At 59.5% G+C, this 57,671-nt stretch carries 46 protein-coding genes (2 of these 46 only partly in view); 27 read left to right on the top strand and 19 right to left on the bottom strand.

Features of this window, described 5'->3' with window-relative positions:
- The 9 genes from ADG881_RS10345 to ADG881_RS10305 all read left to right on the top strand — a co-directional run.
- Positions 1-148, top strand: the end of a protein-coding gene (locus tag ADG881_RS10345) for a F0F1 ATP synthase subunit B (RefSeq protein ID WP_007148941.1). 323 nt of this gene lie to the left of the window's left edge; 148 of the gene's 471 nt are visible here — the last part of the coding sequence; its start codon lies beyond the left edge, outside the window; its stop codon occupies positions 146-148.
- 15 nt (positions 149-163) lie between these two features.
- Positions 164-700, top strand: a complete 537-nt coding sequence (locus tag ADG881_RS10340; RefSeq protein WP_007148826.1) for a F0F1 ATP synthase subunit delta — start codon at positions 164-166, stop codon at positions 698-700.
- Positions 701-716: 16 nt separating this feature from the next.
- Positions 717-2,261: a F0F1 ATP synthase subunit alpha gene (gene atpA / locus ADG881_RS10335; protein ID WP_007151537.1), complete on the top strand. Its 1,545-nt coding sequence runs from the start codon at positions 717-719 to the stop codon at positions 2,259-2,261.
- Between the two features lie 23 nt (positions 2,262-2,284).
- A complete protein-coding gene (gene atpG, locus ADG881_RS10330) occupies positions 2,285-3,145 on the top strand; it encodes a F0F1 ATP synthase subunit gamma (RefSeq protein ID WP_007150649.1) in 861 nt (286 codons plus the stop codon).
- Positions 3,146-3,194: 49 nt separating this feature from the next.
- Positions 3,195-4,577 carry a F0F1 ATP synthase subunit beta gene (gene atpD / locus ADG881_RS10325; RefSeq protein WP_007149423.1) on the top strand — a complete coding sequence of 461 codons (1,383 nt, stop codon included), beginning with the start codon at positions 3,195-3,197 and terminating at the stop codon, positions 4,575-4,577.
- 22 nt (positions 4,578-4,599) lie between these two features.
- A complete protein-coding gene (locus ADG881_RS10320) occupies positions 4,600-5,022 on the top strand; it encodes a F0F1 ATP synthase subunit epsilon (RefSeq protein ID WP_007150605.1) in 423 nt (140 codons plus the stop codon).
- 165 nt (positions 5,023-5,187) lie between these two features.
- On the top strand, positions 5,188-6,546 hold the full coding sequence (glmU, locus tag ADG881_RS10315; RefSeq protein ID WP_039926590.1) for a bifunctional UDP-N-acetylglucosamine diphosphorylase/glucosamine-1-phosphate N-acetyltransferase GlmU: 1,359 nt from the start codon (positions 5,188-5,190) through the stop codon (positions 6,544-6,546).
- 119 nt (positions 6,547-6,665) lie between these two features.
- Entirely contained in the window at positions 6,666-8,495 is a 1,830-nt protein-coding gene (gene glmS, locus ADG881_RS10310; RefSeq protein WP_007149578.1) for a glutamine--fructose-6-phosphate transaminase (isomerizing), read from the top strand.
- A gap of 361 nt (positions 8,496-8,856) precedes the next feature.
- The gene (locus ADG881_RS10305; RefSeq protein WP_039926588.1) at positions 8,857-9,249 is read left to right on the top strand and encodes a hypothetical protein; all 393 of its coding nucleotides are present in this window, start codon (positions 8,857-8,859) and stop codon (positions 9,247-9,249) included.
- A gap of 483 nt (positions 9,250-9,732) precedes the next feature.
- On the opposite strand, the gene ADG881_RS10300 is transcribed toward ADG881_RS10305, so the two are convergent.
- Both ADG881_RS10300 and ADG881_RS10295 read right to left on the bottom strand, forming a co-directional pair.
- Positions 9,733-10,677: an SDR family oxidoreductase gene (locus tag ADG881_RS10300; protein WP_007151232.1), complete on the bottom strand. Its 945-nt coding sequence runs from the start codon at positions 10,675-10,677 to the stop codon at positions 9,733-9,735.
- A 110-nt stretch (positions 10,678-10,787) separates the two neighbouring features.
- Positions 10,788-11,864 (bottom strand): MBL fold metallo-hydrolase, encoded by a 1,077-nt coding sequence (locus ADG881_RS10295; RefSeq protein ID WP_156790388.1) that lies wholly within the window; start codon positions 11,862-11,864, stop codon positions 10,788-10,790.
- A gap of 150 nt (positions 11,865-12,014) precedes the next feature.
- Between ADG881_RS10295 and ADG881_RS10290 the strand changes: the two genes are divergently transcribed.
- Positions 12,015-12,626, top strand: a complete 612-nt coding sequence (locus tag ADG881_RS10290; protein WP_007151634.1) for a TetR/AcrR family transcriptional regulator — start codon at positions 12,015-12,017, stop codon at positions 12,624-12,626.
- 190 nt (positions 12,627-12,816) lie between these two features.
- On the opposite strand, the gene ADG881_RS10285 is transcribed toward ADG881_RS10290, so the two are convergent.
- Both ADG881_RS10285 and ADG881_RS10280 read right to left on the bottom strand, forming a co-directional pair.
- Positions 12,817-13,617 carry an SDR family NAD(P)-dependent oxidoreductase gene (locus ADG881_RS10285; protein ID WP_007148316.1) on the bottom strand — a complete coding sequence of 267 codons (801 nt, stop codon included), beginning with the start codon at positions 13,615-13,617 and terminating at the stop codon, positions 12,817-12,819.
- Positions 13,618-13,687: 70 nt separating this feature from the next.
- Positions 13,688-14,131, bottom strand: a complete 444-nt coding sequence (locus ADG881_RS10280) for a hypothetical protein (protein WP_007151126.1) — start codon at positions 14,129-14,131, stop codon at positions 13,688-13,690.
- A gap of 239 nt (positions 14,132-14,370) precedes the next feature.
- Here ADG881_RS10280 and ADG881_RS10275 point away from each other — a divergent pair, with 239 nt between their 5' ends.
- The 3 genes from ADG881_RS10275 (at position 14,371) to ADG881_RS10265 (ending at position 20,399) form a co-directional block, all read left to right on the top strand.
- Positions 14,371-17,640: a carboxyl transferase domain-containing protein gene (locus ADG881_RS10275; protein WP_007151561.1), complete on the top strand. Its 3,270-nt coding sequence runs from the start codon at positions 14,371-14,373 to the stop codon at positions 17,638-17,640.
- Between the two features lie 407 nt (positions 17,641-18,047).
- Positions 18,048-19,412 carry a Na+/H+ antiporter NhaC family protein gene (locus ADG881_RS10270; RefSeq protein ID WP_007150477.1) on the top strand — a complete coding sequence of 455 codons (1,365 nt, stop codon included), beginning with the start codon at positions 18,048-18,050 and terminating at the stop codon, positions 19,410-19,412.
- A gap of 54 nt (positions 19,413-19,466) precedes the next feature.
- Positions 19,467-20,399 (top strand): DUF808 domain-containing protein, encoded by a 933-nt coding sequence (locus ADG881_RS10265; protein ID WP_039926586.1) that lies wholly within the window; start codon positions 19,467-19,469, stop codon positions 20,397-20,399.
- A 72-nt stretch (positions 20,400-20,471) separates the two neighbouring features.
- Here ADG881_RS10265 and msrB read toward each other — a convergent pair whose 3' ends face one another.
- Positions 20,472-21,533: a peptide-methionine (R)-S-oxide reductase MsrB gene (msrB, locus tag ADG881_RS10260; protein WP_039926585.1), complete on the bottom strand. Its 1,062-nt coding sequence runs from the start codon at positions 21,531-21,533 to the stop codon at positions 20,472-20,474.
- 146 nt (positions 21,534-21,679) lie between these two features.
- Between msrB and ADG881_RS10255 the strand changes: the two genes are divergently transcribed.
- The gene (locus ADG881_RS10255; RefSeq protein WP_007149036.1) at positions 21,680-22,531 is read left to right on the top strand and encodes a DNA ligase; all 852 of its coding nucleotides are present in this window, start codon (positions 21,680-21,682) and stop codon (positions 22,529-22,531) included.
- 72 nt (positions 22,532-22,603) lie between these two features.
- Here the strand turns inward: ADG881_RS10255 and ADG881_RS10250 are convergent, their stop codons facing one another.
- Positions 22,604-24,604, bottom strand: a complete 2,001-nt coding sequence (locus ADG881_RS10250) for a bifunctional 2',3'-cyclic-nucleotide 2'-phosphodiesterase/3'-nucleotidase (RefSeq protein ID WP_007149856.1) — start codon at positions 24,602-24,604, stop codon at positions 22,604-22,606.
- A 67-nt stretch (positions 24,605-24,671) separates the two neighbouring features.
- Positions 24,672-26,558 carry a hypothetical protein gene (locus ADG881_RS10245; protein ID WP_007151360.1) on the bottom strand — a complete coding sequence of 629 codons (1,887 nt, stop codon included), beginning with the start codon at positions 26,556-26,558 and terminating at the stop codon, positions 24,672-24,674.
- Between the two features lie 248 nt (positions 26,559-26,806).
- On the opposite strand from ADG881_RS10245, the gene ADG881_RS10240 reads away from it, so the two are divergent.
- A complete protein-coding gene (locus tag ADG881_RS10240; RefSeq protein ID WP_007149318.1) occupies positions 26,807-28,210 on the top strand; it encodes a phospholipase D family protein in 1,404 nt (467 codons plus the stop codon).
- A 40-nt stretch (positions 28,211-28,250) separates the two neighbouring features.
- Here the strand turns inward: ADG881_RS10240 and ADG881_RS10235 are convergent, their stop codons facing one another.
- On the bottom strand, positions 28,251-29,861 hold the full coding sequence (locus ADG881_RS10235) for a class I adenylate-forming enzyme family protein (RefSeq protein ID WP_039926582.1): 1,611 nt from the start codon (positions 29,859-29,861) through the stop codon (positions 28,251-28,253).
- Between the two features lie 100 nt (positions 29,862-29,961).
- Between ADG881_RS10235 and ADG881_RS10230 the strand changes: the two genes are divergently transcribed.
- Positions 29,962-30,405: a thioesterase family protein gene (locus ADG881_RS10230; RefSeq protein ID WP_039926581.1), complete on the top strand. Its 444-nt coding sequence runs from the start codon at positions 29,962-29,964 to the stop codon at positions 30,403-30,405.
- A 58-nt stretch (positions 30,406-30,463) separates the two neighbouring features.
- Here ADG881_RS10230 and ADG881_RS10225 read toward each other — a convergent pair whose 3' ends face one another.
- The 7 genes from ADG881_RS10225 to ADG881_RS10195 form a co-directional block, all read right to left on the bottom strand.
- The gene (locus ADG881_RS10225; RefSeq protein WP_039926580.1) at positions 30,464-30,868 is read right to left on the bottom strand and encodes a PaaI family thioesterase; all 405 of its coding nucleotides are present in this window, start codon (positions 30,866-30,868) and stop codon (positions 30,464-30,466) included.
- A gap of 99 nt (positions 30,869-30,967) precedes the next feature.
- The gene (locus tag ADG881_RS10220) at positions 30,968-31,948 is read right to left on the bottom strand and encodes an NADPH:quinone oxidoreductase family protein (RefSeq protein WP_007150557.1); all 981 of its coding nucleotides are present in this window, start codon (positions 31,946-31,948) and stop codon (positions 30,968-30,970) included.
- 256 nt (positions 31,949-32,204) lie between these two features.
- Entirely contained in the window at positions 32,205-35,303 is a 3,099-nt protein-coding gene (locus tag ADG881_RS10215) for a penicillin acylase family protein (protein WP_007150791.1), read from the bottom strand.
- Between the two features lie 377 nt (positions 35,304-35,680).
- Positions 35,681-36,526, bottom strand: coding sequence for a MerR family transcriptional regulator (locus tag ADG881_RS10210; protein WP_007151241.1), 846 nt, complete (start codon positions 36,524-36,526; stop codon positions 35,681-35,683).
- 155 nt (positions 36,527-36,681) lie between these two features.
- Complete coding sequence (locus tag ADG881_RS10205; protein ID WP_007149806.1) at positions 36,682-38,427, bottom strand: SDR family oxidoreductase; 1,746 nt, start codon at positions 38,425-38,427, stop codon at positions 36,682-36,684.
- Positions 38,427-39,164, bottom strand: a complete 738-nt coding sequence (locus ADG881_RS10200) for a hypothetical protein (RefSeq protein WP_007149250.1) — start codon at positions 39,162-39,164, stop codon at positions 38,427-38,429. The genes ADG881_RS10205 and ADG881_RS10200 overlap by 1 nt, the downstream gene beginning before the upstream one ends.
- A gap of 230 nt (positions 39,165-39,394) precedes the next feature.
- Positions 39,395-40,240 (bottom strand): metal-dependent hydrolase, encoded by an 846-nt coding sequence (locus ADG881_RS10195; protein ID WP_007150621.1) that lies wholly within the window; start codon positions 40,238-40,240, stop codon positions 39,395-39,397.
- A gap of 86 nt (positions 40,241-40,326) precedes the next feature.
- Here ADG881_RS10195 and ADG881_RS10190 point away from each other — a divergent pair, with 86 nt between their 5' ends.
- Positions 40,327-41,310, top strand: a complete 984-nt coding sequence (locus ADG881_RS10190) for a hypothetical protein (RefSeq protein ID WP_007148994.1) — start codon at positions 40,327-40,329, stop codon at positions 41,308-41,310.
- Positions 41,311-41,454: 144 nt separating this feature from the next.
- Here ADG881_RS10190 and ADG881_RS10185 read toward each other — a convergent pair whose 3' ends face one another.
- Positions 41,455-44,334 (bottom strand): GGDEF domain-containing phosphodiesterase, encoded by a 2,880-nt coding sequence (locus ADG881_RS10185; RefSeq protein ID WP_039926578.1) that lies wholly within the window; start codon positions 44,332-44,334, stop codon positions 41,455-41,457.
- A gap of 196 nt (positions 44,335-44,530) precedes the next feature.
- Here ADG881_RS10185 and uvrD point away from each other — a divergent pair, with 196 nt between their 5' ends.
- Positions 44,531-46,693, top strand: coding sequence for a DNA helicase II (uvrD, locus tag ADG881_RS10180; RefSeq protein ID WP_039927378.1), 2,163 nt, complete (start codon positions 44,531-44,533; stop codon positions 46,691-46,693).
- 125 nt (positions 46,694-46,818) lie between these two features.
- Positions 46,819-47,964, top strand: a complete 1,146-nt coding sequence (locus ADG881_RS10175) for a TRAP transporter substrate-binding protein (protein WP_007148792.1) — start codon at positions 46,819-46,821, stop codon at positions 47,962-47,964.
- 257 nt (positions 47,965-48,221) lie between these two features.
- On the opposite strand, the gene ADG881_RS10170 is transcribed toward ADG881_RS10175, so the two are convergent.
- Genes ADG881_RS10170 through ADG881_RS10160 form a run of 3 tightly spaced genes read right to left on the bottom strand, consistent with a single transcriptional unit; the run spans position 48,222 to position 50,552 of the window.
- On the bottom strand, positions 48,222-48,617 hold the full coding sequence (locus ADG881_RS10170) for an acyl-CoA thioesterase (RefSeq protein ID WP_007149898.1): 396 nt from the start codon (positions 48,615-48,617) through the stop codon (positions 48,222-48,224).
- Positions 48,618-48,621: 4 nt separating this feature from the next.
- Positions 48,622-49,992, bottom strand: a complete 1,371-nt coding sequence (locus tag ADG881_RS10165) for a TRAP transporter large permease subunit (protein ID WP_007149742.1) — start codon at positions 49,990-49,992, stop codon at positions 48,622-48,624.
- On the bottom strand, positions 49,992-50,552 hold the full coding sequence (locus ADG881_RS10160; protein WP_039927377.1) for a TRAP transporter small permease subunit: 561 nt from the start codon (positions 50,550-50,552) through the stop codon (positions 49,992-49,994). Before ADG881_RS10160 ends, ADG881_RS10165 begins: the two co-directional genes overlap by 1 nt.
- A gap of 262 nt (positions 50,553-50,814) precedes the next feature.
- Between ADG881_RS10160 and ADG881_RS10155 the strand changes: the two genes are divergently transcribed.
- The 8 genes from ADG881_RS10155 to arsB form a co-directional block, all read left to right on the top strand.
- A complete protein-coding gene (locus ADG881_RS10155; protein WP_007148594.1) occupies positions 50,815-51,861 on the top strand; it encodes a substrate-binding domain-containing protein in 1,047 nt (348 codons plus the stop codon).
- Between the two features lie 139 nt (positions 51,862-52,000).
- The gene (pstC, locus tag ADG881_RS10150) at positions 52,001-53,389 is read left to right on the top strand and encodes a phosphate ABC transporter permease subunit PstC (RefSeq protein ID WP_007149005.1); all 1,389 of its coding nucleotides are present in this window, start codon (positions 52,001-52,003) and stop codon (positions 53,387-53,389) included.
- Between the two features lie 16 nt (positions 53,390-53,405).
- On the top strand, positions 53,406-54,674 hold the full coding sequence (gene pstA, locus ADG881_RS10145; protein ID WP_007149376.1) for a phosphate ABC transporter permease PstA: 1,269 nt from the start codon (positions 53,406-53,408) through the stop codon (positions 54,672-54,674).
- 25 nt (positions 54,675-54,699) lie between these two features.
- Positions 54,700-55,593, top strand: coding sequence for a phosphate ABC transporter ATP-binding protein PstB (gene pstB, locus ADG881_RS10140; RefSeq protein ID WP_007149741.1), 894 nt, complete (start codon positions 54,700-54,702; stop codon positions 55,591-55,593).
- A 23-nt stretch (positions 55,594-55,616) separates the two neighbouring features.
- Complete coding sequence (gene phoU / locus ADG881_RS10135; RefSeq protein ID WP_007149407.1) at positions 55,617-56,330, top strand: phosphate signaling complex protein PhoU; 714 nt, start codon at positions 55,617-55,619, stop codon at positions 56,328-56,330.
- 205 nt (positions 56,331-56,535) lie between these two features.
- The gene (locus ADG881_RS10130) at positions 56,536-56,853 is read left to right on the top strand and encodes a metalloregulator ArsR/SmtB family transcription factor (protein ID WP_007148977.1); all 318 of its coding nucleotides are present in this window, start codon (positions 56,536-56,538) and stop codon (positions 56,851-56,853) included.
- A 44-nt stretch (positions 56,854-56,897) separates the two neighbouring features.
- Positions 56,898-57,392: an arsenate reductase ArsC gene (locus tag ADG881_RS10125; protein WP_007148877.1), complete on the top strand. Its 495-nt coding sequence runs from the start codon at positions 56,898-56,900 to the stop codon at positions 57,390-57,392.
- On the top strand, positions 57,392-57,671 hold the beginning of the coding sequence (arsB, locus tag ADG881_RS10120) for an ACR3 family arsenite efflux transporter (protein ID WP_007149941.1). 740 nt of this gene lie beyond the right edge of the window; only the first 280 of its 1,020 coding nucleotides appear in the window; it begins with the start codon at positions 57,392-57,394; its stop codon lies off the right edge, out of view. Before ADG881_RS10125 ends, arsB begins: the two co-directional genes overlap by 1 nt.

Genomic DNA, 57,671 nt, shown 5'->3' with positions numbered 1-57,671 from the left:
GATTGACCAAGAGGTTAATCAGGCTCGCGAGCAATTGCGTAAAGAAGTGGCTGTACTGGCGTTGAGCGGTGCCGAAAAGGTACTGGGCAACGAAGTAAACCAGGACGCACACACGCAGTTGCTTGAGCAGCTGGCGGCTGAACTCTGAGAATACGGGTAACCCATGGCTGAACTGACCACCATCGCACGCCCCTACGCCAAGGCCGCATTTGTGTTTGCAAAAGAACACGATGCCCTGGAGCAGTGGGAGAAGATGCTGGGCCTGGCAGCAGCAGTGGCAGGTGATGCCTCCATGCGTGCCTACCTTGACCAGCCGGAACTGGATGACGCCACCAAGGCTTCTGCCTTTGCAGAAGTCTGTGGTGATGAGCTGGACGAAAGCGTGCGCAACTTCGTTGCGCAACTGACGCAAAACAAGCGTCTGCCGCTTTTGCCGATCATCCTGCAACTGTTCCACGAGCTTCTGGCCGAACAGCAGCAGTTCACCGATGTGGAGATGATCTCTGCATTCGAGTTGGACGATGCCGCTACCGACAAGCTGGTAGCAGCGCTTAAGAAACGCCTTGGAACGGAAGTGAATGTCACGACTTCCGTCGACCAATCCCTGATTGGGGGCGTGCTGGTGCGAGCCGGCGATACCGTAATTGATGGCAGTGTGCGCGGCCGACTTAACCGTCTGGCAGAGCAACTGAACTCTTGAGTTTGAGGGATTAGAGATGCAGCAACTCAACCCGTCCGAAATCAGCGAGATTATCAAGTCGCGCATCGCGAAACTTGATACCTCCACCGAAGCACGCAACGAAGGTACGGTGGTTTCCGTATCTGATGGTATTGTGCGCATTCATGGTCTGGCCGACGTGATGTTCGGCGAGATGATCGAGTTTGAGGGCGGCATCTACGGCATGGCCCTTAACCTGGAGCAGGACTCTGTCGGCGCCGTGGTACTGGGTGATTACCTGGGCCTGGCCGAAGGTCAGAAAGTCCGTTGTACCGGTCGCATTCTGGAAGTCCCCACTGGCCCCGAAATGCTGGGTCGTGTGGTTGACGCTCTGGGTAACCCGATCGATGGCAAAGGCCCGATCGATGCCAAGCAGACCGATGCGGTTGAAAAGGTAGCGCCTGGCGTTATCTGGCGTCGTGAAGTTAACGAGCCTGTTCAGACCGGTTACAAGTCTATCGATGCCATGGTGCCAATCGGTCGTGGTCAGCGTGAGCTGATCATTGGTGACCGCCAGATCGGTAAGACCGCCGTTGCGGTTGATGCGATCATCAACCAGAAAGACTCCGGCATTAAGTGTGTCTACGTTGCCATCGGCCAGAAGCAATCCACCATTGCCAACGTGGTGCGCAAGCTGGAAGAGCACGGCGCGATGGAAAACACCATCATCGTTGCGGCCTCCGCTTCTGATCCGGCTTCCATGCAGTTCCTGGCACCGTTTGCCGGTTGCACCATGGGCGAATACTTCCGCGATCGCGGTGAAGATGCACTGATCGTTTATGATGATCTGACCAAGCAGGCGTGGGCGTATCGCCAAATCTCCCTGCTGCTGCGTCGTCCGCCGGGCCGTGAAGCTTACCCTGGTGACGTGTTCTACCTGCACTCCCGTCTGCTGGAGCGCGCCGCCAAGGTAAACGAAGATTATGTTGAGCAGTTCACCAACGGTGAAGTGAAAGGCAAAACCGGTTCTTTGACCGCGTTGCCGATCATCGAAACCCAGGGTGGTGACGTTTCTGCCTTCGTACCGACCAACGTGATTTCCATCACCGATGGTCAGATCTTCCTGGAAACCGACCTGTTCAACTCCGGCATTCGCCCGGCGATGAACGCCGGTGTGTCTGTATCCCGTGTAGGTGGTGCAGCCCAGACCAAGATCGTCAAGAAGCTGGGTGGCGGTATTCGTCTGGCTCTGGCTCAGTACCGTGAACTGGCCGCATTCGCCCAGTTCGCTTCCGACCTCGACGATTCTACTCGCGAGCAGCTGGAGCATGGTCAGGCCGTTACCGAGCTGATGAAGCAGAAGCAGTACAGCCCGATGAGCGTTGCTGAAATGGGTGTTGTGCTGTACGCCGCGAACGAAGGTTACCTGAAAGGTATGGAAGTCGAGAAAATCGGCTCCTTCGAAGCCGCTCTGCTGGACTACATGAACAGCGAAAAGAAAGCGTTGATGGATAAAATCAACGAGAAGGGTGACTACAACGGCGAGATCGAAGCTGAGATCAAAGAATCTCTCGATCAGTTCAAAGCCACCCAGACCTGGTAATTCGCTGATAAAGGAACGTTCCTATGGCCAGCGGTAAAGAGATCAAAGGCAAGATTGCCAGCGTCCAGAGCACGAAGAAAATTACTCGTGCAATGGAAATGGTAGCAGCCTCCAAGATGCGTAAGGCGCAAGAGCGTATGTCGGCAAGCAAGCCGTACGCCAGCCGTATGCGTCAGGTGGTTGCTCACTTGGCTAACGCCGATCTGGAATACCGGCACGTTTACCTGCAAGAGCGGGAAGTGAAGAACGTTGGCTACATCGTAGTGAGCTCCGACCGGGGCCTCTGCGGTGGCCTCAACGTCAACCTGCTCAAGAATGTCGTCAAAAGCGCGAAGGAATGGCAAGAAAAAGGTGTCAAGGCCAGCTACTGCGTAGTCGGTTCCAAGGGCATGTCTTTCTTCAAGAGCGTTGGCGGCAACGTGGAAGCGAATGTCACAGGCCTGGGGGATACCCCGCACCTGAATGACCTGATCGGTTCCATCAAGGTGATGCTGGATGCCTACGAAAGCGGTGCGATCGACCGTTTGTACATCGTGTACAACGAATTCGTGAACACCATGACCCAGTCGCCCAAGAACATTCAGTTGCTGCCGCTGGAAGCGGGTAGTGATGAAGAGCTCAAGCGCCACTGGGACTACATTTACGAGCCAGCCCCGAAAGAGCTGCTCGACGAACTGCTGGTGCGGTTCATTGAGTCTCAGGTGTATCAGGGTGTGGTTGAAAACAATGCCTGTGAGCAGGCAGCACGTATGATCGCCATGAAGGCCGCCAGCGATAACGCCGGTGACATCATTCGTGATCTGCAATTGGTGTACAACAAAGCACGCCAGGCTGCTATTACGCAGGAAATCTCCGAAATCGTTGGTGGTGCTGCTGCGGTTTAATCGTCAAGCAGATTAACGCGGCAAAAACGCAAGTTAAGAGGATGCAAGCATGAGTAGCGGTCGTATTGTTCAGATCATCGGTGCTGTGATCGACGTGGAATTCCCACGCGAAACCGTACCGAAGGTATATGACGCCCTCTCCGTGGACGGTACTGAAACCACCCTGGAAGTTCAGCAGCAGCTGGGCGACGGCGTGGTACGTACTATCGCCATGGGCTCCACCGAAGGTCTGAAGCGCGGCCTTGGCGTGACTGATAACGGCGAGCCGATTCAGGTTCCCGTGGGCACCAAGACTTTGGGCCGTATCATGGACGTGCTGGGTCGCCCGATTGATGAGGCCGGCCCCATTGGTGAAGACGAGCGTATGCCGATTCACCGTGCTGCACCTACTTATGCAGACCAGGCAGCGACCAACGAACTGCTGGAAACCGGCATCAAGGTAATCGACCTGGTTTGTCCTTTCGCCAAAGGCGGTAAGGTCGGCCTGTTCGGTGGTGCGGGTGTTGGTAAAACCGTAAACATGATGGAGCTGATCCGGAACATCGCGATCGAGCACTCCGGTTTCTCCGTGTTTGCCGGTGTGGGTGAGCGTACTCGTGAGGGTAACGACTTCTACCACGAAATGAAGGATTCCAACGTACTGGATAAAGTATCGCTGGTGTACGGTCAGATGAACGAGCCGCCTGGTAACCGTCTGCGTGTAGCGCTGACCGGTCTGACCATGGCTGAGAAGTTCCGTGACGAAGGTCGCGACGTACTGTTCTTCGTGGATAACATCTACCGTTACACCCTGGCCGGTACCGAAGTATCTGCACTGCTGGGCCGTATGCCTTCAGCGGTAGGTTACCAGCCGACCCTGGCGGAAGAGATGGGCGTTCTGCAGGAACGTATTACTTCCACCAAGACCGGTTCCATTACCTCCGTACAGGCGGTATACGTACCTGCGGATGACTTGACTGACCCGTCTCCGGCAACCACCTTCGCGCACCTGGATTCCACTGTATCCCTGAGCCGTGACATCGCCTCCAAGGGTATCTACCCGGCGATCGACCCGCTGGATTCCACTTCTCGTCAGCTGGATCCGCTGGTTATCGGTCAAGAGCACTACGACATTGCGCGTGGCGTTCAAACCGTACTGCAGCGCTTCAAGGAGCTGAAGGACATCATCGCGATTCTGGGTATGGACGAGCTGTCAGAAGACGATAAACTGACCGTATCTCGTGCCCGTAAGATCGAGCGTTACCTGTCCCAGCCGTTCTTCGTGGCCGAAGTATTTACTGGCTCCCCGGGCAAGTATGTTTCCCTGAAAGACACCCTCGCGGGCTTCAAGGGCATCCTTGGCGGTGATTACGATCACATCCCGGAGCAGGACTTCTACATGAAGGGCTCTATCGACGAAGTGATCGAAGCCTACAACAAGCGTAGCAAGTAACCTGCACCCGGGAGACAAGCAAATGGCGATGACCGTGCATTGCGACATTGTAAGTGCAGAACGCCAGCTGTTCTCCGGCCTGGTTGAAATCGTGGTAGCTTCCGGTGTGGAAGGTGACCTCGGTATCATGCCTGGCCACGCCCCGCTGCTGACCCGGCTCAAGCCGGGCCCGGTACGGGTGAAGAAGCAGAATGGTGAAGAAGAAGTGTTCTACGTATCCGGCGGCTTCCTGGAAGTGCAGCCCAAGCTGGTCACCGTACTGGCGGATACCGCAGAGCGCGCTGAAAACATGGACGCCGCTGAAGCAGAGCGTGCCAAGGCCCGTGCCAAAGAAGCGCTGGAAGGCAAGAGTTCCGAAATGGATTACTCCCGTGCCGCCGCCACTCTGGCAGAAGCCGTTGCACAGCTGCGTGCCATCGAACAGTTGAAGAAAAAGACGCGGTAAGCATCTTTTGCAATTCTTCAACACAGAAGGGGGTAGCCAAGTGCTACCCTTTTTTGTTTCTGTCATTGTGAGATGGCCTGGATAAAACAGGGTACAAGTACAGAAACTGAAGTGACGCGGTGGTATAACAAGGCACTGGCGCAAGCAAAAAGACAAGGACAGGGTATGAGTCTAGCAGTAGTGATTCTGGCGGCGGGCAAGGGAACGCGCATGAAAAGCGCCCTGCCCAAGGTGCTCCACGCAGTGGCAGGTAAGCCCATGGTGCAGCACGTGGTTGATGCAGCGGCGTCGCTGAACCCGGCCAATATCGTCATTGTGTATGGCCATGGTGGCGAGCAGGTAAAAGCCACCGTCACCGGTGAACAGGCCTGGGCAGAGCAGGCCGAACAGCTCGGCACCGGCCATGCGGTCGCGCAGGCCATGCCTCATGTGAAAGAAGACATGGTGCTGGTGTTGTATGGTGATGTCCCCCTGATCCGCCCGGAAACCCTGAAAGATTTTGTCGCCTCCGTGGACGACAACACCCTGGCGCTAATGACGCTGACCCTGAACGATCCCAATGGCTACGGCCGCATCGTCCGTGATGGGCAGAACAATGTGCAGCGCATTGTGGAACAGAAAGATGCCAGCGAAGCCGAGCTGGGCATTCAGGAAATCAATACCGGCATTCTGGCGTGCTCTCGCCGTTTTCTGGAAGAAAGCCTGCCAAAACTTTCCAGCAACAATGCCCAGGGTGAATACTATCTCACCGACCTGATTGCCATGGCGTCACAATCCGGCCTGAACGTGGAAACCCTGCAGCCCAACGAAGGTTGGGAAGTGGATGGCGTAAATGACCGGGTGCAACTGTCTCGGCTGGAACGCATTTTCCAACAGGCTCAAGCAGAAGTGCTGATGCGCGATGGCGTCACCCTGCTGGACCCGTCCCGCCTGGATATCCGTGGCAGCGTGCAGATCGCCAGCGATGTCATCATCGACGTCAATGTGATCCTGGAAGGCGACGTGACCATCGAAGAAGGCGTGGTCATCGGCCCCAACTGCATTCTTCGCGACGCCAACATTGGTGCCGGCACGGTGGTAGAAGCCAACACCCTGATCGACGGTGCCATCGTGGGTGAAAACTGCCAGCTGGGCCCTTATGCACGCTTGCGGCCGGGTACGGAACTGGCTGATAACGCCAAGGTAGGCAACTTTGTCGAAACCAAAAAGTCATACATCGGCGAAGGCTCAAAGGTGAACCACCTGACCTACATCGGTGACAGCCAGATTGGTAAAGGAGTGAACGTGGGCGCGGGGACGATTACCTGCAACTACGATGGCGCCAACAAATTCCAGACAGTGATGAAAGACGGCGCCTTTATTGGTTCCAATTCGTCACTGGTTGCCCCGGTAACCATCGGCCAAAACGCCACCGTCGGGGCGGGCAGCACCATCACCAAGGATGTGGACGACAACGGTCTTGCGGTTGCTCGTGGCCAACAGCGCAACGTCAGCGACTGGAAGCGCCCCACGAAGAAAAGTTGACAGTTGATAGTGGAGAGTTGACAGCGCAACCCGCGTTACAACGGTATCTGTAGGGTGGAGATAGGCGTTATCACCATCCGAACATCCACTATCAGAAACAGAATTAGGGAAAATTAAGCATGTGTGGAATTGTCGGGGCCATTGCCCAGCGTAACGTGACAAACATCTTGATCACCGGGCTCAAACGGCTCGAGTACCGGGGTTACGACAGCGCCGGTGTGGCACTGTTGAATGATAGCGGTATTAGTCGTGTGCGTCGTCAGGGCAAGGTTGCCGGTTTGGAAGAGGCTGCCACGCAAGAACAGACGCAAGGCTTCACCGGCATTGCTCATACCCGTTGGGCCACCCATGGCAAGCCGTCAGAAGCCAATGCCCATCCGCACATGTCCGGTGGTGATCTGGCGCTGGTGCATAACGGTATCATCGAAAACTTTCAGGAACTGAAAGACGAACTGGAAGCCAGCGGCTACCACTTCGAATCCCAGACCGATACGGAAGTCATCGTCCACCTGGTACACCAGGCGCTGGACAGTGGCCTGAATCTCTTTGACGCCGTGCAGGCGGTCACCAAAAAACTGGATGGCGCTTACGCACTGGGCGTCATTCACGCCTCGGAACCGCACAAGCTGGTCACCGTTCGTTCTGGCAGCCCGCTGGTGATTGGTCTGGGCATTGACGAAAACTACATCGCATCGGATCAGCTGGCCCTGCTGCCAGTGACCAACCGCTTTATCTTCCTTGAAGAAGGCGACCAGGCAGAAATCACCACCGACAGCGTGCGTATTGTGGATGCGGCCGGCAATCCGGCAACCCGTGAAGTCCACGAGTTCGACGGCACCCATGAAGATGCGGAAAAGGGTGAATACCGCCACTACATGCAGAAGGAAATCTTCGAGCAGCCGGCGGCAATCCAGAAAACCCTGGAAGGTCGTATCGACAACCCGGCAAGTCTGATCGAGGCCTTCGGCGAAAAAGCCCCGGCGATTTTCGACAAGGTAAAAACCGTGCAGATCGTCGCCTGCGGCACCAGCTATCACGCCGGCATGGTGGCCCGTTACTGGCTGGAAGACATCGCCGGCATTCCCTGCCAGGTGGAAGTGGCCAGTGAATTCCGCTACCGCAAGCACGTGGTGCCGGAAGGCACCCTGTTCGTCACCATTTCTCAAAGCGGCGAAACCGCCGACACCCTGGCGGCCCTGCGTGACACCCAGTCACCCAACTACGTGGGCCGTCTGGCGGTGTGTAATGTGGATAGCTCCTCCCTGGTGCGCGAATCGGAGCTGGTGTTCCTCACCAAGGCCGGCCCGGAAATCGGTGTCGCGTCCACCAAGGCATTTACCACCCAGCTGGTTGGGTTGCTGATGCTGGTGCTGGCACTGGGTCGGCAAAAAGGTCTGGCTGACAGCGAGATTGAAAAAATCCTGGAAGAGTTACGCCAGCTGCCCAACCTGATTGAACAGGCTGCCGCGCTGGACAAGCCCATCGAAAAACTTTCCGAAGCTTTCGTGGAAAAACACCATGCCCTGTTCCTGGGCCGTGGCGTACAGTTCCCGGTGGCGCTGGAAGGGGCGCTCAAGCTAAAGGAAATTTCCTACATTCACGCCGAAGCCTATGCAGCGGGTGAGTTGAAGCATGGTCCCCTGGCGTTGGTCGACAGCGAAATGCCGGTGGTCTCCGTGGCGCCGAATGACGAACTGCTGGAAAAGCTGAAATCCAACCTGCAGGAAGTGCGTGCCCGTGGCGGCGAACTGTATGTCTTCGCCGACAAAAACGCCCACGTAAAAGAAGGCGAAGGTATCCACGTGCTGAACATGCCGGCTATACCGGAAACCATCTCCCCGATCGTCTATACCGTGCCTTTGCAGTTGCTCAGCTATCATGTGGCGGTGCTGCGCGGGACCGATGTGGATCAGCCGCGGAATCTGGCCAAGTCGGTGACGGTTGAATAAAGGCAGTGAATAATTAATAACGAGCCCGGCGTTGCCGGGCTTTTTTATGGGTGCCTGGCTGGCAACAATAACCTTGCCGTAGGAGCGTCGCTGGCGGCGCGATATCCAATCCTTGCTTGTTTCGGCTGACCTAAAGCAAAACTCTCCTGTTAGTAATTCATATTGAGGGTTGTGTTATTGATTTGGGAAAAGAAGAAGTCAACAGGTTGAATAATGCGGTCTCAGCGGGATTTGTAACCTGCTGACTTTTCTGGTTTTATCATGCGATATGCAAATTTGATAACTGTAATATGAAGCCGGCGCGTTCATTGGATATTCGAGCCGGCTCCCTAATACCTGTTATGTCTGAGGAGGAGAGTCCGTGACCATATCCATAGGCACGGTGATGGGCGGGCCGGAATCCCTGCCATGCGAAAGCGCACTAAAGAGCGTGTGGGGATACTTCAAGAGCAATGAAAGTCAGCCCTTCCTCAACGTCGTATTCCACTTTCCGGGGTCGCTGATCAGCCCGCCCTATACTGGCCTCCGTACTGGACGGTTTTCCTCTAAAGAGCAAGGGTTCATGATTCAGGTCGCGGTTCCCGAGGAAGTAGCACAGAGCGCGGATAAGGAAGCAGCGTCTGAGTTTTTTCTCAGCGCGATTGAGGAGGCACTTAAACTGTCGGAGTCGCGCTGGAAGAAGCACAATATCTCGTTTCCATATGGCGCCGCCCGGGAGCAGATAAACCTTGCTCGGAAAGAGCTACTTGATTAATGACGGATATAACAAGCCAAGCCAGCAGGACTTATTTTGCTGTCGCTTCGCTCCAAAACGCAAAATAAGCCCCAGCTTGGGGCGTTAAATCTTGGGGTGACTTCGAGGATGAAGCCAGTAATCAAAATAGAATCTACGGATCAGGATGAGTGGTTGAAATCCATTTTGGATGTTATTACAAAAAATTGGGGAAAATTGGGGACACGCATGAATTGGCGGATTTCCTAGAGGCTCTATAGCGCATTACTGATGTTGGACTGACGTTAAGGGCCACGGGAGTCAGGTCTGCCCCGTGCCTCCACAACGGGCTAAACATAGCTAATCGCACCCCGCCCCCGATTATACCGCACATCAATGAATCCAGTGGCGGAGCTGGCAAGAAACATCACTAAGTCCACACCTTTCTGCGTGGCCGCCAGGCGGCCACGGGGGTTGGGGAGTTCATTGTTTCGAACCCCGAGGTTGATGCATAAGGGAGCAGAATTACAGCCGCCATACAAACCCGGTTTTCTGCTCGGAGGTCTTCCACAGTGTGGATGCCATTTCCGTGTTGAGCGCCACCGGATCAAGGGCGCATTCGCCCACTGGGCCGACCGTATCCACGCGTTTTGTCGGGCCATAGAGTGTTTCCGTTTCCAGGTCGCTTTCCGTTGCACACATGACTTCCGGCCACGCGCCTTTTTCCGCAGATTGGGCGATGAAGCGGGAAAGCAAGGACCAGAGTATTTTATTGAAGGTGCTGGCCGTATCCATCAACAAATTGGTCCGTGATGCACCGGGGTGACAAACAAAGACACCTACCTGCTTTCCGCCAGCATGGATGCGACGTTGCAGTTCATAAGCAAACATCATTTGCGCCAGTTTGCTCTGTGCGTAGGCATTCCAGGCGGTATAATTGCTATCAAAATTCAGATCGTCGAACTGAATTTTCTTTAAGCCCATTTTATAGGCATTGCTGCCAACGACCACGATACGGCCGGCGGATTCCTCAATGCGCTCAAACAGCAGACCGCTCAGCAAAAAATGGCCAAAATGGTTTACGCCAAGTTGGCTTTCAACGCCGTCCGGGGTGATCTCCTGCTTGGCTACTTGGGCAATGGCACCGTTGCAAATCAAGGCATCAATCCGGGGCACGGTTTCCAGCACTTGTGCCGCTGCCTTACGCACGGAATCCTGCATAGCAAGATCCAGCTGAACGAAAGAAACATCCACGTTGTTGCCAAAGCGCTGTTTCAAGGCTGCGATAGCGGCAGCCGATTTGTCTGGATTGCGATTCATCATCACGACCCGGGCGCCTTTCGCCAACAAAATGCCGCTGGCTGCAAACCCGGCGCCGGAATTGGCCCCGGTGATCACGTAAGTCTTGCCGGCCAGGGAGCCGATACGTTTGGGCGTCCAGCCCTCATGTCCAAATGGATTAGTGCTCATTGCTTTCACTCTTTAATTTGTTGATTCGGGGTTATTGCGACACCGGGCAAACAACCCTGGGATTGATACCGATGCCACAGTTCAACGTTAGGGTAGGCTTTCAGGCTGGGTCAGGGTTGTTGGCCTTTGAGGGCAGCCATATCGCTTGCGGCCGCCGCCGTAGCAGCTTCAAGTGAGGCTGGCTCAGTGGTGTCGCGCCACCAGGGCGGGGTTTGCCGTGGCTGCTTCACCATCACCGGTGCGCCGATGATGGGGGTGAGCAAATGGATATTATTCTTCTGTGCCGCCGCAGTGGCCCGCTCCAAAGGTTCAAACCAGTCGTGAAGAGCCAGGTCGAAGGTGCTGTTATGGATGGGCAGCATGGCACGGCCGCGGAGATCCATATGGGCCTGCACACTCTGCTCCGGCAACATGTGAATCTTGCGCCACAGCAGGTTGTAGGCGCCGGTTTCGATCAGGGTCAGGTCAAAGGGGCCCAGTCGTTCGCCAATCTCGCGGAAGCCGTCGAAGTAACCGCTGTCACCACTAAAGAAAATGTTTCCGCCTTGGCCCTGTATGGCCCAGCTGGCCCATAAGGTGTTGTCGCGGTCGCCGAGGCTGCGGCCTGAGAAGTGCTGGGCCGGGGTGGCGGTAAATTGCAGGCTGCCGATGTGATGGGACTGCCACCAATCGAGTTCTACGATTTTGTCGTCGGCAATGCCCCAGCGACGCAGGTGATTGCCTACTTTGAGCGGCACCAGAAAGGTGGAAACCTTGTGGTCCAGCGCCAGCACACTGTCTCGGTCAAGATGGTCGTAGTGGTCGTGGCTGATGACCACAGCGGTAATGGCAGGCAGATCGGCCAGGCTAAACGGTAGCGGATGGAAACGCTTCGGCCCGGCCCACTGGACCGGTGAGGCCCGCTCACTAAATACCGGGTCGGTCAGCAGGGTGTTGCCATCAAGATGAATCAGGGTGCTGGAGTGACCTAACCGATAGATTTTGGCGTGATTGCCCGGCTCGGCCAGCTCGGCTGCAGGAATAGGGCGCAGCGGAAGTGGGCTGGCAGGAGTGGGGGCCTCGCGCTTGGTGCGCAAGTACATCCTGGCAATTTCCCACAGGTTGGCCGCGCCACCACTGGAGGTCATGCCGGTGTTGTAGAACTTCTGCTCCGGTGAGGAACAGGCCTTGAAAAGACTGACGGCCATCACAAGCACTCCTGTCATTATCAATCTGCGTTTTTTCATTTGCCACCAATGTAAACTATACGGTGTAGTTTACGGACGATTTAGGAAAAGTAAACTACTTAGTGTAAAGTTGCCCCGTTCCCCCAGACCTGCCCGGATAACGGAAGCCATATGAGCGAGACAAACCCGACCCGAAGTGAACTGAAGCGCCAAGCCATTCTGCAGGCCGCCCGGGATGCGTTTCAGGAGCATGGCGTACACAACACCAGCATGGACGAACTGGCTGCCCTGGCTCAGGTGTCCAAGCGCACGGTGTACAACCACTTTGCCAGCAAGGAAGTGCTGATCATGACGCTGATGGCGGAGCTATGGCAGCAAGCCACGGTGCATGAAGGGCGTGACTATGATCCGGATGCCGATTTGCATAGCCAGCTCTGTGCCCTGATCGAATTGGAAATCGAGGTGATCTGTAGCCAGCAATACATCGACCTGAACCGGGTCGCCTTCGATCATTTTTTCCACCGCCCGGACGCCTTGCGCGAGCAAGTAGAAAAACTGGCAGCCCATGAACCGGCGATCACCCGGTGGATCAAGGCGGCGGTCGCCGATGACCGTCTGCAGCAGCTGGATCACGAGGTCGCCAGCCAGCAGGTTCATAGCTTGATTAAAGGCGGTTGCTTCTGGCCGCAGCTAATGCAGATTACGCCGCTGCTGACGGTGCAGGAACGTCGTGAGCTTGCATCGCAAACCACCGCTTTGTTTTTGAGTCATTACCAAAAGTGAAGCGGTGTGACGGGTGTCGATGCAATGAGATCAGACGGTTTTTTCTTAGTAATGACGTGATTTTTTTCTGTAGGCAAGAAGCAGGCACAGTGCTTCGGGGGCACGCCTCTCAATTCCCATCGTATCGGCTTGGGATCAAGTCTCCCATTTCCCAAAGGACGTTAAGGTTAGTTTTTCCTTTGTCGATACGCTAAACATACCGAACCGCACCGCCATCCACGCGAATATTCTGCCCGTTAATAAACCCGGCCCTCGGACTGGCCAGGAACACCACCAGGTCCGTCACTTCCTGGCGGGTGGCCAGGCGGCCGCAGGGGTTGGGGAAGTCATGCTCTACAATCTTTTCCTGCAAGGATTCCCAATCCGTGGGCCAGCCTTTTTTCTGTGCCCTTGCCTGGTAGGCGCGTTCCACTTCTGGCGTGTGAATCAGGCCGGGGGAGACGGTATTAACGGTGATGCCGGTATGGCTGAGTTCTTTGGCCAGGCTCACTGAGGCATTGGAGAGTGCGGCCTTGGCGCCGTAGTAGTGCGGCATGATGGAATTCGGCTGATGGTCGCCGATGGTGCTGAGGTTGATGATGCGTCCCCACTGCGTTTCCCTCATGTGCGGCGTGCAGTGCTGAATCAGGCGCACGGCGCTGAGCACATTCACATTGATGGCTTCCAGCCACTGTTCGGTGGTGAGGGAATCCCATTTTCCCATTAGCGCAGTACCGTAATTATTCACCAGGATGTCGGCCTGCAAGCCCTGTTGCGCCAGTTGATCCATCACCTGCTGGGTGCCGTCAGCGGTGAGCAAGTCGCCCACCACCGGGACGATATTGAGCGCCGGATTCGTGATGGCTGCCATGGCCTCATCGGCTTGCGGTTGCGTAAACGCATGAAGCGCCACCGTGGCGCCTTCTTCTGCCAACGTGCTGGCAATGACATGGCCGGTGCCACGGTGAGCCCCGCTTACCAGTGCGGTTTTATGCGTGAGTGCTAAATCCATGGTTGGCGCTCTTGAGATCGTGTTTCGGGAAAAAGGAAAAGTGGGCCCTGTAATAAACCACGGGCTTGCCCTACGGCAGCTTGTCCACGATGTTTGCGGACATGCGCTTGAACGTTGCCCTGCCGGACATGCCGCCGACAGACCACCGTCCAAACAGTGTTTGGCCATTGTCGATGGCCTCCAGTTTGTAGCGGACCCGTTTGGCGTCGTCTTTGAGCATCACGGGGTTGGTGCTCTCAACATCGGAAAAGTACGCCTTGTCGAACACCACCGCCGTGCCGTTAATAGTGCCGAAGATAATGGCGGGGCGGCCCACATCGGATGGATTCTTCGAGGTGTTGGGTTCGATCATCTGCCCAACGAATTGTTGGCCATCCGATTGAATCGCTACGGACATGGGCACGCGGTGATTATCCGTATAACTATAGTAGCCAACCCACAGTCCGGTCAGCCCGGCAGCGGTGGTATTGGAGGAAGCAAGCAGCAGCCCAAGCAGAGCAGCGATCCGTAACATGATTATCCCTTCTGGTGTGACCAGGGCCCCAGCGCTCTGGTGGTTGCCAATCTGAACGGGAAAGTTAGCACGGCACAGAGCGGAATTCCCGCGCCTTACCATGGATGCCAGTGGTGCTTGTCTGGCGCTGCCTGCATTAACCTGATGCATAAGGGGTTATGCACCCCGATCAATGCCATCGATAACCCCAACTGGCTACACTGTGGTCTTTGCCGTCGAATCTAAGACTGGAGTCCGCCGTGCCCGTCCCGTTTGCTGCCATCCTGATCGCCAACCGTGGCGAGATTGCTATTCGTATTGCCAATGCCTGTGCGGATCTGGGGATTCGCTCCGTGGGGGTGTTTGCGGAGGATGATCAGGCATCGCTGCATGTCCGTCAGGTGGATGAGGCGGTGGCGTTGCCGGGGCGTGGGGTGCCGGCGTATCTGGATGGGGCGCAGTTGATTGCCATCGCCAGGGAGCAGGGGTGTGAGGCGATTCATCCCGGTTATGGCTTTCTGGCGGAGAATGCGGAGTTTGCCGAACAGTGTGTCCGAGCCGGGCTGACGTTGATCGGGCCTGGGGCCGAGACTCTGCGGTTGTTTGGCGACAAGGCGGAGGCCCGGGCGCTGGCGGCGAAGTGTCAGGTGCCGTTGGTGCAGGGCACCGCGCAGGCGGTGACGATGGAGGAGGCGCAGGCCTTTATGGCGTCCCTCGATGGCAGTGGCGTGATGATCAAGGCCCTGAGCGGCGGCGGCGGACGCGGTATGCGAGCGGTTACTGACCCGGCAGCACTGAAAGCGGCGTTTCAGCGTTGTCAGTCGGAGGCGAAGGCGGCCTTTGGCAATGACGCGGTGTATGTGGAGCAGCTGGTGCCCGCTGCCCGGCATATCGAAGTGCAGGTGTTGGGGGATGGCAGCGGGGCGGTGAGCCATCTGTGGGAGCGTGATTGTACCCTGCAGCGCCGTCACCAGAAACTGGTGGAGTTCGCGCCTGCGCCGGGGCTGGATGCGGCCCTCCGTGATCGCATTATCGACAGTGCTCTGACCCTGGCCGCCGAGGTGAACTATCTGGGTATTGGCACCTTTGAATTTCTGGTGGAGCCGGACGCAGGCCGTCACTTCTTTATGGAAGCCAACCCTCGGGTGCAGGTGGAGCATACCGTCAGCGAGCAGGTCACCGGGGTGGATCTGGTACAGACGCAGATTCATCTGGCGGCGGGGGCCAGCCTGGTCGACCTGAAGCTGGAAACCGCCCCGGTTTGTGACGGCATGGCGGTACAGCTACGGCTGAATATGGAAACCCTCAAGGCCGATGGCAGCACCACGCCGTCCGCCGGCACCCTCACGGCCTATGAGCCGGCCAGCGGGCCGGGCATTCGCGTGGATGGTTACGGCTATGCGGGTTACGCGGTGAGCCCGGCCTACGATTCCCTGCTGGCCAAGCTGATCGTGACGGGTGCGGATTATGCCACGGTGCTGCAGCGTGCCCGCCGGGCGCTGAAGCAGACCCGTATTGCCGGCGTCTCAAGCAACCTGCCGCTGCTGCAGGCGTTGCTGGCCAGTGATGCGGTGCAGGCCAATGCGGTGACCACCCGCTATGTGGAGAGCGATCTTGCCGCGTTGTTGGCGGCCCTGCCTGATGAGATCACCCCGGATCTGCCGGTGGCGTCGTCACCGCAGGCGCAGACGGTGGCTACCCCGGCGGGTAGCGAGGCCCTGATCAGCCCGACCACCGGCGTGCTGGTATCCCTGTTGGTGAAGGAAGACGACGCGGTGCAGGTGGGCCAGGTGGTGGCGGTACTGGAAGCCATGAAAATGGAGTTCGAGGTGCGCGCTACCACGGCCGGCCGGGTTCACAGCCTGGCGGCGGGTGAAGGGGATGCCGTGAACGAAGCGGCGCCGCTGCTGTTTGTCACTCCCGGTGAGGTGGAGGGCTCGGCTGTCGCCACGGAAGAAAGTGTGGACCTGGATCATATCCGCCAGGATCTGGCGGATGTGTTGGATCGCCATCACGGGATCAGCGATGAAGGGCGCCCACACGCGGTGGAGAAACGTCACCGCAAGGGCAAGCGCACCGCCCGGGAAAACCTGGGCGATCTGCTGGATACGGGCAGTTTTCAGGAATACGGCGCCATGGCGCTGGCCGCCCAGCGTCGTCGCCGCAGTGCCGAAGAGTTGCAGACCCTGAGCCCGGCGGATGGACTGATCGGCGGTACCGGCACGGTCAACGCCGATCAATTTGGTGAACAGGCCGCCCGCGTTATGGCCATGAGCTACGACTACACCGTGTTCGCCGGCACCCAAGGCATGATGAACCACAAGAAGACCGACCGCCTGCTGCAACTGGCCGGGCAATGGAAGATGCCGCTGGTGCTGTTTGCGGAAGGGGGCGGCGGCCGCCCCGGGGACACGGATTTTGTCGGCGTGGCCGGGCTGGATTGCCACACCTTCGCGGCGATGGCGAAACTGTCCGGTGAGGTGCCACTGGTGGGCATCGGTTCTGGCCGCTGCTTTGCCGGCAACGCGGCGTTGCTGGGTTGCTGTGATGTGATCATTGCCACTGAAGATGCCTCCATCGGCATGGCCGGGCCGGCCATGATCGAAGGCGGTGGCCTGGGCCGTTTTACCCCGGAGCAAGTCGGGCCGGTGAGCGTGCAGGCCCCTAACGGGGTAGTGGATGTGCGGGTAAAAGATGAAGCCGAGGCCGTGGCGGTGGCCAAACAGTACCTGTCTTATTTTCAGGGTACGCAGATGGACTGGCAGGCGGCGGATCAGCGTGAACTGCGCCACCGTATCCCGGAAAAACGCACCCGCGTTTACGACATTCGCGCTGTCATCGAGACCCTGTCGGACAGCGGTTCGGTGCTGGAACTGCGCAAGGCGTTTTCCCCGGGCATGATTACCGCGCTGGTACGCATCGAAGGCAAACCCTTCGGTTTGATCGCCAACGATCCGCAGTACCTCGGTGGCGCCATCGATGCCGTGGGTGGCGACAAGGCGGCGCGGTTTATGCAGCTGTGCGAAGCCTTTGGGCTGCCCATGGTATCCCTGTGCGACACCCCCGGTTTCATGGTCGGCCCGGAAGCGGAAAAACAGGCCACCGTGCGGCATGTGTCGCGCATGTTTGTCACCGCCGCCAGCCTGGCGGTGCCGTTCTTCACCGTGGTATTGCGCAAGGGCTACGGCCTGGGTGCTCAGGCCATGGCCGCCGGCAGTTTCCACTCACCGCTGTTTACCGCCGCCTGGCCCAGTGCCGAGTTTGGCGCCATGGGGCTGGAAGGGGCGGTGCGACTGGGCTTCGCCAAAGAACTGGCGGCTCAGCCGACACCGGAACAACAGCAGCGCCTGTTCGACAAGCTGGTGGCCAAGGCCTACCAGCAGGGCAAGGCGATGAACATGGCCAGCTTCCTGGAAATCGATGCGGTGATTGATCCCATGGAAAGCCGCCAGTGGATTCTGCGCGGGCTGAATGCCTCCGGGTTCAAGACCGGTCGACACGGCGGTCGGCCGTTTGTGGATACGTTCTGAAAAGGCCAGCAACGCGCCTCGAGCTACGAACACCCAGGCACGAAGCCGCTGTAGGAGTTCCCTTCCAGGGGACGAACCGAGCGCAGCGAGGCGACAGAGAGTCGAACGGCAGCCATCTTTTTTGAAACCTGCCGGGCTCTGCCCTCCCTGATCGCCCCGCGGTTCGCGCCTCAGTGCTTTCGCGTGCAGGCACGCTCCCACAGAAAGCCTTCCTTTCTTGCGGACGCCTTGTGATTGAGATGTGGGAGCTTGCCTGCAAGCGAAATCCATAGCGCCTATGGTGGATTGGCGCCGATCTATCGCCGTTCGTCCCCTGGAAGGGAACTCCTACAGGGAGAGAGGCGCTGCTACCGACTTGCTGACGAAATCTCTACACTGGGCCGATCATTGACTGATCGGGGCCTTCCATGACAGAACCCATGACGCCAGCGGCGCCTTCTCCGCGGGCCTGGCCACTGATTCCGCTGCTGTTTTTTCTGGTGGTGTTTCTCGGTAGCGGGCTTTATTACACCTCCGCCGGCACCGACTTCGCGTTCTACCAGATCAAGGCACCGGTGGTGGCCATGGCGGCCATCGTGTTGTCCATGCTGATGGCCCGGGTGGCCGGAAAAAGGGTGAACACCAGCGTGGACCGGTTGCTGGCGGGGATCGGTCATCCCAACCTGTTGCTGATGTGCCTGGTGTTCCTGCTTGCCGGGGCATTTGCCAGCGTCAGTGACAGCATTGGCAGTGTAGACGCCACCGTACAGCTGGGGCTGACCATCATTCCTGCCGAGTGGGTGTTGCCTGCCCTGTTTCTGATTTCTGCCTTTATCGCCACCGCCATGGGTACCTCCATGGGCACCATTGCGGCCACGGCCCCCATTGCCGTCGGTTTCGCCGGGGCCACGGAGCTGTCCGTCCCGCTGGCCCTGGGCGCGGTGGTGGGCGGTGCCATGTTTGGCGACAACCTGTCGATGATTTCCGATACCACCATTGCATCGACTCGCAGTCAGGGCGTGTCGTTGAAGGACAAGTTCCGGGTGAATATCTGGATTGCCGTGCCGGCGGCGGCGCTGACGGTGCTGTTGCTGATCGTGTTGGGCGGTGGGGAGCACCAGGTGGAAGCTGAGCCCTTCCGGTTTGCGCTGGTGGTGCCCTACCTGCTGGTATTCGGGTTGGCGCTTTGTGGCCTGAATGTGCTGGCGGTACTGATCGTGGGCATCGTCACGGCGGGCATTACCGGCATGGTGATGATGCCGGACTACACACTTGCCAGTATGAACGGGGCCATCTACACGGGCTTCGAAGGCATGTTCGAGATCATGCTGCTGTCCATGTTGATTGGTGGGTTATCGCAATTGATGACCGACCAGGGCGGCACCCGCTGGGTGATTGAACGCATCCACGGCCTGACCCGCTGGCTCAAGCTTCCCCTGCAGCGGGCCGGTGAAGTGGGCATTGCCCTGCTGGTGGTATTCGCCAATGTGTTCGTGGCCAACAATACCGTGGCCATCGTGCTCACCGGTGAAATGGCCCGGGACATCGCCAACGACCACGGCGTGGACCTGCGTCGCTCCGCCAGCCTGCTGGATATCTTTTCCTGTGTGGTGCAGGGCCTGATTCCCTACGGTGCCCAGGTGCTGCTGGCCTGCTCCATCGCCAAGCTGTCCCCCCTGGCGCTGATCGGTTCCATTCATTATTGCTGGGCACTGGCCATTGCCGGTATCGCGGCGATCGCCATTAACCGGCCGCGCTTGCCGCTGCCAAATAGAGAGGGTGCCGAGGCGTGATAGTCTTGGCGAGTTAATTGTTGAGGCACAACTCCATTTACAAGGATAGATAACGTGGCTGGAACCAGTTTATTAATGTTGCTCGATGACATCGCAGCGGTGCTTGACGATGTATCGGTAATGACCAAGGTGGCGGCAAAAAAGACCGCCGGGGTATTGGGGGATGATCTGGCGTTGAATGCGGAGCAGACCTCCGGCGTTCGTGCGGAACGTGAGCTGCCGGTGGTCTGGGCGGTAGCCAAAGGCTCCATGCGCAACAAGTTTATTCTGGTGCCTTCGGCGCTGTTGATCAGCGCTTTTTTGCCCTGGTTGATTACACCGCTGCTGATGCTCGGCGGGGCCTACTTGTGCTACGAAGGGGTGGAAAAACTGGCACACACTTTTTTCCATGGCAAAGAAGATGACCGGAAGCATGAGGAAAAACTCAAGGCCATGGCGGATCCAAATGTGGACCTGGTCGCTTTTGAAAAGAACAAGATTAAAGGCGCAGTGCGCACGGACTTTATTCTTTCTGCAGAAATCATCGTGATCGCCCTGGGCACAGTGCAAGCTGCACCTTTCGTGCAGCAAGTGATGGTGGTCAGTATTATTGCCATCGGCATGACGATTGGCGTCTACGGCCTGGTGGCCGGTATCGTGAAAATGGATGATGCGGGTTTGCACCTGATCGAAACGGCCAGGGAGAAAGGCGGAAAAGTTCGCGAAGCGCTGGGGAAAATGCTGGTGGGCTTTTCGCCACGGCTAATGAAGTTTCTTTCTGTCGCCGGTACGGCGGCCATGTTCCTGGTAGGGGGCGGCATTTTGCTTCACGGCTTGCCGGGTAGCCACGATGCCCTGCATCATCTGGACGACGCCATGGCGTCATTGCCGTTGTCGGGAATCCTCAGTGTCGTGGCGCCCATGCTGGCGAATCTGGTATTGGGTGTTATTGCCGGAAGTGTCTTGTTGCTGTTGGTCACCGGTGCAGGAAAATTGAAAAAACAGTAAGAGAAAAACGAAAAATTAACACACAAAAAAGCGCGAACAGGAAAACTATCCGCGCTTTTTTTTGCAAAATCATTATTCAAATAAAGAGAGGTATTTCTCGTAGCCCTGTTCTGCCATTTGATCGACGGGAACAAACCGTAGCGCGGCGGAGTTCATGCACCAGCGCTTCCCGGTGGGCGCGGGGCCGTCTGCGAAAACGTGGCCAAGGTGAGAGTCCGCATAGCGGCTGCGCACTTCCGTTCGGGTGGTGAACAGGGTGTTGTCCTCGTGGACAGTGATAAAGGATTTATCAATGGGCTGGGTAAAGCTGGGCCAGCCGGTGCCGGACTTGTATTTGTCCTTCGATGAAAACAACGGCTCGCCACTGATCACATCCACATAAATACCGGCGGCCTTGTTATCCCAGTAACGGTTCTGGAAGGCGCGCTCGGTGGCGTCTTCACGGGTGACCTTGTAGACCAGTTCCGGCAGGGATTTTTTCAGTTCGTCGTCGCTGGGGCGCGCAAAATTATCCGGCCCTTGCCATGACTGGGTGACATTCTTTTCAAGCCAGGGTCGGTGGCTCGGGTCGTCCCAGTGCTCTTCCAGGAACTGGTCCCGGCCGGAGCGATAGCGGTAGTACTTGTACTTGATGGAGTGCGTCTTGTAGTAGTTCTGGTGGTAGTCTTCGGCCGGATAGAAGGTATCCAGTTTGGTGACATTGGTAACGATGGGCTTGTCGAAACGCCCGCTTTTTTCCAGAGAGGCCCGTGACGCGTCGGCGATTTTTTTCTCGTCAGCCGTCTGATAAAAAATTTCGCTACGGTACTGTTTGCCACGGTCCACAAATTGCCCGTTGGCATCGGTGGGGTCGATATGACGCCATAACCAGGTCACCAGATTGGCATAGCTGACTATCTCGGGGTCGTAGATCACCTTGACCGCTTCGGTGTGCCCGGTGTTTCCGGATGCCACCTGCTCATAACTGGGGTTCACCTCGTCACCGCCGGCATAGCCACTAATGGCTTCGCTCACGCCGTCCAGTTGCTCAAAATCGGACTCGGTACACCAGAAACAGCCACCGGCAAAATAGGCTTCCGCAGCCAGGCTCGGTGCGCTGATCACCAGCAATCCCATTAATGTGATAATTCGCATAATTTTTTACCTCCTGCCTGTTGGATGCAGCCGATCGCGATTTGTTGCAAACCGTTATGGCTTACATCACCGGTATGCGCAAACGGACAGGGCGCGCGGCCGGAATCTGTCATGGTGCCAGCCTGACATAAACCGGGGAGGATGCCGTGAAGAGCAGGCAAGGACTGGCCATTATTGGCCTGTGGATAATGGCCGGCTGGTGTCTGGCCCAGGGCCCGGCACTGCAGCTGGCGCAGAGTTATAAGAAAGGGATGGCGCTGCAGGGGTATTGGGTCAGCGAAAAGCTGGATGGGGTGCGGGCCTACTGGAATGGGGAGCAGTTGATCAGCAAAGGCGGGCACGTGATCAAGGCGCCGGCCTGGTTTGTGCGCGGTTACCCGGATACGCCCATGGACGGAGAGCTGTGGATGGGGCATGGGCGTTTTGCGGAGGTGTCTGCTGCGGTACGCCGGTTGCAGCCCGATGCAAAGGAGTGGCGGCAGATTCGATACAAGGTGTTTGATCTGCCCGCCAGTGGCGCGCCCTTCTCGCAGCGTATTCAACAAATGAAGGCGCTGGCGTCAGCCAGTAATGCCTATACGTTTTCCGTGATAGAGCAGCAGCCCGCGTCCAGCCACGCGGCACTGTTGCAGCGGCTGGACAAGGTCATGGCGGCGGGGGGTGAAGGCCTGATGCTGCATCACGGGGACAGCCTGTACCAGGCGGGCCGCAGTGATGCGATTCTGAAAGTGAAGACGTACCAGGATGCGGAAGCCGTGGTGGTTGGCCACACGGAAGGGAAAGGCAAGTACCGGGGCATGCTGGGGGCGTTGGTGGTGCAGCGGGACGATGGCCGGCAATTCCGGTTGGGCACCGGCTTTACCGATAAACAGCGCAAAACGCCGCCGCCATTGGGCGCCACCGTGACCTATAAGTATTTCGGCAAAACCGCCACGGGGCTGCCACGCTTTGCCAGTTTTCTGCGGATCAGAAACGACGAACCCCTGGCAGAGCCGTAACGGCAGTTTTGTGGTTTCGGGTGCAGCGATGTCACCCGGCCTACCCTGTGATGGCAGGCCGGGATGGATGCCTCAGGGCTGCAGGTTCAGCTCGTAGATGGCTTCGTTGCCGCTGTCATCCAGCAGGGAGGCCATAAAGCTGCCACCGGCTCCGGCCACTGCGTCGGCCACGAAGTTTTTGGCGCGGTCGGTGTTGGGTGCCCGGAAGACGATTTGCAGATCACTGCTGTAACCCAGGATCGGGGCAAACGACCAGTTGTTGTCGGCGGTGGGCGTTACCGGGCTGTTGGCCTGGATGTAGTTGCCGACTACCTGGCGGTTTTCGTCCGGAGATTCGATCACCACATGGTCGCCACCGGTGCCGGCGAAGTGGCCGCCGGTGGCGCGGTAGTTGTTGCTGGCGATGAGGAACTCTTGGGCCGGATCGATGGCGGCGCCGTCGAACTGCAGGTCAACGATACGGGTGCCGTCACTTATCTTGGCGCAGTCACGATCGTAGCGGGCCGGTTCGGTTACATCGATCTGGTAGGTGACGCCGTCGATAACATCGAAGTTGTAGGTGGGGAAGCCACTGAAATCCACCAGCTCCTGCCGGTCGGTGGTATCCGTGATCTGGAAAAATTGCGAGGCGGAACATTCCAGCCACTGTTCCAGTTCGGCACCGGTGACTTTTACCGCCATCAGGGTGTTGGGGTAGAGGTACAGGTCGGCAATGTTCTTCACTTGCAGCTCGCCGGCCGGTACCACGGTGAAGCTGCTTTCCTCGGCGCAGACCCCGTCACGGTCACAGGCCTTGAACGGGGCCGCGGCGGACAATACCGGCAGACCATCCAGCTCGGTACCGACAATAGCGTCTTCTACATAGGCTTTCTGGGCATCGCTGACGATCTGGATGGAAGGATCATCCTTCACCACCGCCAGGAAGCTGAAGATGTCATCGGTGGATTCGCCGATCACCTGGCCCATGTATTCCAGGGTGGCGTCGTGGTCGGGCTTCACCAGGGCGGTGAGGGCGGCATCGGCCTCCCCGTCCGGGTCCAGGGCGCGGGCTTCCACCTTGCTGTCCACCACGGTCCAGCTTTCACCGTCCTCATTGAGTGCCAGGCTCAGATCGATGATGCCCAGGTGGCTGCCCCAGTAGCCGGGCATTACCGAGGGCACGCCCTTGATGGTGCCTTTTTCCAGATCCACGTTAACAGTGTTGGCAAAGCTGTCCGAGGGGAAGGTCAGGTGGCTGTGGCCGAACATGATGGCGTCGATGCCCTCCACGTCCGCCAGGTACCAGCTGCTGTTTTCTGCCTTGGCCTCTTCCGAGTAGGCGGTGGTGTTGATGCCGGAATGGGGAATGGCGACGATGATGTCCGCCCCTTCCGCCTTCATCTGTGGCACCAGTAACTCCGCGGTGGCCTTGATGTCTTTGGCGGTGACCTTGCCCTCCAGGTTCTTCTTGTCCCACTGCATGATTTGCGGTGGCAGGAAGCCGATAAAGCCCAGGGTCAGTTCGTGGGGGTTGCCGTTCCGGTCGTAGACCGTCTTGGTGATTAGCTTGTACTGGTCGAAGTGGGGGGTGTTGCCGTCGGCGCTGAATACGTTGGCGCTGATGTAGGGGAAGGCGGCGTCGTCCACGCTTTCGGCGAGGAAATCCAGGCCATAGTTGAATTCGTGATTGCCGTAGTTGCCCACGTCGTAGGCCATTTCATTCATGACCTTGTAGACCGGGTGCACTTCGCCGCTGGTGAGCCCTTGCGCCTGGCGCCAGTCGCCCATGGGGCTGCCCTGGATCAGGTCGCCGTTGTCCACCAAAGCGGAATTTTCTGGGTGGGCAATTTCCTCACGGGCCTGCTTGACCAGCATGGCGGTACGTACCAGACCGTGGCCGTTATCTACGCTGTCGCTGTAGTAGTTGTAGTCCATCACGTTGGCGTGGATATCGGTGGTTTCCATCAGGCGCAGATCCACCCGTGGGGTGGTGTCCTGTTGGGCGGGGGTGTTGTCATCATCGCCGCCGCAGCCGCTGAGCATGGCGCCGCCGGCCAGGGACAGGGCCAGCAGGGATCGCAGTGAAGCCTTCATGGTGTTTCCTGTGTTTGGGTTCAAGGAAGGGCGGCGCGAACGCCGCCGGAGAATTTTTTAAAACGAATCAGGGGCAGTTGCTGATCACGGTGAGAGCGCTCACCGATTCAAGGCTGGGGTGGTTCATGTACAGGTCACGCACGCCGTCCACTTCCAGGGTCTGGCCGACCATGGCCGGGTTGTTGGCGGGGCTGTACTCGGCGCGTTGGTCGGACTCCAGCTTCACGTAGACGCTGGTGCTGCTGTTCAGGTCGCCCAGCTCCAGGGCGTAGGGGTCGTTGACGCCGCCGATCACTTCGCCCACCACGGTGAGCGGGGTGCCCTGGCTGCTGGCGTAGGCATCGCTCACCGACACCGCGCCGCTGCTGCCACAGCTGCCGCCTCCACTGCTACCGTCCACCAGCTGCATGTCGGTGACGTATTCGATGCTGGGTTCGCCCATGTAGACATCGCGCTCGCCGCTCACCTGCAGGGTTGCGCCGATCACTGCCGGGTTGTTCTGCGGGCTGAAGTCGTTGCGGTACTGGCTATCCAGTTTCACGTAAAGGGTGGCGCTGCCGGCACTGTCCTCAATTTCCAGGGCGTACTCGCCGTTGATGGCCTGGGTGATCACGCCTTCCACCGTCACCGTTGTACCCGTGGGTTCGGCCAGTGCCTCGCTCACGGACAAGGTGTCTCCGGTGCCGCCGCCAGTGCTGCCACCGGGGCCGTCCGGAGCCCCATAGGCGCCGTAGTCAAAGGTGCTGGCATCCCAGGGGTTATAGCCGCCGGAGGGGGTGTTCCAGGGCTGGCCGTTGTCCGGGTCGTCCAGCTCTTCGCTGGCCATGGGGGTTGGCGTGGCGGTGCCAGCCGGGTGGGCGCTGCTGTTGAACTGGGTGTAGCTTTCCGGGGTGGCCAGCCAGTCGATCAGGTTAATGCTGAGCTGGGCGGCGTTGCCGGCATCGGTCCAGCCCGGGTAGGTGCTCTTGGTGTTGCCGTTGTCCTGGCGCTTGTACTTGGGGGAGGCATCTTCGATGGGGCTGGAGTCACCGATAAAGGCGGCCTTGCCGGGGCCGGACTTGGCGATGGCCACATAGGGGCCTTCGGCGGTGCCGCCGAAATAGAGCCCGGAATCCACCGCGTGGGTCCAGCGGCTGGGGCTGTCGCTGGTGGAGAAATACACCAGGCCCTTGGCCTTGTTCGGGTCGGTGATCGCCAGGGTGGCGCCACCGGCCATCAGTACCGGGCCCACGCCGGTGGTCAGTCCCTCTACCTGGCTGGCCGGTTCAATGCCGCTGGCGCCGCTGTGCCAGTCGATGGCATTGAAGCGAAAGCGAATGCCGAATTCCTGCGCCAGCCAGCCGCTGGCGGTGCCGGGATTGCGCAGGTCACCGTAGCTGCCGCCCACATTAAACTGGGACAGGGTGGAGCGGTTATAGCCGTTGAACACTTCGGTGCTGTCCCAGGTGTTCAGGTTGCGGTCCGCGTTGTAGTGGTCAGCCACAAAGAAGATGCCCTTGCCGGCGGCCACAAAATCTTCCAGTGCCTGTAATTCTGATTGGGTAAAAGGGCGGTTGCTTTCGGCCAGCACCAGCACATCCGCATGGCTGATGGCGCTGTAGGTGATGACCGCTTCATTGGCGTTGCTGTTGGCGGTGGTCGGGTTGGTGTAGTCATCCACAAACTGGATAACGCCGTCGCTGTTTTTATCCACCCCGCGGTATTCCTGCACGGTGTAACCGGCGCTGACCAGATCATCGGCGAAGTCGGAAAAAGCGCCGTCGATCACCCAGTCCGCATTGCCTTCCGTGCCGCCGTGGGAGACATCGAAGAGCACGACCTTGCCGTTATCGTTAGCGCCGGGGGATTTAATCGGCGCCGGGTAGTTCCAGTCGTAGGGGGCAGCGTTGACGCTGGCGCAAAGGGCAGTGAGCAGAGCGGTGACGGCCGGTGTTGTGAGAACGTGCCTGTTCATGTGCGGTCATCCTTGAATGAAAGAGGGAGACCAAAAGGCTGACGCCGTGACAAGAAAATGCGGTAAAAAGATCGTGATAGTTTGATGAATTCCGCTGAATGTATGGCAGGGTTGGCATTCAGGTCAGGTTTTATATTCCTGTCATCAGGGCATCATGACAGGGAGCAGAGAGGACGAGGTATGCGCATCGATTGGCAAATTGACGGGCGACCATCATGGCCAGCGCCGAGACAAAACGGTGAGCGCCAATGAGCCAGACACCATCCGGTTCGACGCCCACGCCGGTGTCATATTTTTCACTGGTGGCCGACAGCGATCAGGCGTTTACCCTGCGTGTCACCCTGGCGCGGCTGGCGCAGCGCACGCTGGATGTGCAGTACTACATCTGGGATGACGACACCACCGGCAAGCTGCTGATCTATCGTCTGCTGGAAGCGGCGCGGCGGGGTGTGAAGGTGCGCATGTTGCTGGATCATGCCAATCAGTTGGGCCGGGATGTGAAGTGGGCGGCGCTGGATGCGCACCCCAATATCGAGGTGCGGTTGTTCAACCCGTTCAAGGGTCGCTATAAATATTTTCTGCAGTGGCTCTACCATGCGCCGCTGCTTAATCACCGCATGCACAACAAGGCCTGGATCATGGACGGGGAGCGGGCGCTGGTGGGCGGGCGCAACATTGCCGACCACTATTTTGGCGTCAATGCGTCCACCAATTTCCGTGATCTGGATCTGTATGCCCAGGGTGCCATCGTGGCAGATACCCGCACGGCGTTTGATGCGTTCTGGGAGAGCCCGCTGGCGGTGCCCATGAAAAGTTACCGGCGCCGAACCGAGGCCACGGCGGAACGGGTCTGGCGTTGGTTGGGACGCTGGCGCACCTCCCTGAAAGGTTATCCTTACCTGTTTCCCCAACACGAAGCGTTTTTTACCGAGTACCTGAGCAAGCAGGAGCAACAATGTGTGCAGGCGCCGGCGGCGTTGTTGTTCGACAGCCCGGACAAGGCCAGCGGTGCCAAGCAGACATTGATGGGTGAGCAGCTGGCCCGGTTACTGGGCAGGAAAGACCATCGCGAATTGCTGATGGAAGCCAGTTACTTTATTCCGGGTGACGCCTTTGTGGAGGCGCTGGCGGGCTTTCGGCAGCGAGGTGGCCGTGCGGCCGTGTTGACCAATAGCCTGGCGACCAATGATGTGATCGCCGCCCACGGTGCCTATTCCCGTTATCGGCCGGGGTTGCTGGCGGCGGGGGTGGAATTGCATGAATTGCAGCCCAATGCCCGGGCGCTGCGTCGCCAGGTGCGATTGTTCAAAGGCCGGTCCCAGGCGAGCCTGCATACCAAGGCCATGGTGCTGGATCGTCGCGAAGTGTTTGTCGGTTCGTTCAATATCGACCCGCGCTCGGTGCACCTGAATACCGAGATGGGTTACTACGTGGCGTCTGCCGAACTGGGGCAACAGGTGGCGGCGTTTATCGAAGAAGGGTTGGCGCCGGAAAACAGTTTTCGGCTGTCCCGGGAAGACGGCAAGCTGGCTTGGGCGGCAGACGGTGAGGAGGGGGTGCCGGAGGTGTTATATCGTGAGCCGCGGGTCAGCGTGGTGCGCTGGTTGGCGGCGTGGTTGTTGGCGCGGTTGCCGATTGAGCGGTTTTTATAAACTAGTGACTGCCCCGACCCGTTGGCCGGGGCAGTGAGGCTTAGCCCCGCGCGGATTGAGGCTGTTCCTGCCAGTAGGGGGCACGCAGTTCCCGTTTGAGAATCTTGCCGATGGTGCTGCGCGGCAGGCTGTCCCGTTGTTCCAGTGCGGACAGCCGCTGGGCTTTGCCCAGTTGCTGGTTGGCCCAGTCACAAAGGGTGGTCAGGTCGGTATCGCAACCCTCGCGCAGCACCACCAGCCCCAGCGGGGTTTCGCCCCACTGGCGGCTGGGAATGGCGATCACTGCCGCATCGGTGATGTCGTCGTGGCTGAGCAGGGTTTTTTCCAGGTCTTCGGCGTAGATATTGAAGCCCCCGGAAATGATCATGTCCTTGCGGCGATCCAGCACTGAAAGGAAGCCGTCACTGTCGAGCCGGCCCATGTCCCCGGTGCGATAGAACACGGCACCGTCGGCACGGGTCCAGAGCAGCTCCTCGGTCTTGTCCTCGCGCTTGTAGTAGCCGCGCATCATGGCGCTGCTGCGGCCCACGATTTCGCCAATTTCCCCGGCAGGCAGTTCCTCCAGATCCTCGTTGATGATGTGCACTTCGCAGCCTTCGCCCGGTTGCCCCACGGTGGCCCATTTATCCGGGTGCTCGGCACAGTTAAGTACTGTGGACAGCCCTCCTTCGGTGAGTCCGTAGAACTCAACCAGATTACCCGGCCAGCGTGCCATGGCATCGGCAATCAACGGTGCACGAAGGGGCGCACTGGTGGAGAATTTCACCTTGAAGCTGCTCAGATCAAAGCGATCAAACGCCGGGTCATCCAGTAGCCGTTGATACTGCACGGGCACCAGCATGGTATGGGTGACGCGGTGTTGCTCGGCCAGTTCCAGGTAACGCTGGCTGTGGAATTTCGCCATGGTGATCAGGGTGCCGCCGGCAAACAGGGTAGGCAGCACACACACCAGGGTGGTGTTGGAATAGAGCGGCGTGGAGACCAGGGCGACGGCGCTCTGGTCGTAGCCCAGGTCGGTGACTCGCTCCAGCTGACGGGCGCGCATGCGGTGATCGTGGAGAATGCCTTTGGGGACGCCGGTGGTGCCGGAGCTGTAGATGATGTTGAACGGGTCATCTGGCTGCGGGATGTGATGCGGCGCGCTGGTGTCGGCGTCGGCGATCCAGTCATCCAGGGCGCGCCACCCCGGTGCCTGGAAATCCAGGCTGAAGCGGTGTTGCGCAGGGATGTTGTCCAGATCGCCCAGCAAGGGGTCGATCAGGGTACGATGCTTGTCGGAGACAAACAGGAAGCGCGCGTCGCAATCGTTGATCATCAGTGCCAGGGTGTCGCCGGAGGCCATGCCGGAGAGCGGGACCATGCAGCCGCCGGCGGTCAGGGTGCCCAGGAACAGGGTCAGGTAGCGGGCGCTGTTTTCCGATAACCCGGTGACGGTGTCGCCAGGTTTCAGCCCGGCCTCAATGAGTTGGTTGGCCACCTGGTTAATGTTGTCGACCAGTTGGCGCCAGGTCAGCATGCCGCTTTCATCGTAGAGGGCGGGGGTGTCGCCCTGGGTATCGGCCCAGTGTTGCAGGCGCTGGGGCAGGGGCGTGAAAACCTCGTCGATTCGTTCCGGGGCGTAGCGGGGCATGGCGTCGCTGGCGGTAGTCATGGGCTCTCCATTTGTGGAATAGAATTCCGAAAATATATCGAGCATACTCTTCGGTATGTTTGCTCGCAATACAGCGATTTCACAGAATCAGGTGTGATGTATGGTCAATCCTTTTTGCTTTCGATTTCGGGTGCGCTACAACGAATGCGATGCCCAGCACGTGGTGTTTAACGCCCGTTACGGGGACTACGTGGACATCGCCATGACCGAATTCATGCGTGCCCTGGGGCGGGATTACAGCCAGTTGCTGGCGGATGGTTTGGATAATCAGGTGGTGAAATTGACGACCCAATGGCAGTCGTCGGCACGCTTTGACGACGTGCTGGATGTGTTCGTCTCACTCACTCATATGGGCAACACCTCGTTTTCACTTCAGGCAGACATCCGCCACGCGGATGATGGCCGTGCCATTGCCTATTCGGAAGCGGTGTACGTGATGATGACCACCGAGCCGTTCGAAAAAACCACGGTGCCGGACGACCTGCGCGAGCTGCTGCAGGCCGGGGCGCCGGGGGTGGTGATTGATCAGAGTGGTCGGGGTTGAGAGCAGGCTGAAAGGGGAATGAAGGGGCCGCCGAGCCTGACTTGGTGGATGGCCGTTTTCAGGCAATGACGCTGAAGATGGCGCTGGCCCTGGCAATGCGTCTGCTTCCAATATGGAAATAGCAGTTGGCAAAGGCGGTGCTGCGACCGACCTTCTGCACGTCGGTATGCACCTCAATCCAGTCCCCCTGTTCGGCTTTGCCCACATAATCCATGGTTTGACTGGTCGTCACCATGGGCGTGGGAGGTTCGGTGGAAAACGCGGAGCTGTATCCCATGGCAATATCGGCCAGGGTCCCCAGAACGCCACCATGAACAATGCCCCTGGCGTTGCAGTGTTTTTTCTCTGCAAGCATGCCGATGATCAGCCCGTTTGCGGCTCGCTTTTCGTGGATCGGGCCGAGCAAATCCGTGAACGGGCTGGTTCGTGAGAGGGGCCCAAAATCTTCAGGTATTGCGCTCATACTAGAATCCTTTCTGGTTAATGGCGTAGGCAGGTTGTGTGGTGGCGGGGTCAAGCGGCGGAAATGGCTTTGCGGCCATTTCCGCCCCGCGTTGCGCGGTTATTGACCGGCCACGTCCAGTACGACTTTGCCTTTGGCGGTGCGCGAGGTCAGCGCGGCCAGCGCCTGTTCGTACTCCTCGAATTTGAACACCTGACTGATGCGCGGCTTAAGCTTGCCCTGACCGAACAGCTGGAACAGTTCCATGATGTTCTGCATGTTCACTTTCGGTTCTTGCTGGGTGAACGCGCCCCAGAATACCCCGACGATGGAGCAGCCTTTCAGCAGCGCCAGGTTGGCGGGAATCTTGGGGATGTCACCGGCGGCAAAACCCACCACTAGCAGGCGACCGTTCCAGGCCATGTTGCGCAGGGCCGCTTCGGTGAACTTGTCGCCCACGGGATCGTAGATCACGTCCACGCCTTTCGGGTAACGCTTCTTGAGCGCCTCTTTCAGGTCTTCGTCAGCGTAGTTGATCAGGTCATCCGCGCCGGCTTCCCTGGCCACTTCCAGTTTCTCGTCACTGCTGGCACAGGCGATCACTTTGGCGCCCATGGCCTTGCCAATTTCCACCGCAGCCAGCCCTACGCCGCCACTGGCGCCGAGCACCAGCAGGGTTTCCCCTGGCTGGATGTTGGCCCGTTGTTTCAGCGCGTGGTAGCTGGTGCCGTAGACCATGGAGAAGGCGGCGGCGGTGTGGTCGTCCATGCCATCGGGCACCGGAATCAGCCGGTTATCTGGCACCAGGATTTCTTCGGCAAAGGCACCGTAACCGGTGAGGCCCATGATCCGCTGGCCGGGTTTGAAGTTTTTTACCCCCTCGCCCACTTCCAGCACTTCGCCGGCCATTTCGCCGCCCGGTGAAAACGGCAATTCCGGTTTGATCTGGTATTTGCCTTCGATGATCAGGGTGTCGGGGAAGTTCAGGCCGGCGGCTTTTACCCGCACCTTCACTTCGCCTTTGCCCGGCGCAGGGGATGCGATGTCTTCAATGACCAGCGTGTTGGCTGGACCCAGTTCCTTACACAGAATGGCGCGCATGCGTAGCTCTCCCGAAAATCAGAATTTTTATGTGTAGGAGACGCTAACGCCGATGGGCGCATTAGACAAATGCATGGGGCGCATTGAGAGGGATAAGGGAAATGAATAGTTTAAAGTTCAAAGTTGAAACGCGGGCCAGGCAGGGACGCCTTGCGATGCTGTGCCCGCGGTTAACGGTAAAGGCGCGGGCACGGCCCTTCAAAACCTTGAGCTTGCCCCGCGCTTTTTAACTTTAAACTTTCAACTCGCTCCTGCTTTACCGGTGCCCGGTGAATTCCACTACCTGCTGGAAGGTGGGGCGGTTTTGCCAGTGGATGGGGGCGACGCCGGACAGGCCGATGGCGCGGTGCTGGATCTGGTCCTGGCTTTCGTCCACGTTCCAGCTGTCCATGCTGGCAATGCCGCCCAGTTGCTCGATGGCCTGGTTGAGGCTGTCGGCCAGGGCATCGCGGCAGGCGTTGCTGTCATCGCTATCCGCACAGCGCAGGGCCCGATACGGGTTGGCGCTGGTACCCAGAGCCTGTTCCAACACTCGCCCTACATAGCCGTAGTAGCCATTGTTATAGGCGGACCCGCCGGCCCCGGGCTTGTTGTCACGACCCATCAGCGACAGGTTCTGGCCGTCCACGTCTTCCACGGCGGTGACCTGTGGCAGCAGGATATCGATCATCAGCGGGTACCAGGCATCCATCAGGGCCACGGCGGCTTCTTCATCGTAGTTGCCGCTGCCGTCCCGGTCGCGACGCATGGCGCCGTTGGTGACCCAGTCCTGCATCAGGCGGATGGCGCTGTCCTGGTCGCCGGTGACGGGCGCACTTTCCAGCAGGGCCAGGGCATGGGGAAGGATTTCCTGGCCGCGCAGGTCCACGGTGGCCGCATCGCCCATGGCTTCTACCATGCGTGCCCGGGTGACGCTGCCTTCTTCCACCAGTTGTTGCAGGCGCACATCAAGGATGTCGTTGCGGTGGGCGGAGCCATAGGGGGCGTGGGCGTCCGCAGCCCACCAGTCACGGGCCGGGCGGTTGTTCCAGCTGGCCAGGTAGCCACGTTCCGGATTGCTCTCCTGGGGATGCGCCTGTTGGGGCAGGAAGCCGTTCCAGTCGTACTGGCCGTTGCCCCAGCTGGGCAGTTCCGGGTGGATGCCGTTGGCACGCTGGGGGTAGTCGCCGGAATGGAAGAAGGCGATATCCCGGTCGTCGATATAGAACCAGTTGAAGCTGCCCGTGGTGTTGTAGAACACGTCGTAGAAACTCTGCACATCGTGCACCTCATTGCGGGTGGCCTGCATGAAGGGCAACGCGGTATCCAGTTCAGCAAAGTAGGTGCTGCGCTGGCGGGTCACTGCCACGGGCAGGCCGGACACGGTGGCAAAGCCAATCACCGGGCCGTACTCCTCGGTGCGGATCACGCGGCGTTGGACGGCTTCGTTTTGGCCGACCGCTTCCGGGTCCGTGGAGGAGGCCAGGTTCCAGCGGGCCACCCACTCTTCGTCGATCACGTCGAAGGGTTTGCACTGGCCGTTGACCTGATAGCCGCCTTCACCGTGGGCGGGGGCTTCGGCGGGTGAGCAGCGCTGTACCACGCGCACGTCGGTGAGGTCGGAGCTGCCGGAGGTGGCGCTCCAGGCGAAATCCGGGCCACGGCCGATCACCACATAGGGTAGGCCGGTAAAGGTCATGCCACGGGTGTTGAGGTCGCCGCCATGGATAGACATTTCCAGCAGTAGCTGCGGGACAAAGTAGCTGGTCTGCGGGCCGAACACGGCCAGCGGCTGGCCACTGGCGGAATGCTTGGCATTGAGCAGCAGGGCATTGGACATGGTGCTCGGGAAGCCATCACGCAGGCCGTTAAGGCCGGTTTCGATGCCGGCAATGCGTTGCATGACTTCCTGTCGTTGTTCGTCGCTCAGGCGCTCCTCGGAGGCGTTGCCGAGCTGGCGAACCTGTCGGGTGAGAGTGGCCCACTGGGAGCCCAGTTGGGCGCCATCGTCGTGGAGGAATGACAGGGACAAAATGCCACCGAGCAAATCGCCCACGGTATCCAGCAGGCCGCCGACTACACCGGTGCCGGGGAGAGCGGGGACATTACCCAGTGCCTCAGGGCACTGGGGCTGGCCGGGTCGGCCGCAGGGTTCATGGGTCAACGGTTGATGGGCCTGGAAGGAGCCGGCGTCGAACATGACGGCTCCGGGGAACTGGCCGGCCAGCTCGCCGCTTAGCGGGCACAGGTCGGGCAGGGTCGGCGGTGACTGGGTGGCAAAGGAGCGGGTGGTGGTGACGGAGGATTCCGCATCCAGCCCATTGCGCAGGTCTTTCCACAGGGCGCAGGCACTTTCCGCGCTGCCGGTCTGTTCTTCCAGCGCTTGCAGCAGCAGCACGTTCTTGTGCTCGTTGCCGCCGCCGCCGGCGAAGATGCCCTGAATCAGGGTGGCGATGGCGACCACGTCTTCAATCACGAAGGGTTCCAGTTGCACGCCCAGCGCCACGTATTCCACCGGCACTTGCAGCAGGCCGCCACGGGCATCACTCACGTACTGGTTCAGCCCGGCCACGTAGTTGGTGGCGTCTTCGAATACCTGGGCGCCGTCGTCACCGAAACGGGCGATGGTCTTGGCGATCATGGTGGTGCGGTCTTCTTCCCGGTAGGGCGCATCCACCGCAATGTCCTGGTCGAAGGAGAAATCCGCCGGGCCCAGGAAGCGCGACAGTTCACCCCGGCCAGCCCGGCGCAGTACGTCGAGCAGGAACAGGCGGTCGGCGGCGGTGACATAGCCGACCCCGAACAGGGCGTCACGGCGGGAGTCGCCGTAAATGTGCGGCACCCCGAAGTTGTCCCGCTTGATGTCCACCTGGTAACCGGCGGCATCCAGAGTCAGCTCACTTTCCCAGTTGCCGGCGTCGGGGCCCAGCAACGGGGCGGCCTTGAAGTAGTCAGTGAGTTGATCATCTGTGAGTTCCGGTTCGCTGCGCACCAGCGCGTCGTAGAGGCCCAGCTGATCATCGAAGTGAGGCTCTTTGGTGAGCGCGGGGACCAGGCCGGTTTCCGCGACCAGATCATCCAGCAGGGTGCCGACCAGGTCCCCCAGACCGGGGATGTCGGCGGTGAGGCTGCTGAGCCCACCGATATCATCCTGGCCGGGGGGCAGGATGTTGAGCACGGTGCCGTAATCCGCAAAGGGCGCGGAGACGGTGGCGGGGCGGTCCGCTGGCGGTTCCGGCGTGGGTGTTTCCGGTTCCGTGGGTACGTTGGGGGTGGGCGTGTTGGCCACCGGAGCGGGGCTGCTGGAGCCCCCGCCTCCACAGGCGCTGATCAGGCTGGCGGCAAGCAGCGCGGTCATGACAAATCCGGGTTTCATGGTGCTCTCCTCGGGACTTTATTGTTTTGGCGCGAGATTGTTTTGGTGCGAGGGTTGCGCGGGATCGAGCAATGACGCAATTTTTCGCACGGTCGTCCCAAGATTGGCATTCCCATGGGTATGGGGGGAGAGGCGGCAACAAAACAGAAAGAAAAGCCTACTTAACGCAGCATGCAACACGCTTCATGCAACACGCGCAACATGGAGGGAAGAGCAGGTTTGGGCGTGCGGGTGAGTTGAAAGTTTAAAGTTGGAAGTTCAAACGCGGGCAAGCGAGGGGGGGGGGGTATTCAGTTCTGTGCCCGCGATTCGGTGATAGCGCGGGTGCAGAGGTTGGGTAGCCTCTGCATTATCCGCGCCGTGTTGCGTGTTGCGTGCTAGCCCTTCTTTTCCATATGCGCCAGCACGTTGGCCAGGCGGTCGACGAGGATCTTGTTGATGCTTTTTTCCAGTACCCGGCCCAGTTCATCGCTGACCACAGCATCGGCCAGTGGGCGGATGCGGGTGATGAAGTCGGCCAGTTTGGGCACGTCTTCGCCTTCGGGGAGGGCTTCGTCGCCGTACTTTTCATCCACCAGGTGGTGGATGATCATGCCGATGAAACGCTCGGCCAGCTTGTCCACTTCCTCGCGGACCAGGCTCACATGGGTGAGTACCGCATCCAGCGGCACGCCGGCTTCGCTGAGTTCCTTGCCGGCGTTGTAGACGCGCGGGTAGGGCAGGCGCAGGCGCATGCCTTCGGGAATGATGTAGCCGAGCTTGACCGCCTTGGTCATCACTTCCGGGGTGATGTCTTCGCCGAAGTCATCCAGCAGATCCTGGTAGTCCACGTAGGAGGGGACGCTGGGGTTCTGCCAGGAAGTAACGGCCACTTCCAGGCCGAGAATATCGTTGAGCTCGCGGCCCTGTTCCCAGGCGCTGAGCAAATCGCGGATGTTGTTGAGGGTGTAACCGCGTTCCAGCAGGGCGCCGATGATTTTCAGGCGTGCCAGATGCACATCCGTGTAGATACCCGTGCGGCCGCGCTTTTCCGGGGGCGGCAGGATGCCGCGGTCCTGGTAGGCACGCACGTTACGCACCGTCGAGCTGGCTTCGCGGGCCAGTTCGTCGATGGTGAATTCCTTGTGGTCGCCGGTGTCAGCCGGGGCCTGTTGTTCTGCCGGCTGAGTGTATTTTTTCAGGCTGCGCAGAATCGCTGCGGGATTACGGTCACTGGTTTTCATGTGGCGATGATAGCCCCCTTTTTGCACTGGGGCTAGAAGGGGAAAGAGACGCGGCACGCAATATGCCGAATGCCTGAAGCCTGAGGCCGGACGGTTAAATATACCCAGAGGTTTTTGATTGTTGGTGTCTGGCACCAGGCGTATGGCGTTTTCTTCTAAGGCGTCATATCCACTTGTGCCAGATTGCGGGCCAGGGATGGGGTGAAGCGTCCCAGCCACTGCATGCCCCGCGCTTCCGGACTCACGGGCACCACCGCGCGATTGTTTTGTACGGCTTCAACAATGGCCTGGGCGACCCGGTCCGGGGTATAGGCCCGGCGCTGGTACAGCTTGGCGGCATCCTCCCGGCGGCGGCTTTGTTCTTCGTCGGCCACGCCCACAAAGCGGGTGCTGCGGGTGATGGGGGTATCAATGATACCGGGGCAGATGGCGCTGACGCCGATGTTGTGCTCCGCCATTTCTGCACGCAGGCATTCGCTGAACATGAGCACCGCGCTTTTGCTGGTGGCGTAGGCGGGCAGCATGCGCGAGGGCAGAAAGGCGGCGGCGGAAGCCACGTTGACGATATGCCCGGCCTTGCCGTTGTCGACCATCTGGCGGGCGAATAACCGGCAGCCGTGGATGACGCCCCACAGGTTCACGCCCAGCACCTGTTGCCAGTCCTTCACGCTGGTGTCGAGTAGTGAGCCGGAAAGGCCGATGCCGGCGTTATTGATCAGGATGTCCGGGGCGCCCAGTTCCTTTTCCACGTAGTTGGCCAGGGCCTCCATGGAGCGGGTGTTGCTCACGTCGCATTTGCGGCTGAGCGCGTCGCCGCCTTCACGGATGATGATGCTGGCGGTGCTGGCGGCGGCCTCGGCATTGATGTCGGTGCACAGCACCAGCGCGCCCCGGCGGGCAAAGGCTAGCGCGGTTTCGCGGCCGATGCCGGAGCCGGCTCCGGTGACCACAACCCGCTTGCCGCTGTCCGGGCCTTTCGGGTGTGTGCCGGTCACTTCGCTGCGTTGCAGTGGGCCGCTGGCAGGGGCGCCGTCGATGTGTTGAATGAACTCGCGGATCCAGCGGGCGGTCACGTCCGGGTGTTGCAGCAAGGGGCCCCAGTGGCCGCAGTCCAGTTCCCGGCGCCACAGGCGATCGGTCCACAGATGCAGGTCTTCAAGCATGGCAGGGCGCACATAGTTATCTTCGCGGGCAACGATCAGTTGCACCGGTACCTTGGTATAGCGCTCCCGGGGTTTGAGCAAGGAGGGGCGCATGTTGGCGCGGTACAGTTCGATGCCGTGAATGCCGTCCTGTTGCTGGGTGGCGCTGGTTTCACTGTGCAGGTTTTCGCTGCGGCGCAGTAACTGGGGCCAGGCCTTGGCCAGCCCGACTTTCCACAAAGTCGGCGCCAGCACCGGTAATTGAAAGGCGCCGATATACCAGGAGTGGGCGAGCTGATTGAGTACGGTGCCAATTTTCTGTTCGCGCAGCCGGGCTTTCATCCACTGGCCCACGTGATCCAGGCAGGGGCCGGACAGGGTGGTGTAGGAGGCAATGCGTTGTTCCGCGCCGGGGTCGGTGACCGACTCCCAGGTCTGAATGGAGCCCCAGTCGTGGCCGACCAGGTGGACTTTCTCATTGGGGCAAACCGCATCCATCACCGCATGCAGGTCGTCACGGAGCTGGCGGAGCTTGTAGGCTGCTCGACCTTTTGGAATAGAGGAATTGCCGGCACCGCGGACATCATAGGCGACCACTTTGAAATCCCGGCTGAGTCGCTCTGCCACCTTTTCCCAGACATGATTGGCGTCGGGATAGCCGTGAACCAGCACCACGGTGGGGCTCTTGTCGGAACTCCAGGTCCGTACGGCCAGATCTACGCCATCACGGCTCACTTTGCTGTCGCGCCACTGCACCATCAGGCTGCTTCCTCTTGCTTGTGGTTATTGCCGTTATTGTTTGTGTCGAGCAGGTGCGCCGGAGTGTCGGTCAGCCAGCGCGGGCCCTGGTCGTCCATCAGCAGGAATTCACTGCTGCCGACGCTGTGCGTGCCATCGCTCAGGGTCAGCTGCCATTGCCACAGGCCGGGTATCAGCGGCCCTTCCCCGATGCGGTTCCCTTCGGGCAGGGTGCCGGTGAGCGGCGCCAGGCGGTAGTGCTGGCGCAGGCCGGGGAAACGGTCAGCCAGCTGCTGGGGTGTTTCCCCCCGGACCAGGGCGTGTGGCAGCTGGTCGCGATAGTCACGCAGACGGCGGTGTAATGCGGCCAGCTGAACGACGTCGGGGCCGCTGAGGCAGGCCTTGGCGGCGTAGCCGTTTTGCACCGCATCGCAACGCAGTATATAGCCCATGCCGATCCGGTAACGGCGCTTTCCCGGTCTGTTCAGGCCAAAGCGACGGCGGGTTGGCTGGGCGGTAAAGCGCACCTTTGGCGGGCGGGCCGGATCGAACAGCTGGTGCGCACGTAACCAGTCACGGATCAGCAGCTCGCAATCCTGCTCGGTCATGCCCGGTTGCAGGGATCCAGCGATAATCTGCAGCCCTTTGTGCGCCTGCTGCCAGGCCGCGAGATAAGGCGCCAGCGCCTGCGAGTCCGGGGTCCAGAATGCGTTCATGAACGCCTCCGCCATGTTGTCGTTGGAATGGAGTTCGATCATTACAGTGCTCAATGTCACGGTCAACCGCCGTGACTGGCATTGTTACCCGGGTGATGACTCCCCAGGGCCAATTGCGGGGGCAAAAACGGCTGGTGAAGAGCTACTTCGACACGACTCGATCTCGGCAGGTTTGCCAGCGCGCTGCGGCCGCAGCGCGGCAAAAAAAAGGGCCGGCAAAGTGCCGACCCTGAAAGTCACCGGAAAAGGGAGAGCTCGGTGAAGTAAAACGGTTAGGCGGCTTCCTCGTTGAGCAGGTCGCCAAGCAGGGCTTCGAAGTTTTGCAGCTGCTCGCTGTTATCGTGATCCCACGGATGGAAGCCGGGTTTGAACCAGTCGAACCAGGGTTTGGTGATGTTCAGGAAGATCCCTTTGCGGCCCCAGGTGTGTTTGGCCACGGCCCGCCAGCCTTTCAGGTCGGTCAGGCCGCCCTTGATGCGCACGTTGTGCAGGTAGAAGGGGATAAACAGGGCAAAGAAAATGCCAGTGGCAAGCACCAGGGTGCCGCTGCGCAGGGCGTAGGCGCCCAGATCGCTGTCGTCGCCAATCACCGTGCGGTACACATCGAAGGCTACGGCCTTGTGTTCGGTTTCTTCCAGAGCGTGCCAGTTCCAGATGGCCTTGTAGCCCTCGTCGGCGCCTTCCATGAGTTCGGGCAGATCCAGCAGGCCGCCGCCGAGAATGGCGGTCAGGTGTTCCAGCGCCACGGTGGCGGCCAGTTGAAACGATTTGGGGCTGTATTGCTGGGCAGCGCCAAGCAGCTTGGCCACAAAGGCTTCCTGGGCATGCAGCGGAATACCCGCCTGGGCGACGAAGTCGTTGTATTCTTCGTGCTCACGGCCGTGCATGGCTTCCTGGCCGATAAAGGCGGTCACTGCCTTTTTCAGCTCCGAGTCGGTAATCTGGTCGCGATAGTGACGGACGCTGTCGATAAAGAAGCGCTCGCCCACCGGGAAAAACAGGCTCATGGTGTTGAGGAACTGGCTGACATTCAGGCCGTCCCGGTGCCAGGTCAGTGCTTTGGCCGGGTTCAGGTTGAATTTCAGGTTTCGACGTATGGGGAGTATCGAGATCGCCATTGTGCGTCCCTCCGTAACTGTTACATCATTCAATGATACAATCGATGTGCGCAGCATCAAGAACTTTTCATCGGGAAAGGCAAAAAATGGCGAGTAATAAACAGGAAGTGGCAAATCGTTTACTGGATGGGCTGGTCGAATATCTGTTGGCGCGTCTCTCGCCGGAGCAGCTGGACTCGCTGATTGTTGATGAGCTGGATTATGTCCTTGAACGGGCGGCAGGTTATTCCCTGAATCAGTGGGTGCAGGCTGACCAAATTTTTGCCACGGCGCAGAAATACGCGGTGCAGATGGATATCAGCGGTGCGATTCCCGAGCTGGTGGGCGATATGGTTGAGCGTTTCTATGACCACGCCATTCAGAGCGAACGCATCGTGGAGGAGGTGATCGACGAAGCCGTGGTGATGGCGCTGCTGGATAAAGGGCTGGAAATTCCTCTGTCACGTGAAGGCATGGCCTGGCTGGGGCGTAACCCGGTGCTGCTGGCGTTGTTGGCCGGTGGCGCCCAGCTGGGGCTCAAGACGTTGCTGCATCAGGGTTTGCCCGGCCCCCTGCGCAGCCAGTTGAGCAAACGCTTGCCGGAGCGCTGGTTGTCCAGCCTGGAAGCGCGGCTGCAGGAGTGGTTGTTGCGCCGCATGGAACAATTGCTGAGTGACCCGTATCTGTACCGGGACGAGAACCTGGACGAGCTGCGTGAGTTGGTGAAGGTCGCTTGGCAGGACTTTGGCCAACGTCCGGTGGCGGATCTCAAGGAGCTGGTGAGCAGCGAGGATATTCAGGAGCTGTTCGTGATTGTGTTCGAGTACTGGCGCGAGTTGCGCCACACGGATTACTTCAATGCCATGCTGGAGTCGGGGGTGCAGGCCTTTTTTGATAAATATGGCGATACCAGCCTCACCGGTCTGCTGGATGAGCTGGGCGTCACCCGCGAGCTGATGCTGGGTGATGCCCGCCGCTTCCTGCCGCCAGTGATGGCCAAGCTGCAGAGCGAAGGGTTGCTGGAAGCGTGGCTGCGTCGGCATCTGGCGGGGTATTTTCAGGCGGAGGAGACGCTGGAACTGCTTAATTAATAGTTAATAATGAATAATTAATAGCTGCGCGGGCGAGTCTCGAGTTGCTTTTAAATCCAAGAGGCCGCGTCCAAAGTCAGGGCGCGGCCTCTTGCGTTTACGGGGCCAACCAATGTTGTCCCGCGAGTTATTAATTATTAACTATTAATTATCAATTGCTTTTCGATACGCCTGGGTGTGCAGCAATTCCAGCAACTCGTTTTCCGGCACCGGGCGGCTGAGCAGGTAGCCCTGGATGCTGTCGCAATGCATATCGCGCAGGATGCTCAGGTGTTCTTCGGTTTCCACCCCTTCGGCGATCACGTTCATCTTCAGGCTGTGGGCCATGTCGATGATGGCGCGGGTGATGGCGGCATCGTCCGGGCTTTTGTCCAGGTCCATGATGAAGGAGCGATCGATCTTCAGGGTGTCCACCGGGAAGCGCTTCAGGTAGCTCAGCGACGAATAGCCGGTGCCGAAATCGTCCAGTGCCAGCTCAATGCCCCGGGTGCGCAGTTGCTGGAGCAGTTCGATGTTCTGCTCCATGTCTTCCATGATCAGGCTTTCGGTGAGTTCCAGTTCCAGCAGGTGCGGGGGCAGTTCGGTGGTGGACAGTACCCGGTCCACGATTTCTGCCACGTTGCCTTTGCGGAACTGGTGAGCGGACAGGTTTACCGATACACAGATGTTGCCCAGCCCCTGTTTGTACCACTTGTGGGCCTGGCGGCAGGAGCGCTCCAGTACCAGTTCACCGATGGCGGAAATCAGCCCGGTTTCTTCGGCCAGGGGAATGAAGTCCGCCGGCGGCAGCAGGCCCATGGTGGGGTGCTGCCAGCGCACCAATGCTTCCACCGAGGTGATGCGGTTGCTGGCCAGCTCCATTTTCGGCTGGTAGTACACCACGAATTCGTTCTTGAAGATGGCCTTGCGCAGGCTGGTTTCCAGGGCCAGCTGTTCCACTGACGCCACGCGCATGTTGCTGCGGTAGAACTGGAAATTATTGCCGCCGCTGCGTTTGGCCTGATACACCGCCATGTCGGACTGGTTGATCATGCTTTGGGCTTCTTTGGCGGTATCCGGGAACAGGCTGATGCCGATGCTGGCGCCCAGCAGCAGTTCGTGGCCGTCGATCAGGAACGGCTTTTTCATGGCGTTGATCAGTTTCTGGCATTGCTGGCTGATGCCGCTTTCGCCGCCGTGATTCTCCAGCAGCAGGGTGAATTCATCACCGCCTACCCGGGCCAGGGCTTCTTCGCCGCCAGCATGTTGGGCAATACGTTCGGCGGCGGCCTTGAGCAGGCGGTCACCGATTTCATGGCCGAGGGATTCATTGATCGGCTTGAAGCGGTCCAGGTCGATCATCAGCAAGGCCACTTTTTCCCGGTTAAGGCGGGCCAGCGTCAGCGACTTGTGCAGGTGCTCACGGAACTGGGTGCGGTTGGCCAGGCCGGTGAGGCGATCGTAGTTGGACAGGAACTGCAGCTGTTGTTCGGTTTCCTTGCGGGTGGTCAGGTCGGACATCATCCCCACATAGCGGATCACCCGTTTCTGCTCGTCACGGACGGCGCTCATCTGCAACCATTCGGGGAAGATTTCGCCGTTGCGGCGGCGTTCGCTGATTTCCCCTTCCCAGAAGCCACTTTCCTGCAGGGCAGTGGTAATGCTCAGGTAGGTGTCCCGGTTGGGCTGAGTCTGCTCTTCTTCGAGGATGCGGCGGCCAATGACCAGGGACTCGGAATAGCCGGTGATCTGTTCAAAGCGGGCGTTCACGGCGAGGAAACGGAACTCTTGATCAAGGATGAAGATGCCTTCCGGGGCGTTTTCGAACACGGTGGCGGCCAGGCGTTGTTGTTCCTGGGCCTGGCGGTCATCGGTGATGTCCCGGCGGGTGCCGATCATGCGGGTGGCGCGGCCGTCGCGGCTGCGGGATACCACCCGGCCTTCATCCTCAATCCAGCGCCAGCTGCCGTCTGCGTGGCGCAGCCGGTAGACCGCGTGGTAGCGGCTGTCTTCGCCCTTGAAGTGCGACACCATGGCGCGGCGGATGCGGGTCAGGTCGTCTGGATGAACCAGGGTTTCCAGGTCGCCGAAGAAGTTCTTGAAGTAGGCGCTGTCGTAACCCAGCAGGCGGTCGAAGTTGGTGTGGTAGTTGCGCCCGGTATCCAGCATCCAGTCCCACAGGCCGATGTTGCTGGCTTCCAGCGCCAGTTCCAGCCGTTCACTGGTGGCGGCCAGGGCGGTGTTGGTTTCGCCCAGTGCCTGGGTGCGTTCCTGCACCATGCTTTCCAGCCGTTCGTTGGTTTCCTGCAGCCGCTGGCGGGCTTCCTTGCGCTCGTAGATTTCCTGGGCCAGTTTCTCGTTCAGGGCTTCGGCATCGCTGCGGGCCCGGTTCAGGTAATCAATCAGGGAGCGGTTGCTGGCCTGCAGCATCATCGCCTGGTGGCCGGTGCGGTTGATACGGCGGGCGGCGACCAGGAAGAACAGCCCCAGCAGTGACATCAGCACAATCAGTGAAAACGGGTGGTGCTGCTGGGTTTCAGCCAGGCGGGTCACGGCCGGGCCCAGCAGCATCACCAGGTACAGAAATACGGTGGGGAAATGGCTGCTGTAGGCGGCCAGCGCCATGACACTCAGGCCCAGGCCCAGGCAGGCGCAAACCAGCTGCGCGCCCAGCATTTGCGGTGAGAACAGGGTTTCCAGGGGGTTGAACAGGTAGCCGGCCAGGCCTAGCAGTAGCGGCGTGGACAGGGCCAGCCCGGAGAGCATGCGGCGGCAGAACGGCATGGTTTCCTGCGCATCCAGGCGGCGACGGCAATAGGGCAGAACCAGCAGGCGGGCAATCTGTATCACCGCGATGACACCCAGCCAGATGAGCAGGGGCTGGTGGGCAATCGGGGTAAACCAGTAAGCCCAGACCAGGGTAATGGCGGCTGCACTTTCCAGCAGCAACAGGGCGGCAATGCCGCTTAGCAGCAATTGGCACTGTTCATTAAGTACACCGTTGAACGGTGGTACTGGCTGGGATGATGGAGACTGCGAAGACACCGTGAATGCTTCCTCTGGCTCGGGGCCGAGTGTTTTTGTTTTCCAGTTTACCCACAGGTAGGGGGCGAGGGAAACCGACTTTCGTATGAAGCACCGGGAGGAAAGCTGGAAAGCGGGAGAAAGCCGGGCAGGGAGGTGCAAAATGCCTTTGCAGGCGGGCATCACAGGCGAAGACATTCTGCTAAACTTCCGCGCCATGGATGATGTGACTTCCCTTATTGATGGCTTGAACCCGGCCCAGCGCGATGCGGTGGCTGCCGATGACCGACATTTGCTGGTGCTGGCCGGGGCCGGCTCGGGAAAAACCCGAGTGCTGGTGCACCGGATCGCTTGGCAGATCGCCACCGAACAGGCCTCGCCGTTTGGCATTCTGGCGGTGACCTTTACCAACAAGGCCGCCGCGGAAATGCGCGGGCGTATTGAGCAGCTGCTGGATATGTCCGCCGATGGCATGTGGGTGGGCACCTTCCACGGCATTGCTCACCGGCTGCTGCGGGCCCACTGGCAGGAGGCCGGGCTCCCCCAGGGCTTCCAGATCATCGATGCGGACGACCAGATTCGCCTGATCAAGCGGGTGAGCAAGGAACTGGGGCTGGATGAGCAGCGCTGGCCGGCCCGGCAGGCCACCTGGTTCATTAACGGCCAGAAAGATGAGGGCCTGCGCGCCCGTCATATGGATGTGGGCGGCGATCTGTTCGCGCTGACCATGCAGAAGATCTACTTCGCCTACGAAGACGCCTGCGAGCGTGGCGGGTTGGTGGACTTCAACGAAATGCTGCTGCGGGTGCTGGAGCTGTTCCGCGACAACGACAATCTGCGTGGCCACTATCAGCGCCGCTTCCGGCACATTCTGGTGGACGAATTCCAGGATACCAACAGTATTCAGTACGCCTGGCTGCGGTTGCTGGCGGACGAGAACAATGCGGTCACTATCGTCGGTGACGACGACCAGTCCATCTATGGCTGGCGTGGCGCCAAGATCGAGAACATTCACAAATTCAGCCGCGACTTCCCGGACACCCGCACCATTCGCCTGGAGCAGAACTACCGCTCCACCGGCACCATTCTGAAAGCTGCCAACGCGGTGATCGGCAATAACAGCGATCGCCTGGGCAAGGAGCTGTGGACCGAGGGCGGTGATGGCGACCCGATTCGTCTCTATTCCGGTTTCAACGAAGTGGACGAAGCGCGCTTTATTGCCGGCCGCATGGACAAGCTGTTTCAGGAAGGCACCGCGCGGCGGGAAATGGCCGTACTGTATCGCTCCAACGCCCAGTCGCGGGTGCTGGAAGAGGCGTTTCTGCAGGCGGGGATTCCCTACCGTATCTATGGTGGGCAACGCTTCTTCGAGCGGGTGGAAATCAAGAATGCGCTGGCGTATCTGCGCCTGCTCAGCCACCGCCATGCGGATGCGGCCTTCGAACGGGTGGTGAATACGCCCACCCGCGGCATCGGCAACAAGACCCTGGAAACCCTGCGGGAGGTGGCGCGCCAGCGTAGCGTGTCCCTGTGGGAGGCTGCCCAGGCAGTGGTTGGTGAGCAGTTGCTTAGCGCCCGCGCCATCAATGCGCTGGCCGTGTTCCTGAATCTGATTGCCCAGCTGGAGCAGCAGTGCGAGGGGCTATCACTGGCGGAAACCACCGAGCACGTGATCGAAGCCAGCGGCCTGCTGGAATTCCACGGTAAGGAAAAGGGTGAGAAGGGCCAGCAGCGGCTGGAAAACCTGCGCGAACTGCTTTCCGCTACCCGGGAGTTCGGTGATGAGGATGAAGACTCCGAGCTGGATAGCCTCACCGCCTTTCTGGACCATGCGGCGCTGGAATCCGGTGAAGGCCAGGCCGACGCCCACGAGGATGCGGTGCAGATGATGACCCTGCATTCGGCCAAGGGGCTGGAATTTCCGGTGGTCTTTATTACCGGTATGGAAGAAGGCTTGTTCCCGCACAAGATGTCCAGCGAGGAACCAGGCCGGCTGGCGGAAGAGCGTCGCCTTTGTTATGTGGGCCTGACCCGGGCCATGCGCGAACTGTACCTGACCCATGCGGAAAGCCGCCGTCTGTACGGCAACGAGAACTACAATCCGCCCAGTCGTTTCCTGCGCGAAATCCCTGCCGAAACGCTGGAAGAAATCCGCGCCCGCGCCGGCTTCAGTCGGCCCATGGGCGGGGCGGCCAGGCCCATTCGGGAGACCGAATCCAACGGCATCAGCCTGGGCGCCCGGGTGCTGCACCCGAAATTCGGTGAGGGCACCATATTGCACTTTGAAGGGCAGGGGCCGAACGCGCGCCTGCAAATCAATTTCGACGGCGCCGGCACCAAGTGGCTGGTCAGCCAGTACGCGAGACTGGAAGTGATATAGAGCGGCTGGACGCCTGATGCATGACGCCGGATGCGTACTCCAGGCGTTTGGCGTTCGGCGTCCTGCCCGCGTAAAAGAACGAAAACGTTGCGGCTCACTGCTGCACTGGATCGGAGGATACCCCATTGGATCGCCGTAAATTTGTTTCTGCCCTGGGTTTAGGGCTGGGTGGCCTGGCACTGGCCGGCTGCGAACAGAAAGATTGCCCGCCGACAGACAAGACGGTGGCGGCACCGCCGGAGCCCGAGAAGAAAGCGCCAAGCCAGCAGACCTACGAATGGAAAATGGTCACTACCTGGCCCAAGAACTATCCGGGCCTGGGCGCAGGGGCGAACCGCTTTGCCAAGCGGGTGGAAGAAATGTCCGCCGGGCGTATCAAGATCAAGGTCTATGGCGCGAAAGAGCTGGTGCCGGCCTTTGAGGTATTCGATGCGGTGCGCCAGGGCAGCGCGGAAATGGGTCACGGCGCCGCCTATTACTGGAAGGGCAAACACCCGGCCACACCATTCTTTACCGCTGTGCCCTTCGGCCTAACGGCCCAGGAAATGAATGGCTGGCTGCACCATGGTGGCGGCCAGGAACTGTGGGATGACCTGTATGCCCAGTTCAACCTGAAACCGTTCGCCTGCGGCAACACCGGTACGCAAATGGCGGGCTGGTTCAACAAGGAAATCAACAGCATTGAGGACCTGAAAGGGTTGAAGATGCGCATGCCCGGCCTGGCCGGAGAAGTGTTGGGCAAGGTCGGCGCCACGCCGGTACAGCTGCCCGGGGCAGAGGTCTTTACCTCCCTGCAAACCGGTGCCATTGATGCGGCGGATTGGGTTGGCCCCTATAACGACCTGACCTTCGGTCTGCAGCGGGTAGCGGAGTATTACTACTACCCCGGCTGGCAGGAGCCCGGCCCGACGCTGGAGCTGACCATCAACAAGAAGGTGTGGGAAGGGTTGCCGGCGGATCTGCAGGCGATCATCCGCTACGCCGCCCAGTCTGAAAACCAGGACATGCTCGACGAGTACACCGCCCGCAACAATGCGGCTCTCGATGAACTGGTTAACAAGCATGGCGTGAAGCTGCGCCGTCTGCCTGACGATGTGCTCAAGGCCCTGAAAGACGCCAGCGATGAAGTCATCGAAACGCTGGTGGCGGGCAACAAGGAAGCGCGCAAGGTGTACAACTCCTACCGCCGTTTCCGCGACGAGTCCTTGCAGACCATGGCCGTGGCAGAGCAGTCGTACCTGAATGTGCGTGCAGAGCTCGCCAAAAGCTGATTGGAAGCCGCTGTAGGAGCACCACTCGAGGTGCGAACGCGACGAGGCTCATGTTTCTGTCGCCGTTCCTGGATCGATCTGTCGAGCGCTGCAATCCCTGATCGCCCTGTGGGCGATTTCCGCGTTTGCACGCGGTTCGCACCTCGAGTGGTGTATTCGCTACGCTCACCCTTCGGGCCGCACTTCGTGCGTTACTCCGCTACGCTCCGTTCCTGCAGTAGCTTCGTAGCCTGCGCCTTGCAGTTTGAGGCGTGCAGTCAGTCCCTCGGTACTGCCCGTGTCCGTCCGGTGTCATCGATGGCCACGAAAGTAAAGTGGCCTTCGGTGACTTTCGACAGGGTGCCGGTGTCTTCGCGCACCCACACTTCCACCAGGATCTGCATGGAGCTGCGGCCGATGTCCTGTAGCTGGGTGTAGCAGCTCACCACGGCGCCCACGGGGACCGGGCGCAGGAAGGCCATGGAATCGATGGCCACGGTGGCCACACGGCCCCGGGCTTTTTTGCGGGCGGTAACCGCACCGGCCAGATCCATCTGTGATACCAGCCAGCCGCCGAAAATATCGCCGTTCCAGTTGGCGCTTTGCGGCATGGCAATGGTCTGGATGGCAAGGGTCCCAATCGGCTGGGGTGTGTCGTCAGTGTGGTCGGTCATGTTGTTATCCGTAGAGCGTATGCGGCAGCCAGGTGGCTAGTTCCGGGAATAATGCCAGAATGCCCAGCATGATTAATTGTATGGCAATAAAGGGTATCACGCCCTGATAAATGTGCGTGGTTTTTACCTCCGGTGGCGCCACTCCGCGCAGATAGAACAGCGCGAACCCGAAGGGTGGGGTCAGAAACGAGGTTTGCAAGTTCAAGGCAATCATTACACCAAGCCAGATCGGGTCCAGCCCCATGCCCAGCAGCACCGGTGCCACAATGGGCACCACCACAAAGGTGATCTCGATAAAGTCGAGAATGAAACCGAGCAGGAAAATCAGCAGCATTACCATCACGGTGGCACCGATGACACCGCCGGGCATGGCGGCGAACAGGTTGTGCACCGCTTCTTCGCCGCCGTATCCCCGGAATACCAGCGAAAACAGGCTGGCGCCGATCAGGATCATGAACACCATGGCGGTGACCCGGCTGGTGGCGCGGACCACCTCGCCAAGAATGGTTCGGCTCAGGTGCCGATTGGCGGCGGCCAGCAGCAGAGCGCCAAAGGCGCCGACACCGGCCGCTTCTGTGGGGGTGGCCTTGCCGGTGAGGATGGAGCCGAGCACCGCCGCAATCAGCAGCAGCGGCGGAACCAGGCCGCCCAGCAGGGAGCGCCAGCCCCGGGGTTCGCCGTCAGTGGCCGCGAAGGCCGGTGCCCACTGGGGTTTCCACAGGCTGATCACCACCACATAAAGCAGGTACAGCCCCACCAGAATCAGCCCGGGAATCAGCGCCCCGACAAACAAGTCCCCCACCGACACGGTGTCCAGCGACCACAGGCCCTGCTTGAGCTGGGCGTCCTGGTAGGCGTTGGCCAGCACATCGCCCAGCAACACCAGCGCAATGGAGGGCGGAATAATCTGCCCCAGGGTGCCGGTGGCGCAGATCAACCCGGTGGACAGCTGCGGCTGGTAGCCCTGGCGCAGCATGGTGGGTAGCGAGAGCAGGCCCATGGTCACCACCGTGGCGCCAACGATACCGGTGCTGGCGGCCAGCAGGGCGCCCACCAGAATGATCGCCAGCCCCATGCCGCCAGGTAACGGGCCGAACAGCTGACCCATGCTGGACAGCAGCTTTTCCGCTACCCGGGATTTTTCCAGCATTACCCCCATGAACACGAATAGCGGTACCGCCATCAGGGTGCTGTTCTCAATGATCCCGAACAGCCGGTTGGGCACAAACGTCAGGTCGGAGGGAGAAAAGCTGCCGGTGAGGATGCCGCCGGCTGCAAACAGCAGCGCGGTGCCACCCAGGGCAAAGGCCACCGGGTAGCCGGTGAGCAACACCAGGCAGACGGCCACGAACATCAACAGGGGAAGCCATTCCATCACAGGCCCTCCTCAGGATGCTCATCATGTTCACTGACCCGTGGGGGCGGTGTGGCGCCCAGCAGCGTGAGGCCGTGGCGCAACAGCTCAGCGACTGCCTGAACGGTCAGCAGGGCAGGGAGGATCAGCAGCAGGGTCTTGAGCAGGTAGACAAAAGGCAGGCCGCCATTGGCGGAGCCTTCCTGCTCGCGCCAGCTGCTGGCCACATAGTCCAGTGACAACCAGAAAATGGCCGCACACACGGGCAGTAGCAGGAATACCGTACCCAGCAGATTTACCCAGGCCCGGCCGCGCGGGCTGAAGCGCTGATAGAGCACATCCACCCGGACATGCTCGTCTTCGGCCAGGGTGTAGGCGATGGCCAGCATGAACAGGCCGCCGTGCAGGTAGGTCAGGGACTCCTGCAGGGCGATGTTGCCGATGTCGAAGCCGTAGCGCAGCACCACCACCAGCACCATGCCCAGCACCAGCAGCAGGGCCAGCCAGGCGCTGCCCCGGCCGATGGCCGTGGTAAAGGCGGTCAGCCATTGCTGGCAGTGTAGTAGGCGTTGTTTTGTCATTCTTGTCGGCAAATCGCTGAAAATGGGCATTATACGGAAAACGCCACAGGCAGCACGCATTCAGCGGGGGCGCCTTGCGTGGCGCGGTGACGATGGGTTGTAGCCTAAATTCGCTCTTGCTGTAATGTGGTTGTCACAAACCCTCTCTAGCATGCGCTGTGCTGAAACATGAACTGGCTTGCAACACGCGCAAAACAAACCGGGGTGGATACTTCCAACAAGCGCCGGTGCCAAAACTAGGAGGCTTATTGTGAACGTTAAAATGAAAGCAACACTGGCAGGTGCCGCTGCTGCTCTGGCCATGGCCAGCGTACCGGGTACTGCGATGGCTCGTGACACTATTTCCATCGTGGGTTCTTCCACGGTATACCCGTTCGCCACCGTGGTGGCCGAGCGTTTCGGTCGTACCGGCAACGCCACTCCGAAAATCGAATCCACCGGGTCTGGTGGCGGTATGAAGCTGTTCTGTCAGGGCGTGGGTACCCAGCACCCGGACATCACCAATGCGTCCCGTCGCATGAAGAAATCCGAGTTCGAGCTGTGTCAGAGCAACGGTGTGAAAGACATCACCGAAGTGAAGGTCGGTTACGACGGTATCGTGATTGCCAATTCCGTGAAGGGTAAGCACATCGACCTGTCCCTGCGCGACGTCTTCCTGGCCCTGGCCAAGGATGTACCGAACCCGGATGGCAGCGAAGAGCTGGTAGCCAACCCCTACAAGACCTGGAAAGAAGTGAACCCGGCTCTGCCCAACACCAAGATCGAAGTTCTGGGCCCGCCGCCGACCTCCGGTACCCGTGATGCGTTCAACGAGCTGGCCATCGAAGGCGGCTGTAAGTCATTCCCCTGGCTGAAAGCCATCAAGGGTGAAGACAAGTCCAAGTACAAGGCCATCTGCCGCAGCGTCCGTGAAGACGGCGCCTACGTGGAAGCGGGCGAAAACGATAACCTGATCGTGCAGAAGCTGGAAAAGAACCCGGATGCATTCGGTGTGTTCGGTTACTCCTTCCTGGATCAGAACCGCGGTGTGGTACAAGCTGCCAACGTTGGCGGTGTTGAGCCCACTTTCGAAGCGATCGGTTCCGGCGACTACCCGGTATCCCGTTCCCTGTACTTCTACGTGAAGAAAGCTCACGTGGGTGTGGTACCGGGCATCGAAGGTTACGTGAAAGAGTTCACCAGCGAGAAAGCCTGGGGCGACCAGGGCTACCTGGGCGAGAAAGGCCTGATCCCGCTGGGTGATGATCTGCGCAAGTCCATGGCCAAACAGGCGCGTAGCCTGAAGTCCATGACGGGCAACGAGCTGTAAGAAAGGGAATAATAAAAAGCATGGATGCTTTTGGCCCGGTGGTGTTTGCCACCGGGCTTTTTCGCCCCTGACAAAGCGTGTTTGTTCCACCAAGATTGCTGCGGTGATCTTGTTTGAGCAAATCCGATCGGAGTACTACATGCAAACCGGAAACCTGCTGTTGCTGTTGGTAGTGATGGTGGCCGGCGCTTACTACCTGGGGCTTCGCCGCTCCTTTGCGCTGGCCCGCCCGCTGGGCGGCATTCGCCACCTGCACTCGCTGCCGTTTTACTTTGCCATGCGCTCGGCCATGTGGTGCGCCATTCCTGCTTTGGTGGTGCTGGGCCTGTGGCTGGCGTTTGATGACAGCATTATCCGGCAGCAGGTGCTGGCCAGTTTGCCAGCAGAGCTGCAGCCGACGGATGCGTCCAGCTATAACCTGACGCTCAGCAAAATCCAGAACGTGGCCAGCGGCGCCCTTCCCGTCAATTTTGTGGAGCCGCCCATCGCGGCAGCGGCGGAACATCTGCAGTCATTACGCCAGACCAGCGCCATGGCGCTGACCGTTGTGATCATTGTGCTGTGCATGCTGGGTGGGGCCTGGGCCTGGCTGAAAGTGTCACCGCAACTGCGTGCCCGTCAGCAGGTAGAGCGTGTGCTGCAGACGCTGTTCATGCTCTGCGCCACGGTGGCCATTCTGACCACCGTGGGTATTGTGATGTCGGTGCTGTTTGAATCCATCCGCTTCTTCGGCAAGGTACCGGTGACCGACTTCCTGTTCGGGTTGCAGTGGAGCCCACAGACGGCCCTGCGTGCCGACCAGGTAGCGTCCGGCGGCGCCTTCGGTGCCGTGCCATTGTTCATGGGCACCATGCTGATTTCCGCCATCGCCTTGCTGGTGGCGGTGCCGGTGGGGCTGATGTCTGCCATCTACCTGGCGGAATATGCCAGCAACCGGGTGCGGACGGTGGCCAAGCCGGCACTGGAAGTGCTGGCCGGGGTACCCACCGTAGTGTACGGCTTCTTCGCCGCCCTGACGGTGGCGCCTTTTATCCGCGGGCTGGGTGAATCCGTTGGCCTGGATGTGGCCTCGGAGTCGGCCCTGGCCGCTGGCCTGGTGATGGGCATCATGATTATTCCGTTTGTGTCATCCCTGGCAGATGACGTGATTACGGCGGTGCCCCAGGCCATGCGTGACGGTTCATTGGGGTTGGGTGCCACCAAGAGCGAAACCATCAAGAAGGTGATTTTCCCGGCGGCCCTGCCGGGCATCATGGGGGGCATTCTGTTGGCTGCGTCCCGTGCCATTGGGGAAACCATGATTGTGGTAATGGCCGCTGGCCTGGCCGCCAACCTGACTGCCAACCCGCTGGAAGCGGTGACCACCATTACCGTGCAGATTGTGACCCTGCTGACCGGGGATCAGGAGTTCGATAGCGCCAAGACCTTGGCCGCCTTCGCCCTGGGCCTGATGTTGTTCATCACCACCCTGGTTATGAATATCTTCGCGCTGCACATCGTGAAGAAATACCGCGAGCAGTACGACTAGCGTCGGGAGAAAAATTATGAGCGAAACCACGGAAAAAGTCCGCAAGACGCTGGCCCGGCGCTACCGGGCCGAAAAGCGCTTCAAGGCGTTTGGTATCGGCTCCATCGGCATTGGCCTGATGGCTCTGGTGCTGCTGTTCACCGATATTATCGGCAAGGGCCACAGCGCTTTCGTTGAGTATGAAATCCAGCTGCCGATCACCTTCGACGCGGAGGTGCTGGATGTCAGCGACCCCCGCGACGAGGATGAACTGAACTACGGTAACTATCAGGGGGTGATTCGCGATGCCCTGGCAGAACGCTTCCCCACCGTGGAAGGCCGCCAGGACACCCGCGCGCTCAATCAGCTGGTGAGCACCGGTGCCGGTTACGCCCTGCGTGACATGCTGCGTGAGGAGCCGACCTTGCTGGGTGAAACCCGCACCTTGTGGTTGCTGGCCGACGATGATGTGGATTTGTTTCTCAAGGCGAATGAAGAACAGCGTGAAGACAGCCGCCTGAACGAAAAGCAGCAGGCATGGGTGGCGGAGCTGGAAACCTCCGGCGAAACCCGCATGGTGTTCAACCAGTCCCTGTTCAGTTACGGCGATTCCCGTGAGCCGGAGCAAGCCGGCATTCTGGGTGCCATCCTGGGCTCCCTGTTTACCATGATCGTGACGCTGGTGCTGAGTTTTCCTGTCGGTGTGGCAGCGGCGGTTTATCTGGAAGAGTTTGCTCCGAAGAACAAGTTCACCGATTTCATTGAAGTGAACATCAACAACCTGGCGGCCGTGCCGTCGATTATCTTCGGCCTGTTGGGGCTGGCGGTGATCATCGGGTTGTTTGGTCTGCCGCGCTCGGTGCCCCTGGTGGGCGGTATTGTGCTGACCCTGATGACGTTGCCCACGGTGATCATTTCCAGCCGCGCGGCGATCAAGGCCGTGCCGCCCAGTATCCGCCAGGCGGCCATGGGGTTGGGGGCATCCAAGATGCAGGTGGTGTTGCACCATGTGCTGCCGCTGGCCCTGCCCGGCATGCTCACTGGCGCCATCATCGGCATGGCCCAGGCGCTGGGGGAAACGGCGCCGCTGCTGATGATCGGCATGGTGGCCTTTATTGTGGACCTGCCCGCCGGCCCGCTGGATGCGGCAACAGTGCTGCCGGTGCAGATTTACCTGTGGGCAGACAGCCCGGAACAATCTTTCGAATCCCTGGCGTCCGCCGCCATCATGGTGCTACTGGCTTTCCTGATCACCATGAACACGCTGGCGGTGATTCTGCGCAAGCGCCTTGAGCGGCGCTGGTAACGGACGGATAACGAGGAACCGAGTTATGGAAACCGCACAGCAACTGGACAAACCGGCTCTGGGCACCAATGATGCGGCCAGAGACAAGGCCATAAATGAGCAGGCAACGATGACACAAGACACCCCCTATCCAGACCAGACCGTGGGCAAGCCCTTTGTGGATGACCCGAAAATGCGCCTGCGCGATGTGGAGGTGTTCTATGACGATAACCAGGCGATCCATGGCGTCAGCCTGGATATCGGCAAGAATGAGGTGGTGTCACTGATCGGTCCGTCCGGTTGTGGTAAATCCACGTTCCTGCGTTGTCTCAATCGCATGAACGACACTATCGATATTTGTAAGGTGAAGGGCAGCCTGCATCTGGAAAGTCAGGATCTGTATGACCCCAAGCTGGATGTGGTGGAGCTGCGCGCACGGGTGGGCATGGTGTTCCAGAAGCCCAACCCCTTCCCGAAATCCATTTACGATAACGTGGCCTATGGCCCACGGATTCACGGTCTGGCCAACAAGAAATATGACCTGGACGAAATCGTGGAAACCAGCTTGCGCAAGGCCGGGCTGTGGGAAGAGGTGAAAGACCGTCTGCACGCACCGGGTACCGGGTTGTCTGGTGGTCAGCAGCAGCGTCTGTGTATCGCCCGCACCATTGCCGTAAGCCCGGAAGTGGTGCTGATGGATGAGCCCTGTTCCGCGCTGGACCCCATTGCCACCGCCAAGATCGAAGAGCTGATCAGCGAGCTGAGCGAGTCTTATACCATCGCCATCGTGACTCACTCCATGCAGCAGGCTGCGCGGGTATCGCACCGTACCGCCTATTTCCACCTGGGACGTCTGGTGGAGATGAATGATACCGAGACCGTGTTCACCAAGCCTGAACATGATCTGACGGAAGCCTATATCACTGGCCGCTTCGGTTAAGCGCGGGTAAGGAGAGCAAGAGAATGGACCGTATGCATTTTGGCGAGCATAGCTCGACCCAGTTTAATGAAGCGCTGGAATCTATCCGAAACCACCTGATGGAAATGGGGGGTCTGGTGGAAAAGCAGGTAGTGGATGCATTGCAGGCATTGCTGCAGGCAGACTCAGCGCTGGCTGAAAAAGTGATTGAGACTGAAAAAAAGGTCGATAACCTGGAAATCCTGATCGACGAGCAATGCACTCGCGTGTTGGCATTGCGCCAGCCGGCAGCGTCGGATCTGCGCTTGATTATTGCCGTGTCCAAGGCAGTGTCTGATCTGGAGCGCATTGGTGACGAGTCGGCCAAAATTGCCCGCATGGGGTTGCAGCTGGCCGAAGAAGGCGAGTCACCTCGCGGTTATGTGGAGGTGCGACATATCGGTAACCATGTGCGTAATATGCTGCGTGACGCCCTGGATGCCTTTGCCCGCTTCGACGCCCAGAAGGCCTTGACCGTGGCCGCCGAAGATAATGAAGTGGATATGGAATACGCCAGCGCCATGCGCTCGCTGGTCACCTTCATGATGGAAGATCCACGCTCTATCACCCGGGTGCTGAATATCATCTGGTCCCTGCGCGCCCTGGAGCGCATCGGCGACCATGCCCGCAATATCGGCGAACAGGTGATCTATCTGGTGGAAGGCAAGGATGTGCGCCATATCAGCATCGATGAAATCGAAAAGAAGCTGAAGGAATAAAGGCAGCTACGAGCTTCAAGCGGCGAGCTACAAGGAACACCCGCTCCTACGATCTTTTAAAAGGCCGTGCCTGATCTTCGGGCGCGGCCTTTTTCTTTCCGTCATCGTCATGAAATCGCCCCGCGATGTTGCATGAAGCATGTTGCGTGTCGCGTATCATGTTGCTAATATCCGTATTTCCGAATATACGAATATAAGGTTCGCAATGCTCACGCCCACCCAGCTCTGCAAATGCCTCGGCGATGATATTCGCCTCAGCCTGATCTGCCTGCTGCACGGTCAGGGGGAGGTGTGCGTGTGTGACCTGGTGGATGCCATGCAGGCGCCGCAATCCACGGTGTCGCGTCATCTGGCGCAGTTGCGCCAGTGCGAGTTGGTGGTGGCCCGCCGTCAGGGCACCTGGATGCATTACCAGCTCAACCCTGCATTGCCGGAATGGGCGCAAACGGCCATTGCGACACTGATTGTGCCCGCCCGAGCGGCTTTGAACGTGACGCTTCCCGATCATGCCTGTTGTGACTGAACCGAGTATCGATCCGATTATCGACAAACCAGCGAGACGTACTGATGAATACGCCATTGAATGTTTTGTTTCTGTGTACCGGTAATTCCTGCCGTTCCATTATCGGTGAAGCCCTGGCCGATCACCTTGGGCAGGGGAAATTGCGAGGCTTGAGCGCCGGCAGCATGCCCACCGGCAAGGTCAATGAAAACGCCTTGGCCGTGCTGTCCCGCCATGGTGTGGCAGTGAATAACCCCAGCTCCAAGAACATGGATGATCTGGAAGGCGAGCAGATCGATATGGTGATAACCGTGTGTGATGCGGCCGCGGGTGAGGCGTGCCCGGTATGGCTGGGGGATACGCCCAAGGTGCATTGGGGATTGGCCGATCCGGCCCATGCCACCGGCACCGAAGACGAAATCCAGGCGGCATTTGAAGCCACATACTCTGCGCTTAACGCGCGTATCAAGGCGCTGGCCGAGCTGGATCTGGCAGACATAAATCCGTTGGGGTTGATTGCCTCGGCTCAAAAAATTCACCGGGATCTGGGTGATTCGTAATGCCGTTTTTTGAACGATATCTCAGTGTCTGGGTGGCGTTGGCGATTGTTGCCGGGGTGACTCTGGGTGTGGCCATGCCGGGTGTTTTCGAAGCGGTGGCCGGGTTCGAGTATGCCCATGTGAATCTGGCGGTGGCCGTGTTCATCTGGGTGATGGTTTACCCGATGATGATCCAGATTGATTTCACTGCCATCAAGAAAGTGGGGCAGAACCCCCGGGGATTGCTGCTGACGTTGGTGATTAACTGGTTGATCAAACCGTTTACCATGGCGGCGCTGG

It is taken from the genome of Alcanivorax sp. DG881, assembly GCF_000155615.1.
In the GTDB taxonomy this organism is placed as follows: Bacteria; Pseudomonadota; Gammaproteobacteria; order Pseudomonadales; family Alcanivoracaceae; genus Alcanivorax.
This window is presented reverse-complemented; position numbering and strand designations above follow the sequence as displayed.

Coding starts and splice junctions, on each gene's coding strand:
- ADG881_RS10125 (WP_007148877.1), top strand. CDS start 56,898: ATGAATACGCCATTGAATGTTTTGTTTCTGTGTACCGGTAATTCCTGC.
- pstB (WP_007149741.1), top strand. CDS start 54,700: ATGGAAACCGCACAGCAACTGGACAAACCGGCTCTGGGCACCAATGAT.
- atpD (WP_007149423.1), top strand. CDS start 3,195: ATGAGTAGCGGTCGTATTGTTCAGATCATCGGTGCTGTGATCGACGTG.
- ADG881_RS10250 (WP_007149856.1), bottom strand. CDS start 24,604: ATGAAGGCTTCACTGCGATCCCTGCTGGCCCTGTCCCTGGCCGGCGGC.
- ADG881_RS10225 (WP_039926580.1), bottom strand. CDS start 30,868: ATGAGCGCAATACCTGAAGATTTTGGGCCCCTCTCACGAACCAGCCCG.
- ADG881_RS10210 (WP_007151241.1), bottom strand. CDS start 36,526: ATGAAAACCAGTGACCGTAATCCCGCAGCGATTCTGCGCAGCCTGAAA.
- phoU (WP_007149407.1), top strand. CDS start 55,617: ATGGACCGTATGCATTTTGGCGAGCATAGCTCGACCCAGTTTAATGAA.
- uvrD (WP_039927378.1), top strand. CDS start 44,531: ATGGATGATGTGACTTCCCTTATTGATGGCTTGAACCCGGCCCAGCGC.
- ADG881_RS10295 (WP_156790388.1), bottom strand. CDS start 11,864: ATGGCCGTCAGTCTTTTCAAGGCCTGTTCCTCACCGGAGCAGAAGTTC.
- ADG881_RS10190 (WP_007148994.1), top strand. CDS start 40,327: ATGGCGAGTAATAAACAGGAAGTGGCAAATCGTTTACTGGATGGGCTG.
- ADG881_RS10270 (WP_007150477.1), top strand. CDS start 18,048: ATGACAGAACCCATGACGCCAGCGGCGCCTTCTCCGCGGGCCTGGCCA.
- glmS (WP_007149578.1), top strand. CDS start 6,666: ATGTGTGGAATTGTCGGGGCCATTGCCCAGCGTAACGTGACAAACATC.
- ADG881_RS10235 (WP_039926582.1), bottom strand. CDS start 29,861: ATGACTACCGCCAGCGACGCCATGCCCCGCTACGCCCCGGAACGAATC.
- ADG881_RS10245 (WP_007151360.1), bottom strand. CDS start 26,558: ATGAACAGGCACGTTCTCACAACACCGGCCGTCACCGCTCTGCTCACT.
- msrB (WP_039926585.1), bottom strand. CDS start 21,533: ATGCGAATTATCACATTAATGGGATTGCTGGTGATCAGCGCACCGAGC.
- ADG881_RS10170 (WP_007149898.1), bottom strand. CDS start 48,617: ATGACCGACCACACTGACGACACACCCCAGCCGATTGGGACCCTTGCC.
- atpA (WP_007151537.1), top strand. CDS start 717: ATGCAGCAACTCAACCCGTCCGAAATCAGCGAGATTATCAAGTCGCGC.
- ADG881_RS10195 (WP_007150621.1), bottom strand. CDS start 40,240: ATGGCGATCTCGATACTCCCCATACGTCGAAACCTGAAATTCAACCTG.
- ADG881_RS10130 (WP_007148977.1), top strand. CDS start 56,536: ATGCTCACGCCCACCCAGCTCTGCAAATGCCTCGGCGATGATATTCGC.
- ADG881_RS10160 (WP_039927377.1), bottom strand. CDS start 50,552: ATGACAAAACAACGCCTACTACACTGCCAGCAATGGCTGACCGCCTTT.
- ADG881_RS10300 (WP_007151232.1), bottom strand. CDS start 10,677: ATGAGCACTAATCCATTTGGACATGAGGGCTGGACGCCCAAACGTATC.
- ADG881_RS10280 (WP_007151126.1), bottom strand. CDS start 14,131: ATGTTACGGATCGCTGCTCTGCTTGGGCTGCTGCTTGCTTCCTCCAAT.
- ADG881_RS10205 (WP_007149806.1), bottom strand. CDS start 38,427: ATGGTGCAGTGGCGCGACAGCAAAGTGAGCCGTGATGGCGTAGATCTG.
- ADG881_RS10240 (WP_007149318.1), top strand. CDS start 26,807: ATGAGCCAGACACCATCCGGTTCGACGCCCACGCCGGTGTCATATTTT.
- glmU (WP_039926590.1), top strand. CDS start 5,188: ATGAGTCTAGCAGTAGTGATTCTGGCGGCGGGCAAGGGAACGCGCATG.
- ADG881_RS10220 (WP_007150557.1), bottom strand. CDS start 31,948: ATGCGCGCCATTCTGTGTAAGGAACTGGGTCCAGCCAACACGCTGGTC.
- ADG881_RS10165 (WP_007149742.1), bottom strand. CDS start 49,992: ATGGAATGGCTTCCCCTGTTGATGTTCGTGGCCGTCTGCCTGGTGTTG.
- ADG881_RS10200 (WP_007149250.1), bottom strand. CDS start 39,164: ATGATCGAACTCCATTCCAACGACAACATGGCGGAGGCGTTCATGAAC.
- ADG881_RS10230 (WP_039926581.1), top strand. CDS start 29,962: ATGGTCAATCCTTTTTGCTTTCGATTTCGGGTGCGCTACAACGAATGC.
- atpG (WP_007150649.1), top strand. CDS start 2,285: ATGGCCAGCGGTAAAGAGATCAAAGGCAAGATTGCCAGCGTCCAGAGC.
- pstA (WP_007149376.1), top strand. CDS start 53,406: ATGAGCGAAACCACGGAAAAAGTCCGCAAGACGCTGGCCCGGCGCTAC.
- ADG881_RS10215 (WP_007150791.1), bottom strand. CDS start 35,303: ATGAAACCCGGATTTGTCATGACCGCGCTGCTTGCCGCCAGCCTGATC.
- ADG881_RS10155 (WP_007148594.1), top strand. CDS start 50,815: ATGAAAGCAACACTGGCAGGTGCCGCTGCTGCTCTGGCCATGGCCAGC.
- ADG881_RS10340 (WP_007148826.1), top strand. CDS start 164: ATGGCTGAACTGACCACCATCGCACGCCCCTACGCCAAGGCCGCATTT.
- ADG881_RS10290 (WP_007151634.1), top strand. CDS start 12,015: ATGAGCGAGACAAACCCGACCCGAAGTGAACTGAAGCGCCAAGCCATT.
- ADG881_RS10285 (WP_007148316.1), bottom strand. CDS start 13,617: ATGGATTTAGCACTCACGCATAAAACCGCACTGGTAAGCGGGGCTCAC.
- pstC (WP_007149005.1), top strand. CDS start 52,001: ATGCAAACCGGAAACCTGCTGTTGCTGTTGGTAGTGATGGTGGCCGGC.
- ADG881_RS10320 (WP_007150605.1), top strand. CDS start 4,600: ATGGCGATGACCGTGCATTGCGACATTGTAAGTGCAGAACGCCAGCTG.